The sequence below is a fragment of the Leucobacter sp. cx-328 genome (genome assembly GCF_014530035.1).
In the GTDB taxonomy this organism is placed as follows: domain Bacteria; phylum Actinomycetota; class Actinomycetes; order Actinomycetales; family Microbacteriaceae; genus Leucobacter.
Genome location: NZ_JACVMX010000005.1, coordinates 115,344 through 171,431 on the forward strand (window position 1 = coordinate 115,344; position 56,088 = coordinate 171,431).

General features: G+C 60.8%; 60 protein-coding genes (2 of these 60 running past the window's edge). 14 read left to right on the forward strand and 46 right to left on the reverse strand.

Going from position 1 to position 56,088, the window contains the following annotated elements:
• Both ICL81_RS08255 and ICL81_RS08260 read right to left on the reverse strand, forming a co-directional pair.
• Positions 1–689, reverse strand: partial view of a hypothetical protein gene (locus tag ICL81_RS08255; protein ID WP_188034434.1) — the 5' portion only. Its footprint begins 40 nt before the window's first position; the window shows 689 of its 729 coding nt (coding positions 1–689); its start codon is at positions 687–689; the stop codon falls past the left edge of the window.
• Positions 690–1,037: 348 nt separating this feature from the next.
• A complete protein-coding gene (locus ICL81_RS08260; protein WP_188034435.1) occupies positions 1,038–1,544 on the reverse strand; it encodes a general stress protein in 507 nt (168 codons plus the stop codon).
• 109 nt (positions 1,545–1,653) lie between these two features.
• Here ICL81_RS08260 and ICL81_RS08265 point away from each other — a divergent pair, with 109 nt between their 5' ends.
• From ICL81_RS08265 to ICL81_RS08275, 3 genes are read left to right on the forward strand one after another with little or no spacing between them, the layout of a single operon-like run.
• On the forward strand, positions 1,654–2,940 hold the full coding sequence (locus ICL81_RS08265) for a magnesium transporter MgtE N-terminal domain-containing protein (RefSeq protein ID WP_188034436.1): 1,287 nt from the start codon (positions 1,654–1,656) through the stop codon (positions 2,938–2,940).
• A 47-nt stretch (positions 2,941–2,987) separates the two neighbouring features.
• Positions 2,988–3,512, forward strand: coding sequence for a DUF1003 domain-containing protein (locus ICL81_RS08270; protein ID WP_251381973.1), 525 nt, complete (start codon positions 2,988–2,990; stop codon positions 3,510–3,512).
• Positions 3,513–3,537: 25 nt separating this feature from the next.
• The gene (locus ICL81_RS08275) at positions 3,538–4,707 is read left to right on the forward strand and encodes a P-loop NTPase (protein WP_188034503.1); all 1,170 of its coding nucleotides are present in this window, start codon (positions 3,538–3,540) and stop codon (positions 4,705–4,707) included.
• A 29-nt stretch (positions 4,708–4,736) separates the two neighbouring features.
• Here ICL81_RS08275 and ICL81_RS08280 read toward each other — a convergent pair whose 3' ends face one another.
• Positions 4,737–5,093 (reverse strand): twin-arginine translocase TatA/TatE family subunit, encoded by a 357-nt coding sequence (locus ICL81_RS08280; protein WP_188034438.1) that lies wholly within the window; start codon positions 5,091–5,093, stop codon positions 4,737–4,739.
• Positions 5,094–5,219: 126 nt separating this feature from the next.
• Between ICL81_RS08280 and ICL81_RS08285 the strand changes: the two genes are divergently transcribed.
• Positions 5,220–5,852 (forward strand): O-methyltransferase, encoded by a 633-nt coding sequence (locus tag ICL81_RS08285; RefSeq protein WP_188034439.1) that lies wholly within the window; start codon positions 5,220–5,222, stop codon positions 5,850–5,852.
• A gap of 107 nt (positions 5,853–5,959) precedes the next feature.
• Here the strand turns inward: ICL81_RS08285 and ICL81_RS08290 are convergent, their stop codons facing one another.
• From ICL81_RS08290 to ICL81_RS08345, 12 genes are all read right to left on the reverse strand, one after another.
• Complete coding sequence (locus ICL81_RS08290) at positions 5,960–6,130, reverse strand: DUF3117 domain-containing protein (protein ID WP_188023683.1); 171 nt, start codon at positions 6,128–6,130, stop codon at positions 5,960–5,962.
• Between the two features lie 174 nt (positions 6,131–6,304).
• The gene (locus tag ICL81_RS08295; protein ID WP_188034440.1) at positions 6,305–7,597 is read right to left on the reverse strand and encodes a citrate synthase; all 1,293 of its coding nucleotides are present in this window, start codon (positions 7,595–7,597) and stop codon (positions 6,305–6,307) included.
• Between the two features lie 284 nt (positions 7,598–7,881).
• On the reverse strand, positions 7,882–8,199 hold the full coding sequence (gene fdxA, locus ICL81_RS08300) for a ferredoxin (RefSeq protein WP_188034441.1): 318 nt from the start codon (positions 8,197–8,199) through the stop codon (positions 7,882–7,884).
• A 37-nt stretch (positions 8,200–8,236) separates the two neighbouring features.
• On the reverse strand, positions 8,237–8,878 hold the full coding sequence (locus ICL81_RS08305) for a prepilin peptidase (protein ID WP_188034442.1): 642 nt from the start codon (positions 8,876–8,878) through the stop codon (positions 8,237–8,239).
• A gap of 16 nt (positions 8,879–8,894) precedes the next feature.
• Entirely contained in the window at positions 8,895–9,803 is a 909-nt protein-coding gene (gene argB, locus ICL81_RS08310) for an acetylglutamate kinase (RefSeq protein WP_188034443.1), read from the reverse strand.
• Between the two features lie 9 nt (positions 9,804–9,812).
• Positions 9,813–10,976: a bifunctional glutamate N-acetyltransferase/amino-acid acetyltransferase ArgJ gene (gene argJ, locus ICL81_RS08315; RefSeq protein WP_188034444.1), complete on the reverse strand. Its 1,164-nt coding sequence runs from the start codon at positions 10,974–10,976 to the stop codon at positions 9,813–9,815.
• Positions 10,977–11,065: 89 nt separating this feature from the next.
• A complete protein-coding gene (gene argC, locus ICL81_RS08320) occupies positions 11,066–12,118 on the reverse strand; it encodes an N-acetyl-gamma-glutamyl-phosphate reductase (protein ID WP_188034445.1) in 1,053 nt (350 codons plus the stop codon).
• Between the two features lie 98 nt (positions 12,119–12,216).
• Positions 12,217–12,993: an enoyl-CoA hydratase-related protein gene (locus tag ICL81_RS08325; protein ID WP_188034446.1), complete on the reverse strand. Its 777-nt coding sequence runs from the start codon at positions 12,991–12,993 to the stop codon at positions 12,217–12,219.
• A gap of 18 nt (positions 12,994–13,011) precedes the next feature.
• Complete coding sequence (locus ICL81_RS08330) at positions 13,012–13,941, reverse strand: VOC family protein (protein ID WP_188034447.1); 930 nt, start codon at positions 13,939–13,941, stop codon at positions 13,012–13,014.
• 31 nt (positions 13,942–13,972) lie between these two features.
• Positions 13,973–14,713, reverse strand: a complete 741-nt coding sequence (locus tag ICL81_RS08335) for an SDR family oxidoreductase (RefSeq protein WP_188034448.1) — start codon at positions 14,711–14,713, stop codon at positions 13,973–13,975.
• A 150-nt stretch (positions 14,714–14,863) separates the two neighbouring features.
• A complete protein-coding gene (locus tag ICL81_RS08340) occupies positions 14,864–16,567 on the reverse strand; it encodes an FAD-dependent monooxygenase (RefSeq protein ID WP_188034449.1) in 1,704 nt (567 codons plus the stop codon).
• Positions 16,564–17,898, reverse strand: coding sequence for an MFS transporter (locus ICL81_RS08345; RefSeq protein ID WP_188034450.1), 1,335 nt, complete (start codon positions 17,896–17,898; stop codon positions 16,564–16,566). Before ICL81_RS08345 ends, ICL81_RS08340 begins: the two co-directional genes overlap by 4 nt.
• A gap of 133 nt (positions 17,899–18,031) precedes the next feature.
• Here ICL81_RS08345 and ICL81_RS08350 point away from each other — a divergent pair, with 133 nt between their 5' ends.
• Complete coding sequence (locus ICL81_RS08350; RefSeq protein WP_188034451.1) at positions 18,032–18,988, forward strand: LysR family transcriptional regulator; 957 nt, start codon at positions 18,032–18,034, stop codon at positions 18,986–18,988.
• A gap of 61 nt (positions 18,989–19,049) precedes the next feature.
• On the opposite strand, the gene pheT is transcribed toward ICL81_RS08350, so the two are convergent.
• Both pheT and pheS read right to left on the reverse strand, forming a co-directional pair.
• Positions 19,050–21,626, reverse strand: coding sequence for a phenylalanine--tRNA ligase subunit beta (gene pheT, locus ICL81_RS08355; protein WP_188034452.1), 2,577 nt, complete (start codon positions 21,624–21,626; stop codon positions 19,050–19,052).
• Positions 21,626–22,666: a phenylalanine--tRNA ligase subunit alpha gene (pheS, locus tag ICL81_RS08360; protein WP_188034453.1), complete on the reverse strand. Its 1,041-nt coding sequence runs from the start codon at positions 22,664–22,666 to the stop codon at positions 21,626–21,628. Before pheS ends, pheT begins: the two co-directional genes overlap by 1 nt.
• Positions 22,667–22,870: 204 nt before the next feature.
• Here pheS and ICL81_RS08365 point away from each other — a divergent pair, with 204 nt between their 5' ends.
• A complete protein-coding gene (locus ICL81_RS08365) occupies positions 22,871–23,479 on the forward strand; it encodes a copper resistance protein CopC (protein ID WP_215394777.1) in 609 nt (202 codons plus the stop codon).
• A 6-nt stretch (positions 23,480–23,485) separates the two neighbouring features.
• Positions 23,486–24,793, forward strand: coding sequence for a Dyp-type peroxidase (locus ICL81_RS08370; RefSeq protein ID WP_188034455.1), 1,308 nt, complete (start codon positions 23,486–23,488; stop codon positions 24,791–24,793).
• Positions 24,794–24,877: 84 nt separating this feature from the next.
• Here ICL81_RS08370 and ICL81_RS08375 read toward each other — a convergent pair whose 3' ends face one another.
• From ICL81_RS08375 to infC, 4 genes are all read right to left on the reverse strand, one after another.
• A complete protein-coding gene (locus tag ICL81_RS08375) occupies positions 24,878–25,687 on the reverse strand; it encodes an RNA methyltransferase (RefSeq protein ID WP_188034456.1) in 810 nt (269 codons plus the stop codon).
• Positions 25,688–25,763: 76 nt separating this feature from the next.
• Positions 25,764–26,147: a 50S ribosomal protein L20 gene (gene rplT / locus ICL81_RS08380; RefSeq protein WP_188023701.1), complete on the reverse strand. Its 384-nt coding sequence runs from the start codon at positions 26,145–26,147 to the stop codon at positions 25,764–25,766.
• 42 nt (positions 26,148–26,189) lie between these two features.
• Positions 26,190–26,384, reverse strand: a complete 195-nt coding sequence (gene rpmI, locus ICL81_RS08385) for a 50S ribosomal protein L35 (protein ID WP_188023702.1) — start codon at positions 26,382–26,384, stop codon at positions 26,190–26,192.
• Positions 26,385–26,460: 76 nt separating this feature from the next.
• Complete coding sequence (gene infC / locus ICL81_RS08390) at positions 26,461–27,066, reverse strand: translation initiation factor IF-3 (RefSeq protein WP_188034504.1); 606 nt, start codon at positions 27,064–27,066, stop codon at positions 26,461–26,463.
• A 250-nt stretch (positions 27,067–27,316) separates the two neighbouring features.
• Here infC and ICL81_RS08395 point away from each other — a divergent pair, with 250 nt between their 5' ends.
• Entirely contained in the window at positions 27,317–27,691 is a 375-nt protein-coding gene (locus tag ICL81_RS08395) for a DUF1844 domain-containing protein (RefSeq protein ID WP_188023703.1), read from the forward strand.
• Positions 27,692–27,888: 197 nt separating this feature from the next.
• Here ICL81_RS08395 and ICL81_RS08400 read toward each other — a convergent pair whose 3' ends face one another.
• Positions 27,889–28,344: an Lrp/AsnC family transcriptional regulator gene (locus ICL81_RS08400; protein WP_188034457.1), complete on the reverse strand. Its 456-nt coding sequence runs from the start codon at positions 28,342–28,344 to the stop codon at positions 27,889–27,891.
• 80 nt (positions 28,345–28,424) lie between these two features.
• Here ICL81_RS08400 and ICL81_RS08405 point away from each other — a divergent pair, with 80 nt between their 5' ends.
• Together ICL81_RS08405 and ICL81_RS08410 are read left to right on the forward strand one after the other, a co-directional pair.
• Positions 28,425–29,255: an AzlC family ABC transporter permease gene (locus tag ICL81_RS08405; RefSeq protein WP_188034458.1), complete on the forward strand. Its 831-nt coding sequence runs from the start codon at positions 28,425–28,427 to the stop codon at positions 29,253–29,255.
• Positions 29,252–29,581, forward strand: a complete 330-nt coding sequence (locus ICL81_RS08410) for a branched-chain amino acid transporter permease (protein ID WP_188034459.1) — start codon at positions 29,252–29,254, stop codon at positions 29,579–29,581. The genes ICL81_RS08405 and ICL81_RS08410 overlap by 4 nt, the downstream gene beginning before the upstream one ends.
• A gap of 50 nt (positions 29,582–29,631) precedes the next feature.
• Here ICL81_RS08410 and ICL81_RS08415 read toward each other — a convergent pair whose 3' ends face one another.
• The 10 genes from ICL81_RS08415 to ICL81_RS08460 all read right to left on the reverse strand — a co-directional run bounded on the left by ICL81_RS08415 (position 29,632) and on the right by ICL81_RS08460 (position 37,693).
• The gene (locus ICL81_RS08415) at positions 29,632–29,808 is read right to left on the reverse strand and encodes a MetS family NSS transporter small subunit (protein WP_188034460.1); all 177 of its coding nucleotides are present in this window, start codon (positions 29,806–29,808) and stop codon (positions 29,632–29,634) included.
• Entirely contained in the window at positions 29,805–31,403 is a 1,599-nt protein-coding gene (locus tag ICL81_RS08420) for a sodium-dependent transporter (protein ID WP_188034461.1), read from the reverse strand. The genes ICL81_RS08415 and ICL81_RS08420 overlap by 4 nt, the downstream gene beginning before the upstream one ends.
• Positions 31,404–31,493: 90 nt before the next feature.
• On the reverse strand, positions 31,494–32,381 hold the full coding sequence (locus ICL81_RS08425) for an SseB family protein (RefSeq protein WP_188034462.1): 888 nt from the start codon (positions 32,379–32,381) through the stop codon (positions 31,494–31,496).
• Positions 32,382–32,436: 55 nt separating this feature from the next.
• Positions 32,437–33,183 (reverse strand): bifunctional 1-(5-phosphoribosyl)-5-((5-phosphoribosylamino)methylideneamino)imidazole-4-carboxamide isomerase/phosphoribosylanthranilate isomerase PriA, encoded by a 747-nt coding sequence (priA, locus tag ICL81_RS08430; protein ID WP_188034463.1) that lies wholly within the window; start codon positions 33,181–33,183, stop codon positions 32,437–32,439.
• A gap of 36 nt (positions 33,184–33,219) precedes the next feature.
• Positions 33,220–33,858, reverse strand: a complete 639-nt coding sequence (gene hisH, locus ICL81_RS08435; RefSeq protein WP_188034464.1) for an imidazole glycerol phosphate synthase subunit HisH — start codon at positions 33,856–33,858, stop codon at positions 33,220–33,222.
• Entirely contained in the window at positions 33,855–34,466 is a 612-nt protein-coding gene (hisB, locus tag ICL81_RS08440; protein ID WP_188023711.1) for an imidazoleglycerol-phosphate dehydratase HisB, read from the reverse strand. The genes hisH and hisB overlap by 4 nt, the downstream gene beginning before the upstream one ends.
• A gap of 18 nt (positions 34,467–34,484) precedes the next feature.
• Positions 34,485–35,327 (reverse strand): cytochrome c biogenesis CcdA family protein, encoded by an 843-nt coding sequence (locus ICL81_RS08445; protein WP_188034465.1) that lies wholly within the window; start codon positions 35,325–35,327, stop codon positions 34,485–34,487.
• A 7-nt stretch (positions 35,328–35,334) separates the two neighbouring features.
• The gene (locus ICL81_RS08450) at positions 35,335–36,111 is read right to left on the reverse strand and encodes a thioredoxin domain-containing protein (protein ID WP_188034466.1); all 777 of its coding nucleotides are present in this window, start codon (positions 36,109–36,111) and stop codon (positions 35,335–35,337) included.
• The gene (locus ICL81_RS08455; protein WP_188034467.1) at positions 36,111–37,202 is read right to left on the reverse strand and encodes a histidinol-phosphate transaminase; all 1,092 of its coding nucleotides are present in this window, start codon (positions 37,200–37,202) and stop codon (positions 36,111–36,113) included. The genes ICL81_RS08450 and ICL81_RS08455 overlap by 1 nt, the downstream gene beginning before the upstream one ends.
• A 59-nt stretch (positions 37,203–37,261) precedes the next feature.
• Complete coding sequence (locus ICL81_RS08460) at positions 37,262–37,693, reverse strand: LysM peptidoglycan-binding domain-containing protein (RefSeq protein WP_353055468.1); 432 nt, start codon at positions 37,691–37,693, stop codon at positions 37,262–37,264.
• Positions 37,694–37,976: 283 nt separating this feature from the next.
• On the opposite strand from ICL81_RS08460, the gene lexA reads away from it, so the two are divergent.
• Positions 37,977–38,636 carry a transcriptional repressor LexA gene (gene lexA, locus ICL81_RS08465; RefSeq protein WP_188034468.1) on the forward strand — a complete coding sequence of 220 codons (660 nt, stop codon included), beginning with the start codon at positions 37,977–37,979 and terminating at the stop codon, positions 38,634–38,636.
• 66 nt (positions 38,637–38,702) lie between these two features.
• Here lexA and ICL81_RS08470 read toward each other — a convergent pair whose 3' ends face one another.
• From ICL81_RS08470 to hflX, 5 genes are all read right to left on the reverse strand, one after another.
• Positions 38,703–39,617 carry a methylenetetrahydrofolate reductase gene (locus tag ICL81_RS08470; RefSeq protein ID WP_188034469.1) on the reverse strand — a complete coding sequence of 305 codons (915 nt, stop codon included), beginning with the start codon at positions 39,615–39,617 and terminating at the stop codon, positions 38,703–38,705.
• Positions 39,614–39,877: a hypothetical protein gene (locus ICL81_RS12020; protein ID WP_353055469.1), complete on the reverse strand. Its 264-nt coding sequence runs from the start codon at positions 39,875–39,877 to the stop codon at positions 39,614–39,616. Before ICL81_RS12020 ends, ICL81_RS08470 begins: the two co-directional genes overlap by 4 nt.
• Positions 39,837–40,808: a hypothetical protein gene (locus ICL81_RS08475; RefSeq protein ID WP_251381976.1), complete on the reverse strand. Its 972-nt coding sequence runs from the start codon at positions 40,806–40,808 to the stop codon at positions 39,837–39,839. The genes ICL81_RS12020 and ICL81_RS08475 overlap by 41 nt, the downstream gene beginning before the upstream one ends.
• 1 nt (position 40,809) lies before the next feature.
• Positions 40,810–43,125 (reverse strand): 5-methyltetrahydropteroyltriglutamate--homocysteine S-methyltransferase, encoded by a 2,316-nt coding sequence (gene metE / locus ICL81_RS08480; RefSeq protein WP_188034470.1) that lies wholly within the window; start codon positions 43,123–43,125, stop codon positions 40,810–40,812.
• Positions 43,126–43,334: 209 nt separating this feature from the next.
• Positions 43,335–44,969, reverse strand: a complete 1,635-nt coding sequence (hflX, locus tag ICL81_RS08485; RefSeq protein WP_188034471.1) for a GTPase HflX — start codon at positions 44,967–44,969, stop codon at positions 43,335–43,337.
• Positions 44,970–45,052: 83 nt separating this feature from the next.
• Here hflX and ICL81_RS08490 point away from each other — a divergent pair, with 83 nt between their 5' ends.
• From ICL81_RS08490 to ICL81_RS12030, 3 genes are all read left to right on the forward strand, one after another.
• Positions 45,053–45,670, forward strand: a complete 618-nt coding sequence (locus ICL81_RS08490) for a methyltransferase (RefSeq protein WP_353055470.1) — start codon at positions 45,053–45,055, stop codon at positions 45,668–45,670.
• A gap of 195 nt (positions 45,671–45,865) precedes the next feature.
• Positions 45,866–46,210: a PadR family transcriptional regulator gene (locus tag ICL81_RS08495; protein WP_188034472.1), complete on the forward strand. Its 345-nt coding sequence runs from the start codon at positions 45,866–45,868 to the stop codon at positions 46,208–46,210.
• Positions 46,211–46,957: 747 nt separating this feature from the next.
• On the forward strand, positions 46,958–47,359 hold the full coding sequence (locus tag ICL81_RS12030; protein ID WP_188034473.1) for a hypothetical protein: 402 nt from the start codon (positions 46,958–46,960) through the stop codon (positions 47,357–47,359).
• Between the two features lie 9 nt (positions 47,360–47,368).
• On the opposite strand, the gene miaA is transcribed toward ICL81_RS12030, so the two are convergent.
• The 9 genes from miaA to ICL81_RS08545 all read right to left on the reverse strand — a co-directional run.
• The gene (gene miaA / locus ICL81_RS08505; protein WP_188034474.1) at positions 47,369–48,289 is read right to left on the reverse strand and encodes a tRNA (adenosine(37)-N6)-dimethylallyltransferase MiaA; all 921 of its coding nucleotides are present in this window, start codon (positions 48,287–48,289) and stop codon (positions 47,369–47,371) included.
• Between the two features lie 11 nt (positions 48,290–48,300).
• Entirely contained in the window at positions 48,301–49,860 is a 1,560-nt protein-coding gene (gene miaB, locus ICL81_RS08510) for a tRNA (N6-isopentenyl adenosine(37)-C2)-methylthiotransferase MiaB (protein ID WP_188034475.1), read from the reverse strand.
• Positions 49,861–49,884: 24 nt separating this feature from the next.
• Positions 49,885–50,850 carry a regulatory protein RecX gene (locus ICL81_RS08515; RefSeq protein WP_188034476.1) on the reverse strand — a complete coding sequence of 322 codons (966 nt, stop codon included), beginning with the start codon at positions 50,848–50,850 and terminating at the stop codon, positions 49,885–49,887.
• A gap of 5 nt (positions 50,851–50,855) precedes the next feature.
• Entirely contained in the window at positions 50,856–51,986 is a 1,131-nt protein-coding gene (gene recA / locus ICL81_RS08520; protein ID WP_188034477.1) for a recombinase RecA, read from the reverse strand.
• A gap of 312 nt (positions 51,987–52,298) precedes the next feature.
• Positions 52,299–52,517: a DUF3046 domain-containing protein gene (locus ICL81_RS08525; RefSeq protein ID WP_353055471.1), complete on the reverse strand. Its 219-nt coding sequence runs from the start codon at positions 52,515–52,517 to the stop codon at positions 52,299–52,301.
• Between the two features lie 14 nt (positions 52,518–52,531).
• The gene (locus ICL81_RS08530) at positions 52,532–52,855 is read right to left on the reverse strand and encodes a helix-turn-helix domain-containing protein (protein WP_188023727.1); all 324 of its coding nucleotides are present in this window, start codon (positions 52,853–52,855) and stop codon (positions 52,532–52,534) included.
• A gap of 184 nt (positions 52,856–53,039) precedes the next feature.
• Complete coding sequence (locus ICL81_RS08535) at positions 53,040–53,546, reverse strand: CinA family protein (protein ID WP_188034479.1); 507 nt, start codon at positions 53,544–53,546, stop codon at positions 53,040–53,042.
• An 8-nt stretch (positions 53,547–53,554) separates the two neighbouring features.
• Positions 53,555–54,151 carry a CDP-diacylglycerol--glycerol-3-phosphate 3-phosphatidyltransferase gene (gene pgsA, locus ICL81_RS08540; protein WP_188034480.1) on the reverse strand — a complete coding sequence of 199 codons (597 nt, stop codon included), beginning with the start codon at positions 54,149–54,151 and terminating at the stop codon, positions 53,555–53,557.
• Positions 54,152–54,171: 20 nt separating this feature from the next.
• Positions 54,172–56,088: the 3' portion of a DNA translocase FtsK gene (locus ICL81_RS08545; RefSeq protein WP_188034481.1), read on the reverse strand. Its footprint extends 954 nt past the window's final position; the window shows 1,917 of its 2,871 coding nt (coding positions 955–2,871); the start codon falls outside the window, past its right edge — the gene reads right to left on this strand; its stop codon occupies positions 54,172–54,174.

Sequence of the window (56,088 nt, forward strand, 5' to 3'; positions counted from 1 at the left end):
CGAAGTCGCAAATACACTCGGTCCCTTGCAGAAAAGGTGATTCCCAATCGATTCGCAGAATTCCACCAAATAAGTGCTCCGATAGGCCCATCCTGAATCTCAGCGATAAAAACTTCTAGCTCCCCATCAGAAGGATTTTCGGGGCTGACCATGCTATTCGCCCAATGCGAATGACCACTGGTGCCTTCCTTTCTCAACTGGTCCATGATCGAAAAGTCTTTGTACAAAACCAATGTGGCATTGGGCATTGACTCTGAGCCATTTAGAAAATCAATCAGGTCTTTGGGGACGTCGAACCCTCGCTCATCGATTCGACAAGCGAAATTCTTCACGTAATAACGGGCAAGGTTTGCCGAGGTGTGCGGTTCTCCAGCGAGTACATGGGACATTTGAAAGCTTGTCCGTGCACGAAAGAAGTCGGGCCTTTCGCGCACAAACGTTACGAACTGATCGTATGCTCGGTCGAATGGCTGGCTTCGCGCGCCATTACATGTTTTACACATGGTTTTGGGGAAGAGCATCAGCGGTGATTTCGGGCCATGGAATTTGGACGGACGTTCGTTCGCTAGAACAAGATAATCCGAACCTTTGAACGATTTGCGAAGTTCCGAAGCTTTTACTCGATGCTCTCGAGAGTCAGCGATGGCTCCGCACCACCAGCACCGGGGATGAAAATCAGGTTCATTCACTATTTCACCGTTCTGCAGCTAGCTGTTTGGTCAGGCTCTCGGAGGACGTTCCTTTGGAAGGTAGCACTGGATGCAGCCGCCAAGAGTTTGCCACGCGATTTTCAGCACGGCGCTAGCCTTCCACCCCGCACACGCTTACCGGGGAAAAGAATGGGCCGGCCTCGCGGCCGGGCGGCCTCATTCGCCCACCCAAACCCCTCGAAACCGATAGTTTCTACCGAGATCAGCCCTTTCATGCGCAAGAAAGCCCCCGTCTCGAGAGAACGGGGGCTTTTCGCGGGGTTGGCCCTGCGGACCGAAGCTTTCGCGGGGTTGGCCGAGGTCAGCGACCAGGGGCCGCGCCGACAACTACTGAGCAGACGGAACTTCACCCATCAGCACGCGACGCGCGTCGTGCACGAGTTCGGGCGATGTGTACAGCTCGTACCGCACCGCGATCATCTGTGTGACCGATGAGAAGCCGCGGCGGTTGCGGGTCATCGAGTACGAGACCACGCTGAACAGCATGCCAAAGCCAGCGCCGATCACAAGTGCGGCGATGAAGACACCGAGAATGCCAGTGTTGTCAGGCTGGAACAGGAACAGTAGTACGCCAAGGAACAAACCGAGGTAGGCACCAGACAGCGCACCCATAAGGGCGACGCGGCCGTAGGTGAGCTTGCCGGTGATTCGTTCAACGCTGCGGACGTGGTTACCGACGATGCTGACCTCACGAACTGGGAAACCACTCTTTGCGAGGGTATCGACCGCAGCACGAGCGTCTTCGTAACGGTCGTACGTCGAGATGATGTCGCCTGTCGGCAGCTCAAGTGACAGTGGCGTGCGAGGCGCTCCGGGCTGACCTGTGAAACTCATACCCTGATTCTACGGCTCACGCTGCGAAGAACCCAGTGTTTTCCTTAGCGTTGCGAACGTGCTGCTCTCGACGTGCACGATTGTCAGCGGTAGACGGTAGCGTAGGGGTGTGAGCAATTCGAGGGTCTTTGTCGGCCGCCTTGCGGGGCGGGGTGTTTTTGACCCTGCCGGTGATCGCATCGGAAAGGTACGCGACGTGCTCGTCGTGTACCGACATCAGTCTCAGCCGCGCGTTGTCGGTCTCATTGTCGAGATTCCCGGCAAGCGTCGCGTCTTCGTCCCGATCAGTCGTGTGACTTCGATTGGTTCAGGCCAGGTCATCACCACTGGCCTCATCAACATTCGCCGCTTCGAGCAGCGAAGTGGCGAGATCCGCGTCCTGGCGCAGCTCATCGGCCTCCCAGCGCAGCTTGCTGATTCAACCCGTGTGCGTATTGAAGACGCCGCGATTGAACGCACACGTTCTGGAGAATGGGTGCTGTCGGAGGTCTTCGTGCACGTACTGCGCGCCGAGGTGCGCGCGTTCAGCCGCCCCGAATCACGCATCGTTGCATGGACCGACATGCGGCTGCCGCAGGAGAAGTCAGAGGCGCAGTCTGCTGAGCGTCTGATTCAGACGTTCCTCGATCTCAAGCCTGCCGACCTCGCAGAGCAGCTCCTTGAGCTGCCGTTCGAACGCATGACCGAGGTCATGGCCGAGATGTCAGATGATCGCGTTGCTGACGCGCTCGAGGAGATGACCGAGGCGGATCAGCTCTCGCTGCTCGCCCACATCCCCGAAACCCGTGCGGCCGATGTGCTTGACCACATGGAGCCCGATGACGCTGCCGATCTCGTGTCAGCCTTGCCAGATGCGAAGCGTGAAGAACTCCTCGACCTCATGGAAGATGAGGAAGAGGCAGAGGTGCGTAAGCTCCTCGGCTACGATCCAGACACCGCGGGTGGCCTCATGAGCCCGTCCGCGATCATTCTGTCGGGCGAGGCAAGCATTGCTGAGGGCCTTGCGATGATCCGCCGTGCTGAGATCTCACCAGCCATGGCATCAGCGGTGTATGTCACTCATCCGCCGTTTGAAACTCCCACAGGAGAGTTTCTCGGCATCGCACACTTCCAGCGGATGCTGCGCTTCCCACCGCACGAGCGCCTGTCTGCACTGCTCGATAGTGAGATCGAGCCGGTGCACGTCGACGCCGATGCAGCAGAGGTTGCTCGTCAGCTCGCGAGCTACGACCTAGTGGCGATCCCTGTGGTTGACGATCAGCAGCGCCTCGTCGGTGTCGTCACTGTCGATGACGTACTCGACCACCTTTTGCCAGACGATTGGCGCCATGCTGGCGACGATGACGAGGCCATCAGCTCAACCCCGACCGCTCACCGAACTGGAATGGGGGCGTGATGCGCTGGGGAAAAAACGCGTCACTTGACGCACCACGCGCCTTGGGCATGCGTGGACCGCAAGAGACGCGCACCGGAGGCAACGAACGGTTCGGTCGGTGGACCGAGAGCATCGCACGTGGCATGGGCACCCCGTGGTTCCTGCTTATTTTGACAGCGTTCTGTCTCGCTTGGCTCGCGTGGAACACCTGGGGCCCTCAGCATCTCCGCTTTGACTCGGCAGCGCTCGGCTTCACCGCTCTCACGCTCATCCTGTCGCTCCAGGCTTCATACGCGGCGCCCATGATCCTGCTCGCGCAGAACCGCCAGGACGACCGTGACCGCGTGCAGATCGAACAAGATCGCCAGCGTGCCGAGCGCAACGTCGCAGACATCGAATTCCTTGCGCGTGAGGTTGTCTCGCTGCGCATCATGATGAAAGATCTCCCCGACCGGGAATTCATTCGCCAGGAGTTGCGTTCTCTGCTTGCAGAGCTCGAAGAAGAACCAGAGCCAGAATCGGCAGCGGTAGCAACACCGACAGACCCGGCCACATCAGTAGGCACAGCCTCGCCCCGCACCCAGGAGGATTAAGCGCGCAATGACCGCAGAGCACACGATGCCAGGTCGCGACACAGCGTCCGCACTCGAACTCACCCTGTGGACCGCGCTTGACCGCGTGCAAGACCCCGACATCCGTCGCCCGCTCACTGAGCTCGGCATGGTCCGCGAGGTCACGGTCAGCTCTGACGAGACCGGCGCCCAGCGCGCCGCAGTGAGCATCCAGCTCACGATCGCGGGCTGCCCAGCGGCTCGCCAGATCGAGGCCGACGTGCACAGCGCGATCGAGTCGGTCGCGGGCATCACCTCCGGTGACGTCGAGGTGGGCGTCATGACATCGACCGAGCGGCAGGCGTTCGTCGAACGTGTACGCGGATCACGTCCCCGCCAGTTCGGCCCAGACTCACTCACGCGCGTCATCGCCGTGACAAGCGGCAAGGGCGGGGTCGGCAAGTCCTCCCTCACTTCTGCGCTGGCGATGGCGTTCACGAAGCGTGGCCTCTCTGTTGGCGTGATCGACGCCGACATTTTCGGCTTCTCGATCCCGAGCGTGCTGGGCCTCAGCCGCGACGGCAAGGTCGAACAACCGACCCGCGTCGGCGAGATGATCATCCCGCCGTCCGTCGACGGTGTACAGGCGATTTCGATCGGCATGTTCTTGGGCGATGCCGATCCGCGCAATACTGCCGTATCTTGGCGCGGCCCCATGCTGCACCGTACGATCGAACAGTTCTTGCGCGACGTCTGGTTCGGTGACCTCGACGTGCTGCTGCTCGATCTGCCGCCCGGAACGGGTGACGTCGCAATCAGTGTCGGTCAGCTTCTCCCCCAGGCCGAGGTGCTCGTTATCACGACCCCGCAGGAGGCCGCGGCCGATGTCGCCGTGCGTAGCGCGCTCGTTGCTCGCCAGACTGGTCAGAAGGTCATCGGCGTCATCGAAAACATGGCCGGCCTTGTGCAGCCCGATGGCACCGTTCTTGACCTGTTCGGCTCGGGTGGCGGCAAGGCCGTCGCAGAACGCCTCTCAGATGATGAGCACGGCACCGTTCCGCTCCTTGGCAGCGTGCCGCTGAGCCCAGACTTCCGTGCGGCAGGTGACACTGGCACCCCGCAGTCGCTGATTGCGGGGGCGGATCCGGCTGGCGCCGAGGTTCTGCGCATCGCTGATCGCATTATCGGCCTCGGCCGTGGACTCGCAGGCCGTTCGCTCGGTATCAGCCTGAGCTAACACCGCGGGTACTGAGTGGCCGAGATCGCCTAGGTCGCCTCGTCGTCGTAGCGCATCATGCCCGTGAGCTTTGCCTCGCGCTCCTTGCGGGCGTTATCGAGGCGCTCTCGCCGCTCAGCAAGGCGTGCCTCACGCTCGTCCTCTGTCAGGGCATCGCGGATGATACGGCGAGGGTCATACTGGCGCGGATCAAGCTGCTTCCAGTCGACGCTTTCGTACTCTGGGCCCATTTCGTCCTTGAGCCGACCCTTCGCGCCGTCGGCCATACCCTTGATCATCTTCACGAACTCACCAAGCTTCTTGGCGTATTCGGGGAGGCGGGTAGGTCCAACGATGATCATCGCGATCACGAGAATCACCAAGATCTTGTCGAAAGTCAGGCCCATACCCGTTATCGTACATCGCACTGCGCTGGGAAACCTCACGATGACGCGCGTGTATAGCCTCAGTGCAGCGCGCTGAACCTCTACGCTTAGAAAGTACGCGTGTTGAGTCGCGATATTGGAGGCAAAGTGAGCAAGGTCGAACGTAACTGGCAGTTCGTCGAACAGTACCCGAACGAGCCTGAATCGCTCGCGCGTGCACGCCGCCTCTCCACCGAGCACGGCGTGGCTCCGGTTTCCCCCTCGGTCGCGTCAGAACTCTCCCTGCTCGCGGCAGTGTCGAACGCACGCACAATCTGCGAGATCGGCACCGGTCTCGGCGTCAGCGGTCTCGCGCTGCTGCGTCACGCCCCGAATGCCACGCTCACCACCATCGAACGTGAGTCGGAGTACGTGCGAGAAGCACGTCCCATCTTCACCGAAGCGGGCATCCCGTCTTCGCGTGTGCGCTTCGTCGAGGGCGATGCACTCCACATTCTGCCTCGCCTGAACCTCAACTCGTATGACATCGTATTGCTCGACGCCGAGCCGGAGATTCTCCTTGAGCTCTTCGAATACGCGCTTGGAATCGTGCGTCAGGGTGGCACCATCATCATCCCGAACGCGCTCGCACATGGCCAGGTCTCTGACCCGGCTGCTCGCGATCCTCAGACCCAGTCGCTGCGCGACCTCCTCGCGGTGGTCGCAGAGTCGCCCGCGACGGCTGCGTCGCTGTCAGCGTCCGGAGGCGGCCTCCTCACCGTCGTCAAGCTCGCGGCCTAACACCGCAGTTACGGGTGCGGAGCAGGCCGGGGACGGCCAACTCCGGCAGAAACACAGAACCCCCGCCTCGTTTGAGGCGGGGGTTCTGTGTTTACAACGCGGAGCACTCAGCCGTCGAGCACACCTGCGAGAACATTACGCAGCTCAGCTGCTTCTTCATCATTGACCGAAACGACGAGACGACCGCCGCCTTCGAGAGGCACGCGGACCACGATCACTCGGCTCTCACGAACCGCTTCCATGGGTCCGTCCCCGGTCCTCGGTTTCATTGCCGCCATGACGCCTCCTTGCAAGCTAGATACTTCCAACACCTATTATCCCCCGGAAACGCCAAGCGCACGAAATCGTGGCGTCATATTTGAGAAACAGATCTATTTCTTGGCCAGATATGAGTAGATGGGCACAAAAGTAGGGCGACGCGCAAGTGCGCCTCGCCCCAAACTTTCGCTGCGTTAGCGGTTCAGGTGCCGTTCTGCGGAACCTGTGTACAGCTGCTGCGGGCGACCGATCTTGGTCTGCGGATCGGTGCGCGCCTCACGCCACTGGGCGATCCAACCGGGCAGACGACCGATTGCGAACAGCACGGTGAACATGCGAGTCGGGAAGCCCATTGCCTTGTAAATCACGCCAGTGTAGAAATCGACGTTCGGGTAAAGCTTGCGCTCCTTGAAGTAGTCGTCTTCGAGTGCGATCTGCTCAAGCTCCTGCGCGAGCGCGAGCAACGGGTCGTTCACGCCGAGCTCTTCAAGCACCTTTGCCGCGCTGTCCTTCACGATGCGCGCACGCGGGTCGTAGTTCTTGTAGACGCGGTGACCGAAGCCCATGAGCTTCACCCCATCTTCCTTGCGCTTAACCTTTTCCACGAACGCCTGGACGCTCTGACCTGAATCGCGGATCTGCGCGAGCATGTCGAGCACTGCCTCGTTTGCGCCACCGTGCAGCGGCCCTGAGAGTGCGTTGATGCCCGCCGAAACCGACGAGAAGAGATTTGCGCCGGTCGAGCCAACGAGGCGAACCGTCGACGTCGACGCGTTCTGCTCGTGATCTGCGTGCAGAATCAGGAGCTTGTCGAGCGCGTCAACGAGCACCGGATTCATGTTGTAGTCTTCAGCCTTGTTGCCAAAGTTGAGACGCAAGAAGTTCTCAACAAAGCCAAGGCTGTTCTTCGGGTACAGGGTTGCCTGACCGATCGACTTCTTGTGCGCGTATGCAGCGAGCACGGGAAGCTTTGCAAGCAGACGAATCGTGTTGACCTCAACGAACTCGGGCACCGAGGTATCGAGCGAGTTCTCGTAGTAGGTCGACATGGTCTGCAGGCCGCCCGAGAGCATCGCCATCGGGTGTGCAGTGTGCGGCACAGCCTCGAAATAGTACGCCATGTCTTCGTGCAGAAGTGTGTGGCGACGGATTTCGCTATCGAACGCTGCAAGCTGGTCTGGGGTCGGCAGCTCACCGTAGATCAGCAGGTATGCAACCTCCAGGAAGGTTGATCCCTTCGCGAGCTCTTCGATTGGGTAGCCGCGGTACCGGAGAACACCCTCATCGCCATCGATGTATGTGATCGACGACTTCGTCGATGCGGTGTTCACGAAACCGTAGTCGAGCGCGGTGTAGCCGCTCTGACGCGTCAGCGTGCTCAGGTCAATTGCCGAGTTGCCGTCGACTGCAGCCAGGATCGGAAATTCAGCCGAACCCTCGGGCAGGATCAGCTTCGCTGTGTTGGGGCTCTGTGTCGAGTCGGTCATGTCATCTCCTCGTGAGATCTCATGCTGGCGAGCGTCTGGTTAACACTGCCAATACTTTTCAGCCTATCGGCTCCTTTAGGAGTCCACGGCCAGGCCGTAGATTCGTTACGCCCTTAACCTCAGACTATCTTGATGTCGAACAAAATGCGATGCATTGAGCTCAATGATGTTCCGTGTTTGCGCTACAGCTTTACCCTACTGGCATCCGAAGCTTCTTTGGCGCAAACACACAAAAGCCGCTGTTTCTTCCGAAGAAACAGCGGCCGGTGCATCTCGTGCGGCTTTTATGCCTGAGGCGGAAGAGCCGCCACTACGGGATGGTCGAAGTTGTACATGCCAACCTTTGCTGCTCCACCAGGCGAACCAATTTCATCGAAGAATTCAACATTCGCACGGTAGTAATCAGACCATTCACTGGGCAGATCATCTTCGTAGTAAATGGCTTCCACGGGGCACACAGGCTCACATGCGCCACAGTCAACGCACTCATCCGGATGGATGTAGAGCGAGCGTTCACCCTCGTAAATGCAGTCAACGGGGCACTCGTCGACGCAGGCGCGATCTTTCACGTCCACGCAGGGAAGAGCGATCACATAGGTCATGATCCACGCCTTTCACTCGTCAAACAATGTTTTCATCTTAGCCGGTCGCAGACCCGCTAGCTGCGAGCGCGCCAAGTCCGGGCGACAAGAGCAGATACGTCACCCAAGCGGCGCCGAGGAGCCACGGGCCCGCTGCAGTAACCCGCGCTCGAATTCGTCTCCGGCGAAGATTCTGCAGTGTGAGCGCGAGCGCGAAACCGCACAGCAGCGCTCCCGCACGCAGCCACGGAGCTTCCCCGAACCCGGCAACGGCCGCAGTCGCCACGATGCCGAGCTTCACATCGCCCGCGCCAATACCCGTTGGCACACACCACCAGACAGACACCAGCAGCACGCAGGGCACGCTCATTGCGCCGAGCCGCTCAAGCAGGGGCGCGGATCCACCTCCACCCACACCAGCCGCACTCACGGCTGTACCGGCCGCGAGGAGCACGACGACAGCTGCACAGGCGAGCAAGCGATTAGGGATGCGGAGGGCTGTGTGATCCGCCGCAGAGATCACAACGCTCAGACAGCCGAGCAGTCCAGCGGCCGCTGCGGGAACAAGGATGGCGCGTACCCAGGTGTCGGCGCTATCGCCGGGGGTGCGCACGAGCGTGAGCTGGAGTACAGCGGCGAGCGCTCCCCCGGAGACGGCCAGTACAAGAATGCCGGTGGAGAAGGCAAGTTGCTTCTCCACCGGCATTCCGGCATCCCTAGTCTGGGACGACCTCTGTACCGATGCCATGCTCGGTGAAAATCTCAAGCAGCACCGAGTGCGGCTCTCGACCGTCGATGATTGCGGCCTTTGACACCCCGCCGCGAACCGCTTCTAGGCACGCACGCATCTTCGGGATCATTCCCGACTCGAGTGAGGGCAGCATCGTCTCAAGATCAGTGACGCTGATCGTGGAGACAAGCGAACTCTTGTCTGGCCAGCTCGCATAGAGACCGGCAACATCCGTGAGAATGACGAGCTTTTCAGCTCCGAGGGCCGATGCCAGGGCCGATGCCGCCGCATCTGCATTGACATTCAGGGACTCGCCTGGGTTGTCTGCATCTGGAGCGATCGACGAGACCACCGGAATCATGCCGGCTTCAAGCAGCGCCAGAATCGGCTCCGTGCGAACGCCAACAATGTCACCAACGCGGCCCAGGTCGACAGACTCACCATCGACCTCAACCGGCGGCCGGCGCTTGCCGATAAACAGGCCGCCATCCTCACCGGTGGTACCTGACGCGAACGGACCGTGAGCGTTGATCGACTCGATCAGCTCAGGGTTCACCTTGCCGGTGAGCACCATGCGAACGACGTCCATTGTTTCGGGGGTCGTTACACGGTACCCACCTCGGAACTCACTCGTGATACCCAGGCGTTCGAGCATGCGGTTAATCTGTGGTCCGCCGCCGTGCACGACCACCGGCCGAATACCGGCGTGGTGGAGGTAGACGATGTCCTCTGCAAAGGCCGCAAGCAGCTCCTCATCAACCATCGCGTTGCCGCCAAACTTGATGACCATGATCGTGTCACGGAACTTCTTCAGCCACGGCAATGACTCAATGAGTACCTGTGCCTTCGCTGACGCCTGCGCGTGGTCGAGCGCTTCCTTCGTGGTCGTAGCCAAAACCTCGTCCTAGCTCGAGTACGCGCTGTTCTCGTGCACGTAGTCGTGCGTGAGATCGTTGGTGCGGATCAGCGCCTGCGCGTCGCCAGCAAAGAGCTCGATGCGCACGTGCGTCTGACGCGGGGTCAAATCGCAGTCAGTCACGGGGCGATCGGGGGCACCCGCGTGGCAGAGGCGGATGCCATTGAAGCTCACATCAACCTGGTACGGATCAAACGCGGCTTCGGTGGTGCCGATCGCTGCCAGGACGCGGCCCCAGTTTGGATCGTTGCCGAAGATCGCAGCCTTGAACAGGTTGTTACGCGCCAGTGCACGACCAACCTCGACAGCGTCATCTTCGGTTGCTGCGCCGAGCACCTCGATATCAATATTGTGGCTTGCGCCCTCTGCATCGCCCTGAAGCTGCGCAGCAAGACTGTCACAGATCGCGATGAGTGCCGCAGTGAATTCAGCTTCGTCGGGGGTGACGCCCGCAGCGCCGGACGCCATGAGCGTGACCTGGTCGTTCGTCGACATGCAGCCGTCAGAGTCCAGGCGGTCGAAGCTCACCTTGGTTGCCGCGCGAAGCGCACGGTCAAGTACTTCTTCTTCGAGGACCGCATCAGTTGTGATGACCACGAGCATTGTCGCAAGGCCGGGAGCCAGCATGCCAGCACCCTTTGCCATCGCTCCAATAGTCCAGCCCGCGCCCGTGTGGGTGGCAATCTTTTCGACCGAATCGGTCGTGAGGATCGCTGCGGGGGCGGTGGTGTCGTCTGTCGCGAGCTGCTCGACAAGCGCCGGAATGTTCAGCACGATCTTGTCGCGGAACGTCTGATCGCCAGCACCAATGAGGCCCGTCGAGCAAACGAGGATGTTCTCTGCATCGCCATCAGCGCCGTCGAGCGCGGTCGCAACGGCCTCTGCGGTGAGCTTTGTCGTCTCGTAGCCGAAGTCACCGGTGAAGCAGTTCGCGCCACCCGAGTTCAGCACAATCGCGCGTGCGGGGCCGTGCTGGATGACCTTGCGGCTCCACAGAATGGGGTTTGCCTGCGCTCGGTTCATCGTGAAGACCACTGCCGACTCTGGCTTCGGGCCGTCATTGACGACGAGAGCAAGGTCAGGCTTGCCTGTGGACTTGAGGCCGACTGCGATACCCGCAGATCGGAACCCCTGGGGTGCGGTGACGCTCATCGCTACTCCTTTTCATGCGTCGGCATACCGACGCGATCAGCCCGCGGCTACACGGGCGCTGTTCTGACGTGAGTGAGAGTGACTCGCGCTTAGGGGGCCAGCCCGTTCACTGAAAGACCAGTGTCTTCAGCGAGCCCAAGAGCGATGTTGGCTGACTGAATAGCCGCGCCAGCGGTGCCCTTGGCCAAGTTATCAAGTGCCGCAACGATGACGACGCGTTGTGCAGCCTCATCAATTGCGATGCCCATCAGGCAGGTATTTGCGCCGAGTGTATCCGCGGTACGCGGGAACACGCCTTCGGGCAGCACATGCACGAAGGCCTCGTCAGCGTACGCCGACTCCCAGGCAGCACGAACCTCTGCAACAGTGGTGCCAGGCGTGAGCTTCGCGGTCGTCGTTGCGAGGATGCCGCGTGACATCGGAACAAGCACCGGGGTGAAGCTCAACGTCGGCTCACCAGTCGCACCAGCTCGACGCAGCGACTGCTGAATTTCTGGGATGTGCCGGTGGGTTCCACCAACCGCGTACGGGTTCGCAGTGCCCATGAGCTCAGCACCCAGCAGGTGAGTCTTTGCCGCTTTACCAGCGCCGGAAGGGCCTACAGCAAGCACGGTGACGATGTCGTCGGCCTGAATCACCCCAGCAGCAATGCCTGGTGCGAGTGAGAGTCCGACCGTCGAAGCGTTGCAGCCGGGAGCCGCAATACGGGTAGCGCCGATGAGCGCCTCACGCTGTCGGCGAGCACCGCCGTCAATGAGCAACTCAGGCACGCCGTAGGTCCATGCCTCGTGGAACTCTCCACCGTAAAACGCTTCCCAATCTGCAGGGTCTGCCAATCGGTGATCCGCGCCACAGTCGACTGCAAGACGGACATCCGTGAGCTGCGCAGTGAGCGCGCCAGACGCACCGTGCGGCAACGCAAAGAAGACAATGTCGTGACCGTCGAGCACCTCAGGGGTGGTCTCGCGAAGCGTCAGGTGCGCAAGCGAGCGCAGGTGCGGCTGCGATTCGATCAGTGGTCGCCCCGCTGATGAATGCCCGGTCACCGTACGGATCTCAAACTCGGGGTGACCTGCGAGTAGACGGAGCAGCTCGCCACCGGCATACCCACTCGCACCAGCCACTGCCACACTGAAAGTCATCGACGCTCCTTCATCTCTGCACACCGATGCTCTCTATTCTGGCACTTCACAGCAAATCCTTCGATTTTTGCCGCAACAGACTGCAGGATCTGCAACATTTACTCGTTCGTGAAATTGGGTTGACGCTTTTCGCTGAAGGCGCGCATGCCTTCTTTCTGATCGGCTGTCGCAAACTGCGCGGCGAACGCAAGACGCTCGAATCGCAGGCCCTCGGCAAGCGTCGATTCCTGCGCCACCTGCAACGCTTCCTTCGCCGCGTACACCGCTGGCAACGACTTGGCGGCGATGGTTTCCGCTAGTTTCTGCGCTTCTACGAGCAGCTCATCCTGCGGCACGATACGTGACACCAAGCCGCTCCGTTCGGCTTCGTCAGCCTTCATATGACGCCCGGTCAATACCAGTTCAGCGGCCTTGTACTTGCCGATCGCGCGCGGCAACCGCTGCGATCCACCAAAACCAGGGATGATGCCAAGGTTGATTTCGGGCTGGCCAAACCGAGCCGAGTCAGCCGCAAGAATGATGTCACACATCATCGCCAGTTCACAGCCACCACCAAGAGCAAAGCCGGAGACGGCCGCGATGAGCGGGGTCCGGATCTGCTCGAACGGCGCCCAACCAGGGAACGGCGCGTTCAGGTACATATCGACGTACCCCTGCTCACTCATTTCTTTAATGTCTGCGCCAGCGGCAAAGGCCTTCGCCGACCCGGTGATCACGATTGCGCCGATTTCCGGATCAGCATCGAACGTCGTCGCCGCGTCGATGAGCTCACGCACGAGAGTGGAATCGAGCGCGTTCAACGCCTCTGGACGGTTCAGGGTGATCGTTGCGACACGGTTGTTCGCTGCGGTGAGAATACGCGTGTAGTCAGTCATGTCCCACACGTTACCGGCTCAGAAGTCGTTGATGACCAGTTTCTTCATCCCCATCATGTGTTCGAATGCATTGGGTCGCGCCATGAGCTCCCCCATGTTCTTCGGGACGACCTGCCAGCTCACGCCAAACTCGTCAACAAGCCACCCGCACTGCTCAGCCTCAGGCGAGGCAGACAGCGCGTCCCAAACAACATCGATTTGGGCCTGGTCGTCGCACTGCACTTCTAAGGAGACACCGCAGGTGAAGCAATGCTCTTCCTCGAGCGGATTATCGATCGCGATAAACCAGTCATCCCCGAGATGGAACTCCCCGAAGACAAGAGCTTCAGCAGACGCCTTCCCGACCTGTGCACCGTACGACTGGGTATTGGTCACTCCAGCTCCGCCAGGAAGTTTTTCAAACACGCTTGTGTACAACGCAAGCGCCTCTGTCGCGCGGTTCTGCGCAGCGCAGGCAAAGGTCATTGCAGGCAACACAAACGGCCGTGGTGAACGGTTCGGGCTCGCGAGAACAAGTTGCCAGTGCACGCCAAACCGGTCTCGCACCCAGCCATACTTATCGGAGAGCGGAGACTCCCCCAGTGGAATAACCTCTGCTCCTCCGACAAGCAGCGCATCCCACAACAGGTCGAGAGTCTCGCGCGCGCACGCCGCACCGCCGCTCAGAATCGCTGCATCGAAGTTCAAAGCAAACGATACCGACGCGTTGGGAGCATACTCAGGGCCACCATTTATGAGCCCGATACGGTATCCCTCGATCGTCATCGTTACCGACAGGGCCTTGCCCGCGAGTGCCTGCTGGAAGTCAGCCAGCCCGGTCTCCGGGTATCGTCCATCCACTTCGATGTGGATCTCGCGGCCTGACCCTCGAAAGGCGTTCTCGTAGAAGGAAGCCATCTCTTCGGCGTTCCCGTCACACCAAATTTTGGGAACAATCTGTTGCGTCATAAGACCCAGTGTTACTTTCTCTAATGGAGCATCAATGCCGGTGCAATTGCGAGTAATCAGCGAGCCAATTTACATAGCCCACCGTACCAATTTCTGCGTTTTCGTGCGGCAATAACGTGCCGTCACGCAATGATTTTCCGTATCGCCCCCAGTACGGCAGCTCAATGACTGGGCGCGGATCGGCGCGCGCTTCAAACACCATTCGCGTGATTTCGGCGAGTCGCATCCGCTCAGGGCCTGAAAACTCCCTGGCGTACCCAACTGGCACACTTTCCGCAGCCCAGAGGAGACGTTCTGCGATCACTCTCGCGGGGAGCGGCTGAGCTAGCACCTCAGGCACAAACACCCAGCCACCTACGGTTTTGCCATGTTGCTCGGCAAATTCGTAAGAGGGAGCGGTCGGCAAAATCGTCCACGGGATCTGCCCCTCGGCGACGCAGTGCTCCTGGATGGCCTTGCCGGCAAATTGCCCGTACGGATGCGCAGCGGCACCAATCATCGTTAGCAACACGTAATGCCGCACCCCGCCAGCAATTGCTGCAGTTTGGAGGCGACGTGATGCGAGTTCAAAAAACGTGACGCGCTCATACTCATTGCGCGGATCGACAACATCGATCACCGTATCCACACCGCTCAGGTCTAGTCCCTGGCCGTCATACACGTCACAGCCGGTAGACCGCGCAAGTGCGAGCACATCATGGCCAGCTGCGCGCGCAAGCTCAACGGCGTGCGCGCCGATGAGCCCGGTTCCCCCAACCACTGCTATTCGCATGCCCGCCTCCTTTGGCCTGCCTGTGCGCTAACCATATGCCTCGACGGAGAAGTTCACCAGGGATACTTTTCTCTGCTCGTTCCCCCTTCGCAGAGTCGCCAATGCCCCGGCTCTCGTTTCACGGAGTACCGGGGCATTGGCAGCTTCAGATTACGCTGCGACCCGTGGCAGCGGCTCAGGCAAATGAGCCCCCTGCGGGGCAAGCGAGGCATCGCTACGAGCGCCGAGCAGCTGCACAAACTCCATGATGTTTTCAGGCAGCTGGTCGCCCCGCCAAGCGACATGTTGATCTTCCCGAACAATGAGATACCCAGTACTAAATGTCACTGGAAGCTCGACAGCAGAGAGGTCAAGAAACGCGGTGGGCAATCCCGCAGCAGAAGCAGACGCTGCCCATACCGCGCCAGCAACCGAGTTACCAGACGCATTTACCAACGTGTACCACTTCCCCAACGAGTCATACACGGAGGAACCATCGGGCAACCAGATATGCGGCATGCGACAGCCGGGTACGGTTGATGGAGTATAGGTTCCCATCGTGTATTCGGGCGCCGGGCCATCGGCAACAATGATCGGAGAGCCATGATAGCTGTAGCCGTAGTTCAACCCGGCAGCAGCAAACTGCTGAGCGTTCAACTGCTCCGCCAGCACGCCAAAGCGTCGCCGCGCAATGTCTGCCTCTACACCAGAGTGTTCGATGTTTGCAGGCATGTCAGCTGCATCGAGTTTCTGCAGGTGCCCCATCGCAAACCGTGATACCTGCTCGGTGATGGGCTGCCTCTCAGCAGCATAGGCGTCAAGCACGTGGTCCCCCGCCCAGCCGTCGAGCACTGCCGCAATGGTCCAGGCGAGGTTCACTCCATCAGCGATCCCAGCATTCATTCCGTATCCGCCCATCGGCACCCACAGATGAGCCGCATCACCAGCAATAAAGAACCTGCGGTCACGGAACTTGTCTGCGACCAGTCTGCGCGCAACCCAATCTTCCTCTGAGAGCACCTCATACGGGAAGAGCACGTCTACTCCGAGAATGTCACGAAGCGCCTGATGACGATCCACTGATCCTGATTCGGCTTCCTCTGCCGTGAGATACGTATGCACCAAGAACTCGTCTACGCCATTGATGGCATAGATATGCCCGTTCCGTCGCGTGTTATACACGTAGGTGCCCCACGAGGGAATGGCCTCGCGTGCTGCGGCGAGCGCAGCGGATCGGATCCACGTTGACTGCACGTGTTGCAGCACTGGGTCGCCGCTAAATTTCGCACCCATTGCTTTTCGAACAAGTGAACGGCCGCCGTCTGCACCGATCAAGTACTTTGCGCGCACCGTCGTTTGTGTGCCCGTTACGACGTCGGTCACCGCGGCAGTGACCCCATACTCATCTTGTGTAACGGCATCGACACGTACACCGTTCCGGAGGTCAATCCCGGAACGAGACGCCACGTGGCGTTCCAGAATCGGCTCGAGATAGGTCTGGTTGACGCGGTGCGGGTGCTCCGGCGTTGCCCACGAGACGTCTGGGCCTGATCCACCTCCGGTCCGGCGCTCCTCGGCAGACGGGATGCGGATCCTGCCAAACTCCTGCCCAACATAAGATGTGCGAAATGCGACGTCCTGGGGGTGGCCCGATGGCAAGCCGGCACTGCGTACTTCGTCAGCGATTCCGTGTCGTCGAAATACTTCCATCGTGCGCGAGGACACGTGGTTGCACTTCACGTTTGGCGGCTGCAGGAATGGGTCTTGCTCAAGCACGATCGCGGTCGCACCATGACTATCAAGCGTCATCGCCGCAAGCAGTCCGACTGGGCCACCGCCGACAATCAGGACCTCCGTATCGTAGGTGTAGTTCACTTGACGTCCGCCAGATTCCGCTTTGAGCCTTCAGGAGAGATAAACACTGCAACGAGGCAGACAAGAAGCACTGCAATCCATACGACGCCGAGTACGACCGGACCGCCAGACCCCATCAAGGAGCTCGCAATAATCGGAGTAAAGCCTGCGCCAATCGCCGAGGCTCCTTGGAAGGCAATTGAAGCTCCAGTGAAGCGCGTTTCGGTCGGGAACAGTTCTGCAAGGAACGCGGCCAACGGGCCGAGGATGATGCCCTGGATACCCTGGCCGACAATGACTGCGACCGCAAATGCCCAGTTCTCTCCCATGCCGACGAGTTGAATGAGCGGGAACGCAAATACTGCAGCAGCGACAATGCCGACAGCGATGACGGGGCGGCGGCCATAGCGATCGCTCAAGCGTGCCGCAATAATCGTGGTGACAAACATCGCGATCGCAGAGGCTACCTTTGAGTTAAGCGCGAAGGTGGGATCGGTTCCGTGGGAGGTTGCGTAGCCAAGGCCCCACACACTTGCCATGCCAGAAATCGTGAGCTGGCTCATTGCTACGAGCATGCCAAGCAGGAGCACCCACGGCGAGTTCTTAAAGACCTCAATAAAAGGAACCTTGCGTTTTTCTGCTTCATTGTTGAAGCTCACAAAGAGCGGGCTTTCAACGACCTTCAAACGCACGACCATGCCAATCGCAACGAGAACCACGCTCAACAGGAATGGAACTCGCCATCCCCAGGCAAGGAACTGCTCGTGTGGCATCAGAGTGAACAGGCCGAGAATGCCTGCGGAAAGCACTGAACCAGCGGGAGCGCCAAGGTTGGCGAAGGCGGCGGCAAAACCACGCTTGCCACCGGGTGCCTGCTCGAGTGCGATCAGCATCGCACCACCCCATTCGCCGCCGACCGCAAAGCCCTGGACGATTCTGAGTGTGACCAGCAACATTGGCGCGGCTGCGCCGATCTGATCGTAGGTCGGCAACAGGCCGATGAGTGCCGTGGCGACACCCATCAGCACCATAGTGAAGACGAGCACACCCTTACGTCCGAGGCGGTCGCCGAAGTGTCCGAAGACGATGCCTCCGAGCGGGCGAGCAACATAGCCTGCTGCAAGCGTCGCGAACGACGCGATTGCGGCGAGCGCTGGATCAAGCTGCGAGAAAAAGACCGGGCCGAACACGAGCGCCGCTGCGCTTGCGTACAGCATGAAATCGTAAAACTCGATTGCACTGCCAAGGAAGCTGGAAGCCAGGATCCGCCGCATCTGCGGCGTACGTAGGGATTCCTGCTCGTATTTGGGCGTCACTGCTGTCGCAGCGTCGGAAATGGGCGGGGTGCTCATCATTGAACTCCTGTGAGAAAAAGGCCAAAATTCGGCGCGCGAACATACGAATGCCGCACGAGGCTCTATCTTTCTGGCAGCGCATAAGTAAGACAAGAATAATAATCTTGATTGATTGTTTAGTATTAGTTAAATGGGTTCCCCGAAGATCACGATCCGCCAGTTGGAAAGCTTCTGTGCTACGGCTGAGACCGGCTCCCTCACGGCAGCCGCAGACCGGCTGCATGTCTCACCTGCCGGGGTGTCTCAGGCCATTACACAGCTGGAAGAACAACTTGGAATACAACTCACGCTGCGAACCCGTGGACGAGGCGTAGAAATCACTGCAGCCGGGCATACCGTCGCCGAGCTCGCGCGTGCGGTCACCGAGGGCTTGCACGGAATTCAAGACATCGCAGACGCAATGCGCGGCGAACTTACTGGCACCCTGACGGTCGGAATCTTCACTACCCTTTCCCCGTGGCTTTTCCCGCGGATCGCAGAGCACTTCAATGACACACATCCGCAGGTGAGCCTCGAACTCGTCGAGGGCGGTTCTGCAGAGCTACAGGCAATGCTGCTTTCGGGAAACATCGATGCTGCACTTTTGTATCACAACCACTTGTTGCCCGGTGCTCGATCCTTCCCTGTCACCCCCGTGCGGCTCCAAATCGCACTTGCCCCGACGCATCCGCTCGCAAGGCTTGACACGATTCCCCTTCACCTTCTCAAGGAAGAACCCGCAGCTTTACTCTCGCTTCGGCCAGCCACCGATCATGTCGAAGCGATTCTCGAACAGGCGGGACTTACGCCACGAGTCAAATGGCGTAGCGCAAATGTCGAAACGCTGCGTTCGCTCGTCGCACGAGGTCTCGCGTACACCATCATCATGGGCCGTCCCTACGGTGATACGAGCTACGACGGGCTCCCGCTCGTGTACCGCGCCATCTCAGATCCCCTCCCAGACAACTCCGTCGTGCTCGCATTCGCGCACGGTGCTCGGCCAACGGCGAAAACGCAAGCGCTCCTCGACTTCACCACCAGCGCGTTCCGCCCCGACGCACCAGCGAAGCCCCACACCTGGCAGCACCACATGGGCGAACTCTCCTAAATGCAAACGGGCCGACGCAACAGAACTATCTGTCGCACCGGCCCGTTTGGCAGCAGGCGAATTAGTCGCGCAGCTTGGCTCCAAATGCGAGCTCAGCAGCTGCGACACCAGCAAGCTTTGCTTCGCTCGCCTCTTCAGCCTTCAACGTGCGATCCTCGGCACGGAAGCGGAGCGCGAAGGTCAGTGCCTTCTCGCCCTCTTCGATGCCCTGGCCGCGGTAATCGTCGACGACGTGAGCGTCCTCGAGGAGCTCGCCAGCACCAGCAACGACAACCGTCAGCACATCGCCAGCGGGGATGTCAGCCGCGACGACGAGTGTGAGGTCCTGCGTAGCTGCGGGGTAACCCGAGAGCGACGAGGTGGTCGCCTCACGCGGAGCCAGCTCGATGAGCCGCTCGAGGTCGAGCTCGAACGCTGCGACGCGCCCGGGCAGGTGGTGACCAGCTACGAGCTCGGGAAGGAGCTCGCCAGCAACACCGATGACTTCGAGGCCACCCTCGTCGCCGTCGATGTCATTAGCAACGCGAACTGCGAGCGTCGCGGTGCGGCCGGGGTGGAACGCGCGATGCGAGCCCTGGAGCACAACGAGCTCGATCGACACAGCCGAAGCGACCGTGCGTGCGTACTCGAGAGCATCTGCCCAGTCGTACTCACGAGCTGCCTCACCAGGCTGCTTCGTCGCTGCATCACCGAGGAGCAGTCCTGCGGTGCGCAGGGGCTGCTTCGGGATCGAAGCGTTGAGTTCAGCTAGCACCTCGTCCGAGGGACGCTCAGCGAGCGGCGGGACGAAATCAGTACCGAGTGGCTTGCCGGTGAGCGGTTCGAAGACCGAGCCGAACTCCACGAGCGCGAGATCGGTGAGGCCACGCGAAACGTTGCGCTGAGCCGCGGTCACGAGACCAGGAAGCAGTGAACGGCGCATGAACGGCGAGCTCGCGTCAAGCGCGTTTGCGAGGCGGATCGCGTGCACGGGCTCAGTAGCAGCGTCAGCCGCCTCTTCTGCACCGGCACCGAACGCGTTGAGCTGCTCACGCGACATGAACGGGTAGCTCTGGATCTCGTCCAGGCCAGCAGCGGTCACGATATTTGCGGCGCGGCGACGCAGACGCTGTGCGCGGGTCAGGCCACGGCCAGCCGGAGCGACAGGGAGAACAGAGGGGATGCGATCGTAACCTACGATGCGCGCAACCTCTTCAACTAGGTCCGCGGGCCGGGTGAGGTCAGAGCGCCAGCTCGGAGCAGTAACGACGAGCGTGCCCTCTGCGCCGTCTGCGACGGCGCACCCGATGAGCTCGATCGCTGAGCGAACCTCAGCGTCGGTGTAGTCGGTGCCGAGCAGGCCGTTTACGCGGGCGATCGGAAGAACGACCTCGGTCGGCTCCCAGGGAGCCACGATGTCGGTGCCGAGCTCGTCAGCGGTGCCACCTGCAAGCTCAACGAGCAGGTCGACCATGCGCTGTGCAGCAGCCTGCGCGACGCGGGGGTCCACGCCACGCTCGAAGCGCTTCGACGCTTCGCTCGGCAGCTTGTGGCGGCGCGACGTACGCGCGATCGAAACGGAGTCGAAGGTCGCAGCCTCAACGAGGATGTCGGTCGTCGAATCATCAGTCTTGGTTGACTCGCCACCCATGACGCCTGCAAGGCCGATTACGCCTGACTCATCGGTGATGAGGAGGTCTTCGGGGTGCAGCTTGCGAGTCTGCTCGTCGAGCGTGACGAGGGTCTCGCCCTCCTTCGCGCGACGAACAGTGATGCCGCCCTGCAGCTTAGCGAGGTCGTATGCGTGCAGCGGGTTACCCAGCTCGAGCATGACGTAGTTCGAGATGTCAACGGGCAGCGACAGTGAACGAATGCCTGCGAGCTGCAGTCGCGCGACCATCCACGGCGGGGTGGGGATTGTTGCATCAATACCGCGCACGACACGGGTCACGAAGCCGGTTGCACCCTGCTTGCCGCGGATCGGTGTCTCGTCAGCAATCGTGACGTTGAAGCCAGTTGCAGGCTTCACCTCGATGATCGAAGCAGGATCGGTGAACGCAGCACCGGTCGCGTGCGAGTACTCTCGAGCAACACCACGAACCGAGAACGCGTAGCCGCGGTCGGGCGTGACATTGATTTCAACGGCGGTGTCATCGATGCCAAGGAGCGCCTTTGCGTCGGTGCCAACCTCAGGATCAAGACCGTAGTCTTTGAACACGACGATGCCGTTGTGCTCGTCGCCGAGCGAAAGCTCGCGCGCCGAAGCCATCATGCCGTCAGAGACATGACCGTAAGTCTTGCGTGCAGCAATCGCGAAGCCGCCGGGCAGTACTGCACCGGGAAGGCATGCAACAACCTTGTCGCCCTCAACGAAGTTGTGAGCGCCACAAACGATGCCGCGCACGTCGGCGCCGCCGTCAGCTGCAAGCTCCCCCTCTGGCGCAACGCGCACCTGGCACCAGTTCACGGTCTTGCCGTTCGAGTGCTCTTCGGGCTCGCGGGAGATGACCTGGCCGACGACGACCGGGCCGGTCACCTCAAAGCGGCGGATCGACTCTTCTTCAAACCCCACACGCACGAGATCGGCGTGCACGGTTTCAGGGGTGACGTCAGCGGGGAGAGCTACAAGCTCACCCAGCCAGCTCAGTGGGATACGCATCAGACCAGTCCTCCGAACTGCTGGTTGAAACGGACATCGCCTTCGACCATGTCACGCATGTCATTAAGGTCGTTACGGAACTGCAGGGTGCGCTCGATACCCATACCGAAGGCGAAGCCCTGGTATTCCTCGGGATCGAGGCCAGCAGCCATCAGCACCTTGGGATCGACCATGCCGCAGCCGCCCCACTCAACCCAGCGCGCGCCGCCCTTAGCGTTGGGCTGCCACACGTCCATCTCAGCGGACGGCTCGGTGAACGGGAAGAAGTTCGGGCGGAGGCGGATCTTTGCCTCTTCGCCGAACATCTGGCGCGCGAAGTGCTCAAGCGTGCCGCGCAGGTGAGCCATCGTCAGACCCTTATCGATGGCGAGGCCCTCAATCTGCTGGAACACAGGGGTGTGCGTCGCGTCGAGTTCGTCGGTGCGGTAAACGCGGCCCGGGCACACGACGTAGAGGGGAAGGTCGCGCTCGAGTAGCGAACGAACCTGCACCGGCGACGTGTGGGTACGAAGCAGAAGGTGGCGGTCGGCAGGATCAACAAAGAACGTGTCCTGCATTGCGCGTGCGGGGTGGTCGGGGTCGAAGCCGAGCGCGTCGAAGTTGAACCACTCGTGCTCGAGTTCGGGGCCTTCTGCAATTTCCCAGCCCATGCCGATGAAGATGTCGGATGCTTCGTCCTGCAGCTGCGCGAGCGGGTGACGCGAGCCAGCCTTGCGGCGGACGGGCGCCTCGGTGACGTCAACAGTCTCAGCAATGAGACGTGCTGCAGCCTCGGCCTCAGCAAGCGCGGTTTCGCGCGCCTTAAAGCTGCCCTCGACGCGACCGCGGGCCTGGCCCATGATCTTGCCGGTTTCGGCCTTTGCTTCCTTCGGTACCTCACGCATGAGCGAGTTCAGCCTTGCAATTGCAGAAGCGTCTCCAACGTGCGCGGTACGGGCGGTCTTCAGCTCGGCGAGGGTCTCTGCTGCATCAAACGCGGCGAGCGCATCTGCAACAGCCGCATCGACGGCTTCCTGGGTGATCGGATTGATGTCTGACACGGTGGTCAATCTTACCTTGCCTGGGTGACAGCCGGCTGCGCGACTTTCGGTGGGCGACAGTCCGAGGCGTATCCAGCTTCCAGCCAGTGACTTTCTCTAAGCTTCGTCTTAGGACACACCATTTCATCTCGCGATGGAACCAACGATGGAGGCCTTTCAGTGGGTAACCCTTTCAATCTCGCCGCAACTCAGACGCTTGACGGAATGTCTGAGCGTAGCGCGACCAAGTCATGGCTTCGCGGAATGATTGTTGGCCTGGTTGCACTCTTTGCGCTCCTCATCGGGCCAACCTCCCCCGCACTCGCTCATGATGAGCTTGCAAACACCGAGGTGATCCTTGGTGCCTCAGGCGAGGCTTCGTCGATTACGTTGAGCTACACAAACAACATCATGGACGGCGCGACAATCGTCAACGTCACCAACGCCGCTGGTGAGGCCGTCACCGAGGGCGACGCCGTCATCGATGGATTCGATGTGAAGCAGCAGCTGCAGCCGCTTGAACCGGGCGTGTACCAGGCTGTGTGGAGCGTCGTCTCGAGTGACGGACACCGCATTGAGGGCGGCTTCGAGTTCGACGTCGTCGAGGGTTCGACTGACCCTCCCGCGATCCGCACGATCACCTCCGTCGCTGGCGCAGAAGAGCTCGCTGATGAGCCCGCAGACAATGCCGGCACGAACGGCGGCAAGGTGTGGCTGTGGATCGGCATCGCAATCGCAGGCGTCCTCGTCATTGGTGGCGGCATTGCCGCCTTCGCGATGAAGGCTAAGCGTCAGGCGTTGGCAGCTGACGAAGACCTCACCGGCATCGAGTAATTCACGATGACCAACAGCACTGATCCTGTCACTCCAACGGCAGGCACGAAGGACCGCACCACTCACACGACCGGCCGCTTCAGCCGCCGCGCCCTCATCACCGGCAGCGCGGTTGGCGCAGGCGTCGGACTGGCGCTCGGAGCAGGTGGCACAGCGACGGTTACCGCGATCCGCGCCCAAAACGCTGGTGCCGGCTACGCTGAGCCGACGGTCGAGCCGTCGCTCGGTGCAGAAGGCACCGAGCCCGGGTACGGTGGCGAGTCACTCCCCTGCCACGGCGCGCATCAGGCTGGCATTACGACGCTCCCTGCAGCACACGCACGCTATCTCTCGTTCACGCTGAAGCCTGGAACCGACCGAGATGCGATCTCGCGCATGCTACGAATCCTCACCGACGACATCGAAGGACTCGTGTCTGGGGCTGGTCCGCTCGCCGATCCCGAACCTGAACTCGCGAGTCGCCCATCACGCCTGTCGATCACGGTTGGCGTTGGGTCAGAGTTGGTAAAGCGAGTAGATCCCGCAAAGGTGCCGAAGTGGCTTGCGCCGCTCCCCGCGTTTAAGCTCGACGAGCTGACTCCCGCGTACACCGGTGGCGACCTGCTGATCGTGCTACAGGCCGACAGCCAGATGCCAATCTCTCACGCCGCACGCATGATGCACCGTGACCTCTCGAGCTTTGCTGAGCTGTCATGGTTCCAGCAGGGCTTCCGCCAGGCACGTGGCGCAGAGGCCCCTGGCAAGACCATGCGCAACCTCATGGGTCAGGTTGACGGCACCGTCAATCCCGCACCCGAAGAAGAGGATTTCGCTGGCCTCGTCTGGATCGATGGTACAGCGCCGAACGAGCAGTGGCTCAAGAACGGTTCTGCGCTGGTGTTCAGGCGCATTCGGATGGAGCTTGACACCTGGGACCAGGTCGACCGCCCCGGCCGTGAAGACACCATTGGCCGCACGCTCGACACGGGTGGCCCGATCACCGGCGGCGACGAGTCCACCCCGATGGACTTCGATGCAAAGAACGCACTCGGCCTTCCCGCGATCCCGATCACGGCGCACTCGCGCCGCGCGCACTCAACGGATCCGAACGAGCGTATTTACCGTCGTGCCATCAACTATGACGAGGGAACTGAGGCTGGCCTGGTGTTCGTGTGTTACCAACGCGACCCTCGCAAACAGTTCGTCCCCATCCAGGAACGCCTCGACGAACTCGACATGCTCAACGAATGGGTGACTCACACGGGCTCTGCCGTGTTTGCGATGCTCCCTGGCTTCGAAAGTGGCGACATCATCGGTGCTTCGCTCTTCGCCTAGATAACGATCGCTGATGACAGAGGGCGGATCGGTACATACGTTGTACCGATCCGCCCTCTGCTGTGTGCTCGCGCGTCTGAGCCGTTAGCCGCGCTGCGCAAACGCGGTCTCGTACAGCAGCACGCTTGCTGCGGTCGCGAGATTGAGCGACTCTGCGGCACCATAAATGGGGAGCTTGAGTGCGCGACCGACAGTCTCACGCTCCTCTTCTGTGAGGCCCCGTGCTTCGTTGCCGAAGACCCACGCGATGCTGCCGTTGAGGTCGCCGTGTGCGCGAGCCTGAGACAGATCCATACCGCGAACGTCAGCAGCAATAGTCTCGAGGCCGGCAGCGCGTGCTGCCTGCACAGCGTCAGCCAGCTCGGGCACGACTGCGACGGGTAGATGGAAGATCGACCCAGTCGTGGAACGCACAACCTTTGGGTGCCACGGGTCGACGGCGTCGCCAGTGAAGATCACGCCGTCTGCTCCAGCAGCGTCTGCTGCGCGGAGCACCGCGCCAGCGTTTCCGGGGTCGCGAACTTCGTGGAGCACAGCGATGAGGCGTGCCGACTCAAGCATGGTCTCAGCCGAGGCGTTCTCGAGGCGCGCGACGGCAATCACTCCCTGCGGCTGTACAGTCTCGGCGAGGGTAGCGAGCACCTCTGGAGTGGCGCGCTCAATGCGGACGCCAGCGTCGTTCGCAAGCTGGTCCATTTCGCGCTGCCACGGCTCGTTGCCGAGCGTCGCGTAGACGACCTCAGCGAGCTCGGGGCGATGCACGAGGAGTTCACGAACTGCCTGCGGCCCTTCGACGAGGAAGCGCTGCTGTTCGCGGCGTTCCTTTTTACGGGCGAGCGCAGCCGCACGCTTTACGCGTGTAGCCTTCGGATTTTCGAGAATGGCGTCGTTCACGGTTCAAGCCTAACTTGTCTAGAAAACGAAAATGCCCCGGCAGAAGCCGGGGCATTTTCATACAGCTGTGAAGAGCTTACGCTGCCTTGGGTGCCGAGGTGTCGGCGGGCAGTGCGTTCTTTGCAACCTCAACGAGCGTCGCGAATGCGGTGGGCTCGTTGGTAGCAAGCTCAGAGAGCATGCGGCGGTCAACCTCAACACCAGCGATCGCGAGACCCTGGATGAAACGGTTGTAGGTCAGGCCGTTTGCGCGCGCGCCAGCGTTGATGCGCTGGATCCACAGGCGACGGAAGTTGCCCTTGTTCTTGCGACGGTCGTTGTATGCGTAAACGTGCGAGTGGAGCAGCTGCTCCTTCGCCTTACGGTACAGGCGCGAACGCTGTCCGCGGTAGCCCGATGCGCGCTCAAGAACAACGCGACGCTTCTTGTGGGCATTGACGGCCCGCTTGACTCTTGCCATTTCAGTGTTTCCTTACTGAGTTATTAAGATCGGTGGGCCGAATTAGTGGCCGAGGAGCTTCATCGCCTGCTTGGCGTCACCCTTGCTGAGCACCTGCTCAGCGTTGAGGGCACGCTTGCGCTTCGAGGACTTAACCTCGAGGTTGTGGCGCATGCCGGCCCGCTGCTTCATCAGCTTGCCGCTACCGGTGAGCTTGAAGCGCTTCTTAGCACCCGAGTGGGTCTTCTGCTTAGGCATCGATTTCTCCTTGTTGTGGTGCGCGCCGCCTGAGCGACTGCGTCTAGCGCGAAACGATCAAAGATCGTCGCAGGTCTTATTCGGCAGCCGCTTCCGGTTCAACGGTCTTTTCAGCGCGGCGGGTTGCCTTCTCCTCGGCGCGGCGAGCATTCAGCTCGGCCTTTGCCTCGGACTTGTTCTTGACGGGCGCGATGACCATAACCATGTTGCGGCCGTCAATGCGCGGCGACGACTCTACCGAGCCGTATTCCACGATGTCCTCAGCGAACTGCTGGAGGAGTCGTACACCCTGCTCGGGACGCGACTGCTCGCGGCCACGGAAGAGGATCATTGCCTTGACCTTGTCGCCCTGCGACAGGAAGCCGATAGCGCGCTTGAGCTTGGTCTCGTAGTCATGCTTATCGATCTTCAGGCGGAAGCGAACTTCCTTGAGGACCGTGTTGGCCTGGTTACGACGAGCTTCCTTAGCCTTCTGCGCAGCTTCGTACTTGAACTTGCCGTAGTCCATGATCTTCGCAACGGGAGGCTTCGAGTTAGGCGCAACCTCAACAAGGTCGAGCTCTGCCTCAGCTGCCATGCGGAGGGCAACGTCGATTGACACCACACCTACCTGCTCGCCACCTGGGCCTACCAGGCGCAGTTCGGTTGCACGGATGCGGTCGTTAGTACGGGGCTCGCTGATTGCCGACTCCTCTGATCTCGTAATGATCCACCCTTAGGGTGTAACGGATTCAGAGAAATGACACACGACTCGCGCGTCACATACCCTTCAGCTGTCGCGATGCGACGGGGTACCAACTACCCGGTAACCTATTAGAGGTGCCGGGTGGGAGAATCTCCTCTTCCGTAGCTCCCGGCGGCTTGCCGAGAACCTCAGCAAGCTTAGCACAACATTCGTCGTAAGCGAATGCCACGAATAGAACAGGACAACTGTGAGCGAAAACGCAGAAGATCAGCAGACTCCCAACGGCGCTCCCGAGAGCGTTGCAGATGCGGCTCGCGATATCGCAGACGTCGCTGCCGTAGAGATCATCACCACCGCTGCGGTTCACCTGCTCAGCGCAGCTGCGGTCAAGGTTGGCCTTGCCGATGATCCCGAGAACCAGATCGACCTTGACGAGGCACGCAAGCTCATCAACGCGCTGGCTGGCCTCATCACCGCAGGTGCTCCCGAGGTGAGCGATATGCACGCTCGCAGCCTCCGCGACGGTCTGCGTTCCGTGCAGCTCGCATTCCGTGAGGCGTCACAGGTACCCGATGCTCCCGGCGCTGGCCCCGGCGAGAAGTACACCGGTTCGGTGATCTAAGCTTCGGCTTCACATTTTGTGGGGGCGGATGGCGGTGGCCATTCGCCCCTTCTGTTTACTTGCCGTCACTTCGCGGTGTTAACACGTCGAGACCACCCTTTTCTGCCGAAAACCCTAGTTTCACGCGCAAGAAAGTGCCTATCTCGCAAGAATGTGCTTGTTTCACGGGTTTGGCAGTGAACGGCCAACGGCCAGCGCTACCGGGGGCCGCCCGTCCGCCCCGTCATGACGTTCTTGATCGCAATGTGCGATGTGAAGCGGGCAACCCCCGTCACTGCGCTCACTCGGTGGGTATGGAAGTCTTCATACGCTTCCAAGTTCTCGACGCCAACTCGCGCAAAGTAGTCAGGGCTTCCAAACAGTCGGCGCAACTCAAGCACCTCTGGAAGTGCCGATAGCTCACGCTCAAAGGACTCGATCGTCGCAGCATCGTGAGCAGCGAGCTCAAACAGGAGGATGACTTCAAATGCGCGCCCCACCGAGGCAGGGTCCACGTCCGCGTGATAGCCACGAATAACTCCCTCGCGCTCGAGACGCTGCACTCGACGCAGGCAGGGGCCGGGGGTCAACCCGATCCGCGCGGCCAAATCGACATTATTCAGACGCCCTTCACACTCAAGGATCTCAATAATTGCGCGATCTAATTCATCCATGCATATATATTGCACGTTTTGACGCGGGCGCGCGAGAACTACGCACACACATTGCATGATTTTTGCGAGAAGATACTCCCATGGAATCCGCACCCGCGCAGAACGCAGCAGCAATACGCAGCTCAGAGATCCGCGCGGGAATGAAAGATTCTCTCGGCGTTGGCCTTGGCATCTTTCCACTCGGCTTTGCGCTCGGCATGCTGGTGATTCAGGCGGGCCTCCCCTGGTGGCTGACGCCCGCGCTTTCGATCGGCATCTTCGCAGGTTCAGTCGAGCTGTTCCTTGTGAGCTTGCTCGCGGCCTACGCACCACTCATCACGATTGCCGTGACGGTATTCGCACTGAACTTCCGCCACGTGTTCTACCCGTTCTCCTTCCCACTCCACAAGGTACGCAACGGGTGGCCGCGGTGGTATTCGATGTACGCAATGATCGACGAGGCGTACGCGACCTATGCGACCATGCCTGCTCAGCAGATCACGTCGGCACGCATGGTCACCGGTCAGCTGTGCATGCAGGGGTACTGGGTAGCTGGTGGTTTGCTTGGCGTGCTGGTGGCAAACGCATTGCCTGGCCCGATCGCCGGCTTCGAATTCGCACTCACGGCACTATTTATCGTGATGACGATGGATTCCATTCGCGGAAAGCGGGAGGTCCCCTCAGCTGTGCTGGCCGGCCTCTCTGTGACCGTTGCAATGGTGGCGATGCCCGACCAGGCACTGCTCGCAGCGCTTGTGCTGTTTACCGTTTCGCTCGTGGCCAGGTATTTCTGGGTTCGCGCACGCGGTGGTCTCGCACAGCCTGAGGAAACACCGGCTGCTGAGCAATCAGCTGCGCAGCTCGCAACGTACGAACCGTCAACCATCGGCGAGCAACAGCTCAAGCCGACGCAGCAGGGGGAAGCAGCATGAACCAGACGGCCTACCTGCTGAGCGCCGTACTGCTAGCGGGACTCATCACGTTTGCATTGCGTGCGTTGCCATTCGCTATTTTGAAGCCACTTCGCAAGAGCAAGTTCGTGCAGCTGCTTGGGCAGTGGATGCCTGCTGGGATCCTACTCATGCTCGCAGTCGTTGTGCTGCAGGAGTCAATTGTTGCGGATCCCGGCAAGTGGTGGATCGTCGCCGCCGCTTCCGGCGTAACGGTCATCACCCACCTCTTCACGAAGCGCAAAGCACTCGTGAGTATTGCCGTCGGCACCGCGAGCTATGTCGCGTTGCTGTCGGTCTTTGGCTAGCGTGGCGGGCGATGCCTCGGAGGATCCCCCCGAGACATCGCCCGCATGGGCTACTCGTAGGACTTGCTGACCTTGTGCAGCGCCTCATCGACATCGTCTGACTCGCCCTCGGGGTATTCAGACTCGTCAAGTTCAGGTCGCTTCGTCAGGAAGATCGAGCTCGCGATAAGCCCGCCCCACAGGAGCACGAACGACAGCACCATGAAGGTGATGGAAATCGGGGTCATGACTCATTCCCTTCAAGAGTTGGGTTCATCGGTGTGCCGACCAGGTGCTTGCCCTGCTTCGAGTCGAACGCGGGGTATGGCACGAACTGGTCCGGACTGCGCTTCCAAGGCACCGCCGTAAGGAGCAGCGCGGCGAGCACCATAATGGCAACACAGCCCCAACCGAAGAGGTTGGTATACCAGCTCGGGTAGCTGCCATAGCCGTCCTTGACGAGCGCAATAACCACCTGAACCAACATCACACCGATCACGACCGGGCTGAGAATGCCAACGAAGAAGCGCCAGGTCCGACCAAGTTTGAAGGTCGACAGCGAGGACACGTGGTAAGACAGCTCTGGCCCGCGCTTATAGATCCACATCACGACAACAGTTGAGACAACCGCCGCGAAGACGATGCCGAAGTTGTTCACCCAGTTGTCAATGACGTCGAGGGTGTTCAGACCGGAGGTCGTCGTGTAGAGCAAGAGCGACACGATCGCCAAGAGGCCACCAACACCCCACACTGCCTGCTTGCGCGAGAGACCAAACTTGTCCATCACCGCAGAAATGATGACCTCGAGCACGGAAATGAGCGAGGTGATGCCGGCGAGGAAGATCGAGCCGAAGAACAGGATGCCGAAGAGCTGACTCATTGGCATCTCGGCGACGATTGCCGGGAATGTAATGAATGCAAGGCTCACACCAGCGATACCCTCAATGTCACTCACACCGATACCCTGCTGTGCAGCGAAGAAGCCGAGCGCAGCGAAGACTCCGACGCCAGCGAGCAGCTCGAACGACGAGTTCGCGAATGCAACGACAAGGCCGGGAGCAGAAAGGTTCGAGCGACGCTTCCGGTACGAGGAGTACGTCACCATGATGCCGAACGCGACCGAAAGCGAGAAGAATACCTGTCCATAGGCTGCGATCCACACCTTTGGCTGGGCCAGTGCGGCGAAGTCAGGCGTAAAGAAGGCGCTGACGCCTTCAAGTGCGCCAGGCAGCGTCAGTGCGCCAATCACGAGCGCGAGGAACGTGATGACGAGAAGCGGCAGGAAGACGACGTTCATCTTCTCGATACCCTTCGCGACACCGGTTGCCTGCACGATCAGTACCACGGCCCAAATTGCAGCTACTGGAATCAGTAGTGCGGGAACGAAGTCCATCGTGAACGGTGCCTCTGAGGTCTGCAAGAACTCACCGATGAAGTAGCCTGCGGCGTCGTCGCCCCACTTGAGATTAAACGAGAACACGAAGTAGCTCACTGCCCACGCGACCACGACTGCGTAGTAGGTAGCAATGAATACGTTAATCATGACCTGGAACCAGCCAATTGCCTCGCCGCCCTTACCAGCAGCGCGTCGGAACGCGAGTGGAGCAGAACCACGGAAGCGGTGACCAATTGCGTAGTCAAACAGCAGAATGGGAATGCCGGCAGTCAAGAGCGCAACGAAATACGGGATGAGGAATGCTCCGCCACCGTTTTCATATGCGACGCCAGGAAAACGCCAAATGTTGCCAAGTCCGACAGCCGAACCGATCGCAGCGAAGATGAAGCCAAGCTGGCCTGTCCACTGTTCTCGCTTCGGCGCGCCAGTGACCTTTGCAGATGACATGCGTCAGCCTTTCTCAAGCGCCGCCCCGGGGCGGCGCAGACGGTTAATAACCGAGCTAGCGTATCACCAGGGTCCAACGCTGAGGCAAGGCTATGCGGGCATCTGTGGCACAACCTTGAGCGAGTCAACACGCTCAGCGATGACGGAATTTGCCGCCCAGCGTTGCTGCAGGGAGGTCACGAGATCAGCGAGTTCTTCGCGAGACAGACCAGATTCAACGAGCAATCGCACTTCGGTTTCGGCCGAGAGCAGCTCACCGGTCGGGTCACCTGGAATGACGGCGAGTGCCTGCAAACGCGGATCTCCCGAGCTTGCCTCGAGGAAGGCGTTTCGCACGTGCACATCAGCCCACGCCGGGAGCTGCGCTTCACCAAGCGCGAGCGCTTTGAGCTCGGGGCGACGGATACCCACCCGGGACTCACCGCTCGCGGGATCGATGATGAGGAGGTCGGTTTCTTCCTGCGCTGCTGCCACCGCGGCCTGCGGTGCCGGCACCGGAATCGGTCGCGCTTCTGCGTTCCACGCACGCATTGCCTCTGCAGACGTGAAGACAGGCATGACCCGACGACCGTCCGGCGCAGCGACCGTCACGATTGACAATTCTTGCGATTTCTCCACGATGCGACCGTCAGGCGTTTCACCAATGTCGCCTGCCTCAGCAACCAACGGAATCAAGAGGCGGATCCCCGACAGCGCGACAATGAGTTCAGCACGACGCTGGCCGAGCAGCGCAAACGCTGCTGCCTGATCCGCCGCACCTGCGAGCCCAGCTGCGGCCTCGCGCATCGCACCGAGCGCAACGAGGTATGACTCGGGAGTTGAGCCATCATCGTCAGCAAATGCGGTCTCGTGGTGCTCGAATGTGCGCCCTTCCCAGGGGAAGCCGGCCGAGTCGGCGTCGCCGCCAGCTACGAGTGATTCGGGTACGCCGGTGGTACGCGGCATATCGCCGGTCGAGGGGAGCTTCTTAATCGCCATAGTGAAACCGCCTTATACGCGAGGAACCCCGCGCTATTCGCGCGGGGCACCAGGCTTAGTTCGATGCGACGTCGAGTGCCGCTTTCAAAGTAAATGCGCCGTCGTAAAGCGCCTTACCGATGATTGCACCCTCGATGCCAGCCGGCACCTGCTCGCGCAGTGCTGCAAGATCATCGAGGCTCGAGATGCCGCCAGAAGCGACAACCGGGCGCGACGTGTGACGGCATACCTCGAGCAGAAGCTCGATGTTCGGGCCGCGCATGGTGCCGTCTTTGGTGACGTCGGTGACGACGTAGCGAGGGCAGTTTGCGTCTTCGAGGCGTTCGAGCACCTCCCAAAGGTTGCCGCCCTCTTCGGTCCAACCACGGCCGGCAAGGGTCTCGCCACGCACGTCGAGGCCTACAGCAATCTTCTCGCCGTAGCGGGCGATTGCCGAGCGAGTCCACTCGGGATTCTCAAGCGCTGCGGTGCCGAGGTTCACACGTGCCGCGCCCATCTCGATTGCCGCCTCAAGGCTGCGATCATCGCGGATGCCGCCGGAGAACTCGATGTTCGTCTTGCCCGAGCGAGCCATGATCTTCTTTGCAACACCAACGTTGCTGCCACGGCCGAATGCTGCGTCGAGGTCGACGAGGTGAATCCACTCCGCGCCCTGCTCGATCCAGTCGAGAGCCGCGTCTACGGGGTCGCCGTAACCGGTCTCGGTACCTGCTTCACCCTGAGTCAGGCGCACGGCCTGACCATTGACCATGTCAATCGCGGGGAGCAGCGTAAGCGCCGGTGTGCTGTTGAGGTGTGACATTCAATGTTCCTTGATTTGTCGCGGATCTTCCGCGAATTAGAGCGTAGAAATCCAGTTGCGCAGCAGCTGCAGCCCGGCTTCACCGGACTTCTCAGGATGGAACTGGGTTGCCGTGAGCGGGCCGTTTTCGACCGCGGCGATGAAGCGCTCGCCAGCCTCGCTCCAGGTCACGAGGGGGCGGGTAGCCTCCGTGCGACCTTCGATGGTCCACTCCGTCGCAGCGTTACTGTGCACAAAGTAGAAGTATTCGTCTTCGATGCCTGCGAAAAGCTTCGAACCAGCAGGCGTCTCAACCTTGCTCCAGCCCATGTTCGGCAGGCGGGGTGCCTCGAGCTGACGTACGGTGCCCGGCCACTGACCGAGGCCCTCCGCAGTCACGCCACGTTCGATGCCCTGGTCAAACATGATCTGATGTCCAACACAGATACCCAGCACCGGGCGGCCGCCAGCGAGGCGGCGATCGATGAGTTCGTCACCGCGCACTGCGAGGAGCTGCTTCATAACGGCATCGTACGCACCAACGCCAGGAACGAAGAGACCGTCGGCCGCGGCGACTGCCGCGGGATCCGCCGTCAGCTCAACGTCAGCGCCTGCGTGCTCAAGCGCGGTTATGGCCGAGTGGACATTGCCCGAACCATAGGCCAGAACTACAACCTTGGGTCGTGCTTCGCTCACAGTGCACCCTTCGTCGACGGGATGATGCCGGCCATGACTGCGTCAGCCGACTTTGCCTGGCGGAATGCTCGCGCAAACGCCTTGAACTCTGCCTCGGCAATGTGGTGCGGATCACGACCCTCAACGAGCTTGATGTGCGCGGTCAGGCGCGCGTTAAGGACGATTGCCTCAAAGAAGTGACGCACCATCGAACCGGTGAAGTGACCGCCGATGAGGTGGAACTCGAAGCCTGCGGGTTCGCCCGAGTGCACGAGGTATGGGCGCCCCGAGATGTCGACGACCGCGTGCGCGAGCGACTCATCAAGGGGGCAGTACGCATCACCGTAGCGGGTGATGCCGCGCTTGTCGCCGAGCGCCTCAAGAATCGCCTGACCGAGCAGAATGCCGGTGTCTTCGACGGTGTGATGTACGTCGATGTGCACATCGCCTTCGGCACGAACCGTGAGATCCGAAGCGGAGTGCTTGGCGAATGCCGTCAGCATATGGTCGAAGAATGGAACGCCGGTGGCAATATCGGCCTTGCCTGTTCCGTCGAGATCGATGCTCAGCTTGATGGAGGATTCGCTTGTCACGCGCTCAAGTGCGGCAGTGCGCCCGGTTGCAGTCATGTGAAGAGTCTATCCCGTTCACCCGCGTGCTTCTGAGCTGTCCACCGATTCGGGACGGGATTCACGGGCCCGTCTCGTAAACCACCAGATCAACAACGCACATGCGACCAATATGACAAGCACGACCCAGTCGGGAACGGCGGCCCCTGCCTGCAGTGCGCCGTTCTCAAGCACGGCCTGCTGGTCGACGCCGAGCATGCCAGACAGCGCCTCAGTGCCGTCGGTCACGATGAGTAGGATGCCGACAGCGATCGTGATCAGACCACCGATGATGAAGGTCCAGGAGTTGCGCCATTTTCCAATGACGAGCTCGCGTGGGCGCACGATCCGCCGAATGATGGGCAGCCTGTCCCACAGGATCGCGAGCAGGAGCATCGGAACGACCATACCGATCGCGTAGACGAACATCGTGAGCGCGCCAGTGAGCGCGCTCCCGCCAAACGCGGAAAGTGCCAGGATCGCGCCGAAGATTGGCCCGGCACAGCCACCAGCGAGGCCGTATACCGCACCAAGTGAGAACACCGAGAGTGCAGATGCGCTCGAGGCGCCCTGCGTTTTCGTGAGACCGGGGATGCGGATTCCAAATAGCATCACCACGCCAAACACGATGACGATGACCGCGAACCAGGTGAGCAACGATCCGCGATGGAGATTGATCCAGCCACCAAGCGTTCCCGCAAGCGCACCAATAGGCACGAGCGTGACCACAAGACCAGCGAGGAAGACCCCCGTGCGGCTCACCAACCGACCTGTGTTCGGGAATGCATACGCGAAGAACGCCGGTAACAGCATGACGGAACACGGACTCAGAATGGCCAGCATGCCGCCAAGGAAAGCACCGAACAGGTTGATGGAGCCCACGGAAACGCTACTTCGTTTCCTCGAGCTTCGCGTCGATCGCGGCCCGGAAGGTCTCGATCGTTTGCGCACCGCTGAGCGGGCTCGCGCAGTCACTCAGCGCGAAGAACGGAACTCCAGATACGCCAAGCTGCTGTGATTCAGCGGTTGACTCACGCACAGCGTCTTCGTGAGTGCCTTCCGCCACGGCCTGATCAAATGCGTCCAAGTCAGCCACACCGGCTGCTTTCGCGAGCGCAGTCAGGTCAGCGTCGCTGAGCGCGGCGTTGTCTGTGGCCCCCTGGTGCTCGTAGACCCCGTCGAGGAATTCAAAGTACTTGCCTTGCACGCCAGCTGCTCGCGCTGCACCAGCAATCTTGACTGATTCTTCGCCACCGACAAGGGCTGCATCATGGATCTCGATGCGCACCTTGCCGGTGTCAACGTACTCCTTGATGAGTTCGGGCATCGTCTCTCGGGTGTACTTGCCACACCACGGACAACGGAAGTCGGTCCATTCATGCATGACGACTGGCGCATCGATGTCACCGATAGCCATGAAATCGTCGGGATCGCGTCGGTCTTTGACAGGGCAGTTTGCAGCGCCTTCAGCGGCGTCAGCAGTGCCGGAGTTCGAACCGTTCGCACCAGCGGCAGTACTGCCAACGCCGGCACCGCCCTGCCACATCACGCCAATCATGACTGCGGCGACCACTAGGAGAATACCGACAACAACACTCACGAGTCGGGTGCGACGGTAACGAAGTTCAAGCTCGGCACGCGACAGCGCGGCAATCGGGGTTCCCATTATGCGGTCACTCCAACCTCTGCGGTGATTTCACGGATCGCATCGATGACTTGCGTGGTCTCGTCAGGGGTACCTGCCGTGATACGGAGGTGACCGTCGATTCCGAGGTTACGCACGAGGATGCCACGGGCGAAGAGCGCTTCGAACATGGCAGCCGGGTCGACGAAGCCGCCGACAAGCACAAAGTTCGCACCTGACTCGTGCACGCGGTAGCCCATCGCAGCGAGCTCGGCTTGGAGACGATCTCGCTCATCACGGATCGCGTCAACGGTCGAGAGCATCGTCGCGGCGTGACGTAGCGCGGTGGTAGCAGCCGCTTGAGTGAGCGCTGAGAGGTGGTACGGCAGGCGGACGAGGCGAAGCGCGTCGATGACGGCCGGGTCAGCCGCGAGGTAGCCAAGGCGAACACCAGCGAACGCAAAGGCCTTGCTCATGGTGCGCGATACAAGCAGACGGTGACGACCGGGAAGCAGTTCAACCGCGGTCGGGTTCTCGTCGTCGAACTCGTGGTAAGCCTCATCAACGATGAGGATGCCGTCAAAAGCATCGTAGGCCGCGAGGATCGTCTCGCGGGTAAGCGGCGTACCTGTGGGGTTGTTCGGGCCACAGATGATCGCGATGTCGGGCTTGTGCTCGGCAAGCGCGGCAGCAACATGCTCAGGCGTGAGTGCGTAGTCAGCGGGACGCGGCACTGCGACCCAACCGGTGTCGGTACCGTCTGCGAGGAGCGGGTACATCGAGTAAGTCGGGGTGAAGCTCAAGAGCGTACGGCCCGGACCACCGAATGCCTGCAATACCTGCTGCAGCACCTCGTTCGAGCCATTTGCCGCCCACACCTGTTCACAGGTGAGGTCATGTCCGAGGTACTTTGCGAGCTCCGTTCGGAGCTCGGTTGCCTCGCGGTCGGGGTAGCGGTTCACCCCTCTCACTGCCTCAGCGAGTGAAGTAACAATGTCTGCGAGCACCTCCTCCGAAATCGGATGGGTGTTCTCGTTCACGTTCAGGCTCACGGGAACCGGGTCCTGGGGAGCGCCGTACGGCATCTTGCCCACGAGGTTTGATCGGAGAGGGAGATCGCTGAGTTTAGCCACGTCGCTCAGTCTAGCGACGGCAGGCGAACGATCGCCTGGGTGTTACGGGAACTGAGCGCCTATTCACCGGCGCTGTAGCGAAGCGGAATTGCGATCGCGTCGCCGACCTGAATGTCAGCTGTGGGCAGCTGGTTCAGGCGAGCAAGTTCAGCAACCAAATCGCGAGGGTCGGCCTGCGGGTCGATCTTCTCTGCAATTGACCAGAGCGAGGCACCGGGCGCAGCAACCACGTACGTGAACTCCTGCTCACTATTGGCAAGCGTTGCCTGGGCACTCGGAGCCGACATAAGTGCGGCCACCGCCAGCGCTACTGCGAACAGCATGGTGCCCAGCGCACCGAACACTGCGCGGCCGCGACGGGTGAGACGAATCTTCATTGCGCCCTGCGCAGACTCGCGCTGCGCAACCGCTGCGGCAGGCGCGAGACGCTGCATTGCGTCGAACTGCTCGTTCATGAAAGTCACTGCGGGAGTCATGGTGTTAGTAGTCACGAGCTCTTCCTCCAAAAATCGGGAGTTCAGGAGCGCCTCTTTTCGAATCTTCACGAAGCGCGTTCGAACATCTCTTTCGAATATATCTTCGAAGCTTCGATTTCACAACTCTCGTTTTCGATATCTTTCAAACGACACTCGAACACATGTTTGTCAGATATGTATTTGGGAGTTAGGGTTTCGAAACAACACCCCCACCAAAACACCCACCACTGACATTCCAAGATTTGCTCGCCCCAAGCGAAGTGAATGCACAGAAGAAGTGGTTACGAACGGAAGCGCAATGGTCGACGGCACAGCACGCACGAAGCCCCTCACAGAGAAGCAGCGTGCCATCCTCGAGTTCATTTGCCGTTCGGTAGAGGGTCGCGGTTACCCGCCAAGTATGCGTGAGATCGGTGACGCCGTTGGCCTGTCGTCGCTTTCCAGCGTGACGCACCAGCTCAGCCGCCTCGAGGTGGCTGGGTACATTCGACGCGACCCGAATCGCCCCCGCGCATTGGAAATCTTGATCGAACTCGCCGAGACCCGCAGCGCCATGGGCGACGGGCAGTCGACCGAGGTCGCCGAGACGAGTTTTGTTCCTCTCGTGGGCCAGATTGCAGCGGGTGTTCCGATTACTGCCGACCAGCAGGTCGAAGAGGTCTTCCCGCTCCCCCGCCAGCTCGTGGGAGACGGCAACCTGTTCATGCTAAAGGTCGTCGGCGACTCAATGATCGATGCCGCGATCTGCGACGGCGACTTCGTTGTCGTCCGTCAGCAGCGCGAAGCAGAGAACGGCGATATGGTCGCGGCCATGCTCGACGGTGAAGCGACCGTCAAGGTCTTCCGGCGCCGGGACGGCCACACCTGGCTCCTCCCCCGCAACAGCGCGTTCGAGCCAATCCTTGGCGATCACGCCGAGGTGCTCGGCAAGGTGGTTTCGGTCTTCCGTTCGGTCTGATCCGCGCCCCAAAACCTCGAAAAGCGCGACACTGCACTCAGCAGCGTCGCGCTTTTCTGTAGATACTTATGCCAGCGGGTCTCGCACGAGCAACCCAAGCTCGCGCAGCACCGTAAGCACCTGTTCATGGCGATTGAACGTGTACAGGTGAATCGACGGCGCACCACCCGCAATGAGCTCACGTGCGAGTTCGACCGTATGCTCAACGCCAAGTTCTGGCGCGAACCCGCCAGCTTCCTGCATCGCTTTTTCGAGCGCAGCGGGAGCAGGTTGCCCTGCGAGTTCCGCGACCTTTCGCAGTTGCGCGCTTGTCGAGACCGGCATAAGGCCAGGCAACACCGGCAGCTTCACACCCTGCGCACGGGCGTCTGCAACGAAGCTCAAGTATTCATCCGCGTGGAAGAACAGTTGGGTAATACCGAGTGAAGCGCCAGCCTCCTGTTTCGCAAGCAGCCACTCGATATCGGCATTGCGCCCGCGCGACTGGGGGTGCCCATTCGGGTACACCGCGACCGCGGTACGACCGACACTCGTGAACGCGGGCCGCGCAGCACGCGCCTCAGCAGCCAGCTCCACGAGTTCGCGCGCTGAGAGCGAACCAGCGACCTCGGTTGACTCCTCAGTCATCCCACGCGGCGGATCCCCCCGCAGCGCCAAGAAGTCATGAATGCCGGCATCCATGAGGTCGTGAATAATCTGCAGCAGCGAATCACGGTTCTCGCGAACCGTCGTGAGATGCGCCAGAGGCAGTACATCCGTGTGGGTACGGAGGTACTTCAGCAGGTCAACAGACTCATCTCGATGCGACCCGTTCGCACCGTACGTGACAGAAACGAAATCCGGATTCGCGGCTGCGAGGTGCTGCACCGCGTGACCGAGAGCGAGTGCTGCCGCTCCCGTCCGCGCGGGGAAGACCTCAAACGAGAATCGCGTCTGGGTAGGCGCGGATCCCGTCAGCAGCGTCGTGTGTTGCACGGTCATTGTGCGCCTCCCGCCAGGTGGTCACTCGCCATCTGCGTTCCGCGTACGCGGGCCGCAACCTTAGCGAATGCGACGTCACGGGCGTAGTCAGGCGACCCGTGACGGGGCTTTTCATCGATGAGGTACGGCGAGAAGCCGCAATCATCAGTGGAGCCGAGGAGCTCGGCAGGAATGAAACGGGCAGCGTTCACGAGCTGGTCGCGCACGTGCTCCGCGGTCTCAAGGCGCGGACTCGTCGGGTCGGTGACGCCGAGCAGCACGCGCGGCTGCTGTCGCCCGGCCCCGGCGAGCGCGGTGAGTTCGCGACCGACGAGGCGCGCAACGCGACCCGGATCTTTCTCGCTCGCCGCCTGCATGAGGAAATACCCCGCCTCGATCTGAAACAGCTCGGGAATGAGCGCGGCATAGTCGATGTCGGCGCTGTGCGCAGAGTCGTTCGCGTTTCCGGGACAGGTGTGGACGCCCGTCGCCGCGCTGTTCCGACGTGAGACGGTCAAGCACGGCGTTGATGAGTTCGATGAATCCGCCGAGCGCTGCGGGGCCTGCCCACGGCGCACGGAGATCCTGGCGAAGCGCGAGTCGTCCCTCAGTGAAATCAATGGACACCCGGCTCGCACCAGCTGCAAAACAGCGCTGAATATCTTTGGCGCAGCCAGCCACGATGTCCTCAATAAGCTCGGCACGCACAGAACTACCAGCCTGCTCAGCATGCACCATGAGCGAGAGCATCGACGGCGAGATCACAGCTTGTTTCAGGGGCAGGTCAGTGAGTGGGCGGATCGCCGAAACATCGTCTGCGGCCCACCCCTGGAAGCGGAACGGCGGCGCCGAAATCGACGGCACCACACGGTGATGACCGTCAGCGAACACAGCAAACACCGGCCCCTCATCCAGATCATCTGCGCCGAGCGGGTAGCTCGCGAAGCTCTGGCGGCGCTGCTCACCGTCACTCACGATGGGCGAGCCCGTCGCGATGAGCCGATCAAGGGTGTCTCGGACAGCGGCGTCTTGGATCCGCGCAAATTCGTCGCGCGCAAGCACACCGATCTCGAGATCGAGTACGGCAGCTTGGAGCGCAGCAGGGCGAGGCAACGAGCCCACCTGCTCGGTCGGGAGCGTCCCGGCCTCCCAGGGACGCCCAGCTGGGGCAGCGGCATTCACTGCCCCAGCTGGAATATCGTTGGTGCTCAATTTAGGCTCCGCGCACTGCCTTCGCAGCTGCGACGAGGTTGCTCAGGCTGGCAACGGTCTCGTCGTAACCACGGGTCTTCAGACCGCAGTCGGGGTTCACCCAGAGCTGCTTGCCGGGGATGTGCTCGGCAGCGATACGGATGAGCTCGGTCTGCTCCTCGATGCTCGGCACGCGCGGCGAGTGGATGTCGTAGACACCGGGGCCGATGCCGCGCCTGTAGCCGTGATCACCGAGCGGTACGACGACGTCCATGCGGCTGCGCGCGGCCTCGATCGAGGTGACGTCTGCGTCGAGGCCGTCAACGGCATCGATGATCTCACCGAACTCCGAGTAGCAGAGGTGCGTGTGGATCTGCACCTCAGGAGCAGCGCCAGCGGTCGCAAGGCGGAACGAGCCGACCGACCAGTCAAGGTACGCAGCCTGGCGATCCGCGTCCAAGGGAAGGAGCTCGCGCAGTGCGGGCTCATCGACCTGGACAATCTTGATGCCGGCGGCAACGAGATCGTCGATCTCATCGCGCAGCGAGAGCGCAACCTGGTTCGCGGTGTCTGCGAGCGGCTGATCGTCACGCACGAACGACCACGCGAGGATCGTCACGGGCCCGGTGAGCATGCCCTTCACGAAGTGATCGGTGAGTGACTGCGCGTAGCTGCTCCACGCGACGGTGATGGGTGCGGGACGTGACACGTCACCCCAGAGGATCGAGGGGCGGGTCGCGCGCGTGCCGTACGACTGCACCCAGCCGTTCTCAGTCACCGAGAAACCGTCGAGGTTTTCAGCGAAGTACTGCACCATGTCGTTGCGCTCAGCCTCGCCGTGCACGAGCACGTCCAGGCCGATCTCTTCCTGGAGCTTCACGACCGAACCGATCTCAGCGCGCAGGAACTCATCATACGCAGCACCATCGATCTCCCCGCGGTTGAACGATGCACGTGCCTTGCGGATCTCAGTGGTCTGCGGGAACGAACCAATCGTGGTCGTTGCGAGCTCAGGGATGCCAAGTGCGAGCTGCGCTGCACGGCGATCTTCTTCCGACGCGCGATCGCGGTCTGCGGCGGTCACTGCACCGGTACGGGCGCGGATCGCGTCAACGCGTACACCAGGCGCCGAGGCGCGGTCAGCGAGTACGCGGTCGACTTCTGCGAGCTCAGCTTCGATTGCAGCTGCACCCTCGGTGAGTCCCTTCGCGAGGACAACGACCTGCTCGACCTTCTGATCAGCGAATGCGAGCCACGACTTCAGGCGTGCATCGAGCTTCGACTCAGCAGCGACATCGTGCGGGACGTGCTGCAGGTTGTTTGAGGTGCCAATGACGGTGTTCACGCCAGCGCGCTGGGCGGTCTCGGTCTGTTCGAATGCCGCGCGGAGGTCCGTGCGCCAGATGTTGCGGCCATCAACAACGCCGGCAACGAACTGCTTGCCCTCGAACGCCGATGCGAACGTGCCGTCAGCGAGGGCTGCTGCGGGAAGGGATCCGCGCACAAGGTCTGCGTGGACGGCCTCGACCGGGAGCTTGCCCAGTGCGACGAGTGCGTCAGCCGCATTGCCGTACGGGGTCGTGAGGAGGATGCTCGGTCGGTTTGCCACTGCGCCGAGCTGCTCGTACGCCTGCTCGATGAGGGCAAGGGTGGCCTTGCGATCGCCGGGCACCGAGTCAGAGACGAGTGCGGGTTCATCAAACTGCACCCAGGTTGCGCCAGCTGCGGCGAGCGCCTCAAGCAACTCAGCGTAGACAGCGACGACGTCAGCAAGGCGGCTGACCGGGTTGAAGTCTGCAGCTGCGTCATCTGCGGCCTTCGCCAGGAGCAGGTAGGTGACCGGGCCGACAAGCACGGGGCGGGTTTCAATGCCCTGCGCCTGTGCTTCGCGAACCTGTTCGACGAGTGCTGTGGGGTGCGCGGCGAACGCGGTGTGCTCCGAGATCTCGGGGACCGAGAAGTGGTAGTTGGTGTCGAACCACTTGGTCATCTCGAGCGGCTGGTGCTCTGCGTTTCCGCGAGCAAGCGTGAAGTAGACGTCGAGGTCGTTACCCTCGATCGCGCCGAAGCGGGCCGGAATCGCACCAAGCGCGAGGGTCGCGTCAAGTACCTGGTCGTAGAAGCTGAAGCTCTCAGGAACAGCTCCGCCGGCTGCGGGGAGGCCGAGCTCAACCAGGCGTGCGCGGGTTGTCGCGCGGAGAGCTGCTGCGCGAGTGCGGAGCTCAGCCTGGTCGATGTCGCCCTTCCAGAACGACTCGACCGCGCGCTTGAGTTCACGTTCGCGGCCGATGCGGGGGTAGCCGAGGATGGTGGCGGTGGGCAGTGCGTGTGCGGTCATGGTGACTTCCTTTAAGTAGAACTCAAGGATTGGACCGCCGCTGCATCGCGAGGCCCTCCCCGTGGAACGCTTACACGCTAACTTCGGGGTGTCACATGACGCACGAATATTTCGCTATATGAATAACGTGAACTTATGCAATAACCCCGCCTTATGGGTGACGGGGTTATTGCGGACTGCTTATAGGGTCGGCGCTTGCCGGATGCTGCCTACAACGCAACTTCCTCAACCAGGTACGGCTCGAGCTTCGAGTACATTTCGTCGCTGACGAGCGCGCGGACCTGTGTACCAGTCTCGACGTACTCCGTCTCGAGCACGCGGTTGCGCTCATGCATCTCTGCGACGAGGTCACCCCGGTCGTAGGGCACCACGACCGTGACCTCGCGATCGGAAACCGGGAGTGCGGCATACACCCGAGATTTGAGCTCTTCGAGCCCCTCGCCGGTGCGTGCTGACACGAAGACCGCGTCGGGTACGAGGCCGTGGAGCAGCATGCGCTGCGCGTCGTCGAAGAGATCCGCCTTGTTAAAGGCAACAATCTCGGTTACGTCTTGCGCATCTACCTCTGCAATGACATCGCGCACAGTCTTCAGCTGCGCTTCGGGGTCTGGGTGAGAACCGTCAACGACGTGGAGAATCACGTCTGCATCGGCAACCTCTTCGAACGTCGAGCGGAACGCTTCAACGAGCTGGTGCGGCAGGTTTCGCACGAAGCCAACAGTGTCGGTGTACGTGAACGTACGACCGTCGGTAGTCTCCGATCCGCGCACCGCGGTATCCAGGGTCGCGAACAGCTGGTTCTGCACGAGTTCCTGAGTCGCGGTCAGGCGGTTCACCAGACTCGACTTGCCAGCGTTCGTGTAGCCAGCGATCGCGACCGATGGCACCTCTCCGCGCTTACGGTTCGCGCGCTTTGCCTCACGCGCCGGAGCGAAGCCAGCGATCTGCTTGCGCAGCTTGGCCATGCGGGTGCGGATCCGGCGACGATCAAGCTCAATCTTTGTCTCGCCGGGACCACGCGAGCCCATGCCAGCGCCACCAGCACCACCGGCGCCAACCTGGCCACCGGCCTGACGGGACATCGACTCACCCCAACCACGCAGGCGGGGCATGAGGTATTCGAGCTGAGCAAGCTCGACCTGCGCCTTGCCCTCACGGCTCTTTGCGTGCTGGCTGAAGATATCAAGGATCACCGTGGTGCGGTCAATGACCTTTACCTTGACGACATCCTCAAGCGCACGGCGCTGGCTCGGCGCGAGTTCAGTGTCGGCAATGACGGTATCGGCGCCGGTCGCGGCCACCAAGTCAGCCAGCTCACGAGCCTTACCCTTGCCGAGGTACGTCGCAGGGTCGGGGTTCGGACGGCGCTGCAGCAAGCCATCAAGCACATTTGCGCCGGCAGTCTCCGCAAGCGCGGCAAGCTCGCGCAGCGAGTTCTCCGCGTCTTCCGAACTCTTCGCCGAGTAGATACCGATCAGAATGACGTTCTCCAGGCGAAGCTGACGGTACTCAACTTCGGTGACGTCTTCAAGCTCGGTCGAAAGGCCAGAGATACGCGTGAGCGCAGCACGGTCGTCGCGCTCCATACGGATCGAGTCATACGCATCGTGCTCTGCGTCGTGCGCGTCGTCACCAAGCGCCTGAGCCTGGCCGCTTCCGAAACGGCGCAGCGGCTCCTCACCGAGGTCACGGGTCACATGGGCTTGCTCGCGATCTGCACGGGCAAGCAGGCGCGCGAGCGGATCTGCCGCATCAAAACCGGTGTCGTCTGCGGCCGCATCGCTGCCGAACTCATCATCGAACTCGTCGAACTCTGGCGCATCGAAATCGTTGTTCTTCGTCATCTGACCTCCAGTCTAAGCCGCACGCGGGCGATCTGACAGCCCTGTTCACCGCAAGCGCACCCCTCGCCTGAGATACTTGAGGGGTGAATCAGCACTACTTCTCCGAAACCCCGGCCGGCGAGATGCGCCTGCGCGACATCGAGGTCATCCTTGCGGGTGAGCCGCGGACCGTCTCAACGGCCGGCGGTGTCTTCAGCCCCGAGCACCTTGACCGCGGTACGGAGATCTTGCTCGATACACTCATCGACATTGAGGCAAACGGCGTCGGCGATGCTGGCCCGATTCTCGACATCGGCTGCGGTTGGGGACCCATCGCACTCGACGCGGCGCTCGAGAACCCGTCGACGCCCGTCTGGGCCGTCGACGTCAATGCTCGTTCGCGCGAGCTCACCGCAGCCAATGCGGCCCGCCTCGGCCTCACCAACGTGCATGTTGCTGCCCCCGAAGATGTCCCCGCAGACCTGCAGTTCGCGCAGATTCGTTCGAACCCGCCTATTCGCGTGGGCAAGGAAGTGCTGCACGAGATTCTGTCGACCTGGCTTCCCCGCCTCATGCCCGGTGGCTCGGCGTACCTCGTGGTCGCGAAGCACCTTGGCGCTGACTCACTACAGAAGTGGATCGACGCCTCATTCGATGACCTGAGCATTGACCGCATCGCGCGCAGCAAAGGCTTCCACATCATTGAGGCCCTGCGCGACTAGGCTCCTGGCTTCCTAGCCCCTCACACCCTCGAAAAGGGCTCTTTCTCTCGAAAACACTAGTTTCTGTCGCAAGAAACTATCCGTTTCGGGAGAAGGAGCCCTTTTCGCGTAGTTGGCGGGGCTTCGCGGACCACACTCGTTTGACGTACTACGACTACCGTAGTACGGCGAGTGCAACGAAGGTGAGGGGGCGCAATGAACGAGCAGCTAATTAGTGCTGACGCGATCCACGGATATGTCGATCTCATGGTGCTATCACTACTACGCTCCGGCCCGTCGTACGCATACGAACTCGTACAGCAAATCGGTGAGACGAGCGCTGGCAGTTACAGCATCAAGCAGACCACGCTCTACACAGCGGTGAAGCGGCTGGAACAGTCGGCGCTTGTGAGTTCGTACCCAGGCGAGTCCGCGACAGGTAAAGCGCGCACCTATTACCAAATCACGCCAGAGGGCGAAGCCCACCTCCGCGAAAAAGTGGCGGAATGGCAACAGACCAAGACCGTCGTCGACCGATTCATCGAAGGAACAGCAGTATGAACACGATCATTGCCTACCTCGAAACCATGTTCGGCACCTATCCGCAGACGCCGAAGCTTTTCGAGGCAAAGGCCGAGCTTCGCACCATGATGGAAGACGCCTACCAGGGTTTCATCGCGGCCGGAATGTCAGAAAACGAGGCCATCGGAGGTGTCATCTCCGAGTTTGGCAACATTGATGAGATCGCTCCGACGCTGGGTATCTCGGCAGAGATCCAGTCAAGCGCCCACGCGATGCCTGCCCCAGGTCTCCACGGCACCGCTGATTCTTCTGGTGCTTCAGTTGCATCGGGCACACCAGCCGCCTTTGCAGCACCGGCCACCTCTCCCGTATCGCCTGCGTCCCCAGCCGCGGCACGGGTGTCTCAGTCGCACCCTGCCGTCACCCTCGAAGAAGCACAGGCCTATTCGAACGCAAGACGCCAGGTGAATGGTCGCCTCGCAAGCGCCGTTGCCCTGTTTGTCACCTCACCCGTAATCGTGATCCTGCTTCTTGCATGGCACAACGCGTCCCCGCACGCTGTCACGACAAGCACTGCACTGGCGGTCGGCCTTGTCGCGCAGTTCGTGTTCATCGCCGTTGGGGTGTTCCTCATGATAGATGTGACGCGCACGATGGGTCCGCATCGGCGGATTCGCGAGCTTCAGTTCACCCCCGACCAGTCCGTAACGGTCTGGGTCGAGACGGTTGCCGAGACGCATGAACGCCGCCGCGTACGCGCGCTGCAGCTCGCGGTGATGTGGCTGGGTGTTTGCTCCACTCCCGCTGGTGCTGCTGGCGCTGCTGGCGCAGGAACCCTCGCGCGGTGCCTGGCTACTGGTCGGCGTCGCGATCACCCTGGTCATGGTAGCCATTGGCATTGCGACGCTCGTTTCAGCGTCTTGGGCTCGATCAGTGTCGCAGATCCTCAGCGCACGCGGCCCGGTGGCGGCTCACCTCGTGAACACCGAGCAGGCAGACGGCGGAATCATCGGTGTCATCGCGTCCTTCTACTGGCCGTTCGTTGTGATCGCATACCTGCTGTGGAGCTTCATCGGCAACGCGTGGAACATCTCTTGGCTGATCTTCCCGATTGCCGGACTTCTCTTCGGCGCGATCGCTGCCGGCACCGGATCGGTGTCTGCCTATCGCAAAGCACGAAACCGTTAGGTCGCGCCGCTACAGCGGTGCCGGCTCCCCCGGCGACAACCAGGTCACGTCGGCGTAGCGCTTGAACCAGCTCACCTGGCGGCGGGCGTAGCGCCGAGTAAGGAACTGCGTTTCAGCAATCGCCTCTTCCTGCGTTTTCTCCCCGCGAATCTGTGCGATCGCCTGCGCATATCCAATCGCACGGCTCGCGGTCGGCCCCTCTTCGAGGCCGTTCGGGAGCAATGCCTCGACCTCAGCGATGAGACCGTCAGCCCACATCTGCTCGACGCGGCGATCAAGCCGCTCAACAAGCTCTGCACGCTCGCAGTGCACGCCGAGGATGCGCGTGGGCTGGTACCAGTACACCGGCGCTGTCGGCAACGTCACCTGCGCGTCACCGCCCATTTCGGCAACTTCGAGCGCACGGATCACGCGACGCGGATTCCGTGCGTCCACCGCCGCGGCCGTCTCGGGTGACAACGCTGCAAGCCTCGCGAGCAGGGGCGCGACCCCGTCCCGTTCGCACTCCGCCTCGAGCCGGGCGCGGATCGCCTCATCTCGCGGCGGGAACTGGAAATCAAAGATGACGCTCGAGACGTAGAGGCCTGATCCGCCAATCAGAATCGCATCGTTGCCGCGCGCGTGGATCGCTTCGATGAGTGCGCGCGCGGTCGGCTGGTACCAGGCAACGGTCGCTTCCTCGCGCGGATCGAGCGCTTCAAAGAGATGGTGCGGGATGCCCTGTCGTTCAGCTTCGGGCAGCTTCGCGGTACCGATGTTCATTCCGCGATAGAACTGCATTGCATCGACGTTGATGATCTCAGCGGCGACTCCGTGCTCAGCTTGGAGGCGGGTCGCAAGGTCAAGCGACAGCGCGGTTTTTCCCGTGCCAGTTGCGCCAACGACGGCCCACAGGTGGGGCTTGCGTTCAGGCTCTGCGGAGTCAGTCATCTCAGGCCCGTTCACATCGTCGGCGCGCCGACGCGGAGAGTCGGCAGCCCGAGATTCACCGCAGCACCTGCCGCGGAGGCGGACGCGCCGGGGGTTGCCGGAACGCCACAGCTGTCTGCCTGCCGGCGATCCCATGCGTCACCAGCGCGCGTCCGGCGGACCGCGTAGATTTCGGTGTCATCTGCGATGAGGAAGTACGGAGCGGCATCGCTCACACGCGCCGTGACCATGTCTCCGGGACGTGGCGTTTCTGCACCCTCCGGGACCGAGAAGTGCACGAGACGGTTGTCTGCTGAGCGACCGTGGAGGCGGTGCGTCGCCTCGCCTTTTCGACTCGCACCGGCCGAAACGAGAATCTCGACGGACGTACCGATGAGCTTGCGGTTCTCTTCTTCTGCGACGCGATCTTGCAAGGCCATGAGACGTTCGTAACGCGCCTGCACGATCTCCTTAGGAATCTGGTCTTCCATCTCAGCGGCAGGAGTACCTGGACGAATCGAGTACTGGAAAGTGAACGCGTTTGAGAAGCGCGAGGCCTCGACGACTCGGAGCGTATCTTCGAAGTCCTCCTCGGTTTCGCCTGGGAAGCCTACGATGAGGTCGGTCGTGATTGCGGCGCCAGGGATTTGTTCGCGAACCGAGTCGAGAATTCCAAGGAACTTTTTCGAACGGTATGAGCGTCGCATCGCTTTGAGAACGGTGTCCGAACCTGACTGCAGCGGCATATGCAGCTGCGGCATCACATTGTGCGTTTCGGCCATCGCAGCAATCACGTCTTCGGTGAATGCCGCGGGATGCGGGCTTGTGAAGCGTACTCGCTCCAGACCTTCGATCTCGCCCATCGAACGGAGTAGTTTGCTAAAGGCCTGACGGTCACCAAACTCAACGCCGTAGGTGTTCACGTTCTGGCCAAGCAACGTGACCTCGATCGCGCCGTCATCAACGAGCGCCTGCACCTCGGCAAGAATGTCACCTGGGCGGCGATCTTTTTCCTTACCGCGAAGCGAGGGCACGATACAGAAGGTGCAGGTGTTGTTGCAGCCGACGGAAATCGACACCCAACCGCTCGCGGCAGAGTCACGCTTCGTTGGGAGCGTCGATGGGAAACGCTCGAGGGATTCGAGAATTTCGACCTGCGCTTCTGCGTTGTGCCGAGCTCGCTCAAGCAGCTGCGGAAGCGAACCCACATTGTGGGTGCCGAACACGACATCGACCCAGGGTGCGGTTTCGACGATGGCGCTCTGGTCTTTCTGCGCCAGGCAACCGCCGACGGCAATCTGCATGCCCGCACGGCCGAGCTTGGTGCGATTCAGTGTGCCCAGCTGACCATAGAGCTTGGTCGCCGCGTTCTCGCGGACGGCGCAGGTGTTAATCACCACGACGTCCGCGTGAGCCGGATCTTCTGCCGGCACATAACCGGCCGCCTCGAGCGAACCAGACATGCGCTCTGAGTCGTGCACGTTCATCTGACACCCGAGCGTGCGAACGGTGTAGCTTCGGGGGCTGCCGTCGGGGCGGAGCGCGGCCGGAGACAGCTCAATCGTTACGGGGTCAGAAACTGGTGCGGTCATAACTCACAATTCTACCGAGGAGTATTACTGGAAGCGCACACCGCCTGAGCGGCCACTCCCACCGCGTCGTTGGGTACCGCCTTCGAGGGCGTCACGCACTGCTCGACGTGCGGCTTCGCCGCCCCATCCGCGTCGGGCTAGGAAGCCGAGGAGGCGTCGCTCTGCGGTTGCGCGATCAAGCGAGCCCATCTTGCGGGCGCGGTCAAACGCGGTCTCGCGCAGCAGGGCGTCTTCATCTTCCTCATCAAGCTCATCAAGGACAAGTTCGATCGCCGAGTCTGGGAGCTTTCGATCACGGAGCTTCTGTCTGATTTGGCTACGACTCGCGCCTTTTCCGTCGCGAAGCTTCGTGCAAACCGCGCGCGCAAGGCCTTCGTCGTCGACGTACAACGCTTCCACCGCACGAGCGACCGCATCTTCAGCGTCGAACTCGAGATGACCGAGAAGTACAAGCTCACGCTGCAACTCGCCGCTCGAACGCGCTTTTTTGGCCATGAGGCGGACAACGTCATCATCAATGTCGTTGAGCGGCGTATCTTCGCCCTCGGTTGTGTCTGCTATTTCAGCGGCGCGGGGGCTTGCTGCGCGCTTGCGCTTTGGTGACGCTGGAGCAGGCTCGGAGAAGCTTGCCGTACTCGACTCCGAGGCTGGCGCCACGTCAGACTCACCAGAGACCTTTCGCTTCCGATGGGAGGCAAGTGAAACCACACCATTGTCGACGTCCGGGGACGCTTCCGCCTTGACCGCGGGCTGAGCACTGGCATCACCGCGCAGTGAAGCTGCCGTAACGAGGTTTCCAGCCCGGAGGCTGGAGAACGCTTCAACCGAGCCTGCAACTGTCGAATCCCCGAAAGATTCGTCATCCTGTGCAGGGGTGGCCCAACTGGAGCTGAAGCGCGCGCGGAGCTCGACTACCTCAGCAAAGTTTTCGCGGTCTGGCCGCGCCGGTGCCGGTTCCCCATCGGGAACCGGCAGAAACCGAACGACCATGGAACTTACGCACTCTTCTTCGCAGCAGCGGGAGTCTTCGCAGCGGCTGCTGGCGCCTTTGTTGCGGCACCCTTCGTCGCGTCTGCTGCGGCCGGAGCGGCATCAGCCACCTTCGCCTCGAGTGCAGGCTCTTCCTTACGTCCATTCACGCCAAGCTTGGTGAGAATTTTCTCTTCAATCTCGAGTGCAACATCAGCGTGCTCAATGAGGAAGCGCCGAGCATTCTCCATGCCCTGGCCAAGCTGATCACCCTCATAGGTGTACCAAGCACCACTCTTCTTAATGAAGTTGTGCTCGACACCGTAATCAATGAGCGAGCCCTCACGCGAGATGCCGTGACCGTAAAGAATATCGAACTCAGCCTGCTTGAAAGGAGGGGCCATCTTATTCTTGACGACCTTCACACGAGTACGGTTGCCAACAGCGTCGGTACCGTCTTTCAGCGTCTGGATACGGCGGATATCAAGGCGAACCGAAGCGTAGAACTTCAGCGCCTTACCGCCTGAGGTCGTCTCTGGGCTGCCGAAGAAGACGCCGACCTTCTCGCGAAGCTGGTTAATGAAGATAGCGGTGGTCTTCGTCGCGTTGAGGCTACCCGTGATCTTACGGAGCGCCTGCGACATAAGGCGCGCCTGAAGACCAACGTGGCTGTCACCCATTTCACCGTCGATCTCGGCCTTCGGCACGAGCGCGGCAACGGAGTCAATAACAACGAGATCGACCGAGCCGGAGCGAATCAGCATGTCTGCGATCTCGAGCGCCTGCTCACCGGTATCGGGCTGCGCGACGAGCAGCGCGTCAATGTCGACACCCAGCTTCTGCGCATAATCGGGATCGAGTGCGTGCTCAGCGTCAATGAAGGCAGCGATGCCTCCCTGCTTTTGAGCGTTGGCAATTGCGTGCAGCGTTAGTGTCGTCTTACCCGAGGATTCAGGGCCGTAAATCTCCACAATTCGACCACGGGGAAGACCGCCAATTCCGAGCGCAACATCAAGAGCAACCGAGCCGGTTGGGATGACCTCTACCGGCGGACGCTCTTCGCTGCCCATGCGCATGATCGCGCCCTTACCGAATTGACGGTCAATCTGCGCGAGTGCAGACTCAAGTGCTTTTTCACGATCTTTGGGTGCGGCCATGTTCATGCTCCTGGTGTTCTCGGCCTGGACTCTGATGAGTGCCAGCTAATTTGCTGCCTACCGACTATCGCTACCCCAGAGTGGGGCCGACAAGGCTTGAATGTCTTCACTTCAGAATCTAGAACCAACCACTGACATTTCAATATTCAGAAGTTTGCTTGTGGATAATCGTCCGATCAGACCTTCGAGAACGACAGTAACAAGCTTCGAACACACATTCGAACAAAGGTTTGGCGTGTCGCCAAAAACCTCCATCTGGAGCCCCCCAGACGCAACAATGCCCCGTCATTTCTGACGGGGCATTGTCCGCAATTAATCCTTACGCGGATTCGCAAGGCCGCGACCGTGACGTCGCGACTCCGGCACATCAAACTCCTCACAGAGCGCAACCCAGACAACACGGGGTTCCACCCCGCGCGCAAGGGCTTCGTCTGGCGTACTCGCCAGACCTGTCACCCAATAGTCCCGGAACAGCACGCCTGCATGGGCAGCACCAAATTCTTCTGCGGCCGCGGTTCGCAGCGCGCGCATGCGCATCGGGTGGACTAGCCAGCGACGAGCGAAGAGCTAAAGTCGGTCACCAGTTCATCAGGAACGGTGTCCGGGAAGCGCGACGAGAGCGGCATAGAAATTCCCTCAACAAGCGCGAGCCGTTCGCTCACTTCGCCGAGGATTACCGAGAGCGGGGTGTCAAGCGCATCAGCGACTGCCGCGAGAATCTCACTCGAAGCTTCCTTCTGACCGCGCTCCACCTCACTCAGGTAGCCAAGCGCAACGCTCGCATCGCCCGCAACTTGACGCAGGGTGCGACCTTTCTGCTGTCGGAAATCACGCAGAACGTCTCCGAGCTCCTGACGCATCAGTACCATCGGTTACCTCCCCTTCGCAGTGGCCGTCGGCCATTTTTGTAAGAATATCCGGCTTGTGCGATTCTCGCACTCACCTCGACACATTTGCCGGTCATCGAATACAACTTCGACCCTACTCGATCTATTCCGACAATTTCCCAAACCTGAGTGAACTCCACTCAGGTTTACGGTTTTCTCCCAGCTATTACGAAGAAAAGTCGGGATGTGTGAGCAACTCTTGGGCAGCATTGATCGCCGCGATAACCGTTGCTTCACGAATTTGCTGTCTGCTCCCGGGCGCCACATCAACCAAAATTGCCTTCGTCATCTCACCCAAGCTCAACCCCACCCACACTGTGCCAACCGGCTGACCGGTCTGCGGATCAGGATCCGGCCCGGCAACACCGGTCGTTGAGATACCGAGCTGAGCGGGGACGCCGGCAACTGCACACGTTCTCCGCACGCCGGCCGCCATTTGTTTTGCGACCTCAGCATCGACTGGACCGTATACGGAGAGCCTCTCTTGGGAAACGCCAAGCAACGATGCCTTGATGGCGGTGTCGTAGGCAATCACTCCCCCTGACACCACCCGTGAAGCACCAGGAACGCCCACCAGAGTGGCGCAGAGCATTCCCCCAGTGAGCGACTCGGCTATCGCAAGTCGCAGTCCCAACTCCGCACAGCGCTCAATAACTGCAGCGGCGCTACTCATGGTGGCCGCTACTCGGCCTGTGCAGCACGCTGGCTGCGGACATACGCGATGATGTAATCGATGCCGCTCGCGATAGTGAGGAACACCGCGATACTCATCGTGATGATATTCACCCACTCGAAGACTGTGCCAGCGATCCCGTCGATCTGCGAAAGCGGCGTCAGCGCGAGAGCAATTGCAACCGACTGCGCAACGGTCTTGAGCTTGCCCATCCAGGCAGCAGCCACCACGACGTCGCTGACGATCATCAGCCGGTGGATCGTGATGCCTACCTCGCGCACGAGCACGACGATGGTCACCCACCAGGGAAGCTCGGCAATGATCGAGAGGCAAACCATTGCAGCCCCGGTCAATACCTTGTCTGCGATGGGGTCAAGGAGCTTACCGAGATCGGTGATCAAACCCTTCGAACGAGCCAAATAGCCGTCGAGCGCATCGGTCGCAATTGCCACTACGAAGAATGCTGTCGCGCCCCAACGCATGGCCACCGAATCTCCACTCGCGAGAATCAGCCAGACAAACAGTGGAGTCGCGAGAATGCGAGCACCGGTGATGATGTTGGGCGCATTCCAATTGCTCTGTCGTGCTGCGGGTGCGTTCGTCATGGAGCTCATCTCGTATTCGTTTAGTCCCGGCCTGTGAGTTGCCAGGCATCTTCGTTAGGTTCATCATCGTCGCCATCATCGGTTGACGAGTTCGCAAGCGGATCGTTGTAACGATCATCTGAGTGGTCATCGAGAACGGTTGTTGCGCTGCTACCAGAGAACTGATCAACAGGTTCGGCAATCACTTGTGGCGCTGCGGATACAACAGGGGGCGCGACAGGCACAGCAGATGGGGAAGGCGTGCCAGTAATGCGCGCGAGAATCTCAGGAAGCTGTTCGGGTGAGACAAGTACATCGCGAGCCTTTGAACCCTCAGAGGGGCCGACGATTTCTCTCGACTCCATCAGATCCATAAGACGGCCGGCTTTCGCGAACCCCACACGCAGCTTGCGCTGCAGCATGGAGGTGGACCCAAACTGCGAAGTTACAACGAGGTCGATTGCGGCGATAAGCACTTCCAGGTCATCGCCGATATCTGCGTCGATTTCCTTCTTCTCAACGACCTGCGCAACGTCTGCACGGTATTCAGGACGCGCCTGAGTCTTCACGTGCTCGACAACACGGGCGATCTCAGCTTCGTTCACCCAAGCACCTTGCACACGCATCGGGCTAGATTCACCGTTCAAGAGCAACAGGCCGTCGCCTTGTCCGATCAGACGCTCAGCACCGACCTCATCGAGAATGACTCGTGAATCGGTACCCGAAGCGACAGCGAACGCGTAGCGGCTGGGAACGTTTGACTTGATCACGCCAGTGACGACGTTTACCGAAGGGCGCTGGGTCGCAAGCACGAGATGAATACCTGCGGCACGTGCGAGCTGTGTAATGCGCTGAATTGAGTCTTCAACATCTCGTGGTGCGACCAGCATGAGGTCTGCGAGCTCATCAACGACAACGAGCAAGTACGGGTACGGCTTGAGTTTGCGTTCGCTGCCCTCTGGCAGGATGATTTTGCCCTCACGAATTGCAGCATTGAAATCATCAATGTGACGGAAGCCGAAGCTCGCGAGGTCGTCGTACCTCATGTCCATTTCTTTCACGACCCACTGAAGCGCTTCGGCAGCCTTCTTCGGGTTCGTGATGATGGGGGTAATCAAGTGAGGAACACCCTGGTAGACGGTGAGTTCAACACGTTTCGGGTCGACGAGTACCATGCGCACCTCTTCAGGCTTTGACCGCATCAAAATACTCGTGATCATCGAGTTGATAAAGCTTGACTTACCTGAACCCGTTGCACCGGCTACAAGCAGGTGAGGCATCTTGGCAAGGTTGGCAATCACGAAGCCACCCTTGACGTCCTTGCCAACACCGATGGTCATCGGGTGCGTCGAGCGTTGTGCCTTCGCAGAACGAAGTACGTCGCCAAGCGCGACATTCTCACGGTCGGTGTTCGGGATCTCAATGCCGATGGCGCTCTTACCAGGGATCGGCGAGAGAATTCGAACCTCATTTGAAGCGACAGCGTACGAAAGGTTGCGCGAAAGCGCAGTAACCTTTTCAACCTTCACACCGGGTCCGAGCTCAACCTCATATTGCGTTACAGTGGGGCCGCGTGAAAACCCGGTAACCTGCGCGTCAACCTTGAACTCTTCGAACACCCGACCAATTGCTGCCATGATCTGATCGTTGGCATCGGTGTGGGTTTTGGGTGTCGATCCTTCTGACAGAATGCGTGCATCAGGAAGATCATAAGTGGAGGCAACTGACGGGTCATGCAGCGGTGCAACTTCGAAAGCGGGAGCCGCAGGCACATCGCCGTCCACAGCGTCCAAGTCGTCAAGCTCGAGAATTCGAGTTTCCACCTGGGGTGAATCATCCCCAAGGCCTGAGCCCCCTCGCGCACCGCTTACCTCCGAGCTCAAGAAGTCAGTTCCGAGGCCGAGGTCGGCGAACGGGTCACCGGTGGCGATCGCCGCTGTCTCTTCGGATGCGCCGAC

Bases quoted from the DNA above. Each gene is read 5' to 3' on its own strand.
- ICL81_RS08260 (WP_188034435.1), bottom strand. From the start codon at position 1,544: ATGAGTTTCACAGGTCAGCCCGGAGCGCCTCGCACGCCACTGTCACTT.
- ICL81_RS08270 (WP_251381973.1), top strand. From the start codon at position 2,988: ATGCGTGGACCGCAAGAGACGCGCACCGGAGGCAACGAACGGTTCGGT.
- ICL81_RS08275 (WP_188034503.1), top strand. From the start codon at position 3,538: ATGCCAGGTCGCGACACAGCGTCCGCACTCGAACTCACCCTGTGGACC.
- ICL81_RS08280 (WP_188034438.1), bottom strand. From the start codon at position 5,093: ATGGGCCTGACTTTCGACAAGATCTTGGTGATTCTCGTGATCGCGATG.
- ICL81_RS08290 (WP_188023683.1), bottom strand. From the start codon at position 6,130: ATGGCGGCAATGAAACCGAGGACCGGGGACGGACCCATGGAAGCGGTT.
- ICL81_RS08295 (WP_188034440.1), bottom strand. From the start codon at position 7,597: ATGACCGACTCGACACAGAGCCCCAACACAGCGAAGCTGATCCTGCCC.
- fdxA (WP_188034441.1), bottom strand. From the start codon at position 8,199: ATGACCTATGTGATCGCTCTTCCCTGCGTGGACGTGAAAGATCGCGCC.
- argJ (WP_188034444.1), bottom strand. From the start codon at position 10,976: ATGAGCGTCACCGCACCCCAGGGGTTCCGATCTGCGGGTATCGCAGTC.
- argC (WP_188034445.1), bottom strand. From the start codon at position 12,118: ATGACTTTCAGTGTGGCAGTGGCTGGTGCGAGTGGGTATGCCGGTGGC.
- ICL81_RS08325 (WP_188034446.1), bottom strand. From the start codon at position 12,993: ATGACTGACTACACGCGTATTCTCACCGCAGCGAACAACCGTGTCGCA.
- ICL81_RS08330 (WP_188034447.1), bottom strand. From the start codon at position 13,941: ATGACGCAACAGATTGTTCCCAAAATTTGGTGTGACGGGAACGCCGAA.
- ICL81_RS08335 (WP_188034448.1), bottom strand. From the start codon at position 14,713: ATGCGAATAGCAGTGGTTGGGGGAACCGGGCTCATCGGCGCGCACGCC.
- ICL81_RS08345 (WP_188034450.1), bottom strand. From the start codon at position 17,898: ATGAGCACCCCGCCCATTTCCGACGCTGCGACAGCAGTGACGCCCAAA.
- ICL81_RS08350 (WP_188034451.1), top strand. From the start codon at position 18,032: ATGGGTTCCCCGAAGATCACGATCCGCCAGTTGGAAAGCTTCTGTGCT.
- pheT (WP_188034452.1), bottom strand. From the start codon at position 21,626: ATGCGTATCCCACTGAGCTGGCTGGGTGAGCTTGTAGCTCTCCCCGCT.
- ICL81_RS08365 (WP_215394777.1), top strand. From the start codon at position 22,871: ATGTCTGAGCGTAGCGCGACCAAGTCATGGCTTCGCGGAATGATTGTT.
- ICL81_RS08370 (WP_188034455.1), top strand. From the start codon at position 23,486: ATGACCAACAGCACTGATCCTGTCACTCCAACGGCAGGCACGAAGGAC.
- rplT (WP_188023701.1), bottom strand. From the start codon at position 26,147: ATGGCAAGAGTCAAGCGGGCCGTCAATGCCCACAAGAAGCGTCGCGTT.
- rpmI (WP_188023702.1), bottom strand. From the start codon at position 26,384: ATGCCTAAGCAGAAGACCCACTCGGGTGCTAAGAAGCGCTTCAAGCTC.
- ICL81_RS08400 (WP_188034457.1), bottom strand. From the start codon at position 28,344: ATGGATGAATTAGATCGCGCAATTATTGAGATCCTTGAGTGTGAAGGG.
- ICL81_RS08405 (WP_188034458.1), top strand. From the start codon at position 28,425: ATGGAATCCGCACCCGCGCAGAACGCAGCAGCAATACGCAGCTCAGAG.
- ICL81_RS08410 (WP_188034459.1), top strand. From the start codon at position 29,252: ATGAACCAGACGGCCTACCTGCTGAGCGCCGTACTGCTAGCGGGACTC.
- ICL81_RS08415 (WP_188034460.1), bottom strand. From the start codon at position 29,808: ATGACCCCGATTTCCATCACCTTCATGGTGCTGTCGTTCGTGCTCCTG.
- ICL81_RS08420 (WP_188034461.1), bottom strand. From the start codon at position 31,403: ATGTCATCTGCAAAGGTCACTGGCGCGCCGAAGCGAGAACAGTGGACA.
- ICL81_RS08425 (WP_188034462.1), bottom strand. From the start codon at position 32,381: ATGGCGATTAAGAAGCTCCCCTCGACCGGCGATATGCCGCGTACCACC.
- priA (WP_188034463.1), bottom strand. From the start codon at position 33,183: ATGTCACACCTCAACAGCACACCGGCGCTTACGCTGCTCCCCGCGATT.
- hisB (WP_188023711.1), bottom strand. From the start codon at position 34,466: ATGACTGCAACCGGGCGCACTGCCGCACTTGAGCGCGTGACAAGCGAA.
- ICL81_RS08450 (WP_188034466.1), bottom strand. From the start codon at position 36,111: ATGGGAACCCCGATTGCCGCGCTGTCGCGTGCCGAGCTTGAACTTCGT.
- lexA (WP_188034468.1), top strand. From the start codon at position 37,977: ATGGTCGACGGCACAGCACGCACGAAGCCCCTCACAGAGAAGCAGCGT.
- ICL81_RS08470 (WP_188034469.1), bottom strand. From the start codon at position 39,617: ATGACCGTGCAACACACGACGCTGCTGACGGGATCCGCGCCTACCCAG.
- metE (WP_188034470.1), bottom strand. From the start codon at position 43,125: ATGACCGCACACGCACTGCCCACCGCCACCATCCTCGGCTACCCCCGC.
- hflX (WP_188034471.1), bottom strand. From the start codon at position 44,969: ATGACGAAGAACAACGATTTCGATGCGCCAGAGTTCGACGAGTTCGAT.
- ICL81_RS08495 (WP_188034472.1), top strand. From the start codon at position 45,866: ATGAACGAGCAGCTAATTAGTGCTGACGCGATCCACGGATATGTCGAT.
- miaA (WP_188034474.1), bottom strand. From the start codon at position 48,289: ATGACTGACTCCGCAGAGCCTGAACGCAAGCCCCACCTGTGGGCCGTC.
- miaB (WP_188034475.1), bottom strand. From the start codon at position 49,860: ATGACCGCACCAGTTTCTGACCCCGTAACGATTGAGCTGTCTCCGGCC.
- ICL81_RS08515 (WP_188034476.1), bottom strand. From the start codon at position 50,850: ATGGTCGTTCGGTTTCTGCCGGTTCCCGATGGGGAACCGGCACCGGCG.
- recA (WP_188034477.1), bottom strand. From the start codon at position 51,986: ATGGCCGCACCCAAAGATCGTGAAAAAGCACTTGAGTCTGCACTCGCG.
- ICL81_RS08525 (WP_353055471.1), bottom strand. From the start codon at position 52,517: ATGCGCGCGCTGCGAACCGCGGCCGCAGAAGAATTTGGTGCTGCCCAT.
- ICL81_RS08530 (WP_188023727.1), bottom strand. From the start codon at position 52,855: ATGGTACTGATGCGTCAGGAGCTCGGAGACGTTCTGCGTGATTTCCGA.
- ICL81_RS08535 (WP_188034479.1), bottom strand. From the start codon at position 53,546: ATGAGTAGCGCCGCTGCAGTTATTGAGCGCTGTGCGGAGTTGGGACTG.
- pgsA (WP_188034480.1), bottom strand. From the start codon at position 54,151: ATGACGAACGCACCCGCAGCACGACAGAGCAATTGGAATGCGCCCAAC.